Raw genomic sequence first — 56147 nt, 5'->3', positions numbered from 1 at the left:
GGCCGCGGAAGGTCTGCACGCGCTGCTGCAGCGCCTCGCCCTGCTGCTTGCGGTCTGCATCGCTCAGCGACTGGGCCCTCTGCTGGAAGCCTTTGAGGTCGGCATCGAGCGGCTTGCGCTGGTTTTCCAGCTGGGTCCGCGCCTGCTCCGCCAACTGCCCCAGCCGCTGGCTCGCCGCCTGGCCTACCTTGGACTGCGCGAAGACCGCCTCGCGGGAAAGCATGCACACCCCCGCGACGGCATTACCGCCCAGGTCGGCGGCGTGCGCGGAAGACACGGGAAGCGTGGAGAAGCCGGCCACGGCGACCAGCGAGGCGGCAAGGAACGAGCGTGAAAGGTTCATGTCGGGCAGTCCGGTGTTGGGTAATGGTGCGTGGACCCCACAGGGCACGCGGCAGTTCCCCAGCATAGCGGAGCCGCGTTCGGCCCCGGCATCGGAAAAACCGGTAGCCCGTGGCGGGTGCTCCCTGCTGTTCAGCCGGGCGAGCCGGGCGCCAGCCGCGACCTACGGCCAGTCTGGACCTGGTATGCACGTAGCCGCTGGAAGTCGCGAGCGTCTGCCACCTGCCTTCTTCCGGGCAAGCATGCCGTTCGCAGCGCTTCGCCCCTTGACCTCTAGTCGACTTGAATTGGCACAGTGGGCCACCGCCTTTCGCAGGCCAGCACCGGGACACGACCCATGCACATCGCACCGCAGCTCGATGGTGGACAGTCGGCACTCTGGAACGGACCGGCCGGCCGCGCCTGGGTGGCCATGCAAGAGGTTCTGGACCGCATGTTCGAGCCGTTCGCGCAGGTGCTCCTGGACGCCGCCACACGCGAACCGGCGCGACGGGTGCTCGACGTGGGCTGCGGCGCGGGCGGCACGACGCTGGCGCTGGCCGGCCGGTTGGGATCGCACGGAGACTGCCTGGGCGTCGATGTGTCCGAGCCCTTGGTCGCGCTGGCCCGGGCGCGCGCCCGCGAAACCGGGGCGCAAGTCGGTTTCACCTGCGCAGACGCCGAAACCCACGCGTTCGAGCCGGAAAGCTTCGATCTCGTCGTCTCGCGTTTCGGCGTCATGTTCTTCGGTGACCCGGTCCGAGCCTTCGCGAACCTGCGTCGGGCGGCGCGCGACGGTGCGGCCCTGCGCTTGGTGGCTTGGCGCAGCCCCTTGGAGAATTCGTTCATGACCGCGGCCGAACGCGCCGTGGCGGCGCTGCTTCCGCCATTGGCCGCCGCCACGCCGAACGGGCCCGGCCAGTTCGCTTTCGCGGACAGCGCGCGGGTGCATGCGATCCTGGCGCAGAGCGGCTGGATCGATATCGAAATCCGTCGCCTAGACCGCGATTGCACTTTCGCCGAACGGGACCTTCTCCCCTATCTCACGCAGATGGGCTCGCTCGGCCGCGCCCTGCCCGGGCTGGATGCCTCCACGCGCGAGCGCGTCATCGAGGCAGCCCGCGCCGCCTTCCAACCCTACGTGCATGGGCCCGACGTGCGTTTTACCGCCGCCTGCTGGCAGGTCGACGCACGCGCATCTTCCGTTCGCGAGCACGCCTGACGGGTCCGCTCCATCAACTTTTCAGGAGACCAGTTCGCGTCGCCGCTACCGGGTCGAAAGCCATGCCGACCGGCTGCTCCCCGATGCCCGGCCTTCTTGCGGACGCCGCAGCCCACTATGCTCGCGCTGCACGGCGCGGGGGCGCCGGCAAGGGGAACACCATGACGACTCGTTCCAAGGGGCCGGGAGCCGGCTTGGGCTGGCTGACGCGCGGCATCGACGTGGCGTTCCGCCACCCGCGGCCGCTTATGGGCGGCGCCGGGCTGCTGCTGGTGGCCTGTCTGCTGCCTTCGCTGGCCACGCTGCCGTTCCAGTGGCATGCCATGCAGCCGGGCGCGCAGCCCAACCCGGTCATGTTCGGCGGCCTGATGTTGTTCTCGATGCTTCTGGGCCTGCTGGTGGTACCGCTCTACGCCGGATACCTGCAGATGGTCGATGCCGCCGCGCGCGGGCAGCGGCCGCACGCGCGCGACATCTTCAAGCCTTATGCGCAAGGCCAGGCGCCGCGGTTGATGGGCTATGCGCTGGTCCTGATGGCGGTCTTCGTCGCGCTGTTTGCGCTGGTGCTGCTGGCGGCCGGCGGCGGCCTCGTGGGCTGGTACATGCAGGCGATCGCCGCACAGGCCAACCACCTGCCACCGCCGGGCCTGCCGGCTGGCTTCATGAGCACCTTCGCGCTGCTCATGGTGCTCTGGCTGTTCATGATGGGCTTCTACGCGATCAGCCTCGGCCAGGTTTCGCTGGGCAACCGCAGCGTGTTCGGATCGATCGGCGACGGCGTGGCGGGCGCGCTGAAGAACGTGTTGCCGCTGCTGGTGTTCGCGTTGAGCCTGGTGCTGGTCTGGATCGTGGCGACGATCGCCCTCGTGCTGCTGGTGCTCGTCGTGGGGTTGCTCGCCAAGCTTGTCGGCATGTGGCTGGTGTTCGTGCTGGCCATTCCGCTCTACGTCCTGATGGTGCTGGTGATGTACGCGGTCATGTTCGGCATGATGTATCACCTGTGGCGCGACGTCTGCGGCGACGATGCCGCCACCGGCCTGGCGCCGGCTGCCGTCTGATCGCCCATGCAGCAGGAAGGCGGCCACGGCCGCCTTCTTTTCCTGTGACTCCCGGACGACGCTGCGGCGATTATTGGAACGTCTGGCCCGCGTGCCTGAGCCATCCCGCCACGTGACGGCCCGACGGATCGCGATGCGTCCAGTGCACCACGCCGCCCTTGGGATTGGCCTGGTACTCGCCGTAGTACTCGACCGTGTCGCCCACGTCCAGGTCGGTCACGCGAGGTGCGAGGTCGATGTTGTGCGCCACCAGCAGGGTCTGGCCCGAAGGCAGCCGAAGGATGAAACGCTGGTGCCGGCTGCCCTCTTCGTCGTCGGGAAGGATCCGCGTGACGACGCCGCTTCCGTGCACCTGCGTGTCGTCGGCGACAACGTGCTGCCGGCCCTCGGCCGAGGGTGCGAGGGTGACGGCTTGGTCCGTTCCACGGTCGAAGCGCTGGTAGCCCGCGATCGCGACCACCACCAACGCCAGCAAGCCCCACAGCTTCCTCATCGATGCCGCCCCTTCGTTGCTTCCATCGCCCGGACGAACGCGAGCCCGGAACCGCGCGCTACATCTGTTCCATCGGCAACACACGCCGGCGGGCGCGCTCGCGCAGCGAACATTCGCGCAACGTATCGGCCATGGCCTCCAGGCCCGTGATGCCGTAGAGATCGACCATGGGCATCTCCGAGTCGGACGAGTGCAGCTGCACCCTGCAAAGCCCGACAAGGCGCATGCCGAGCGGCTTGATGACGTCGAAATGGTCCACGCGGAACAGCTCCACGTTGTCCTGCGCCTTGGAGAGCAGCCCGCGCTCGACCCGCACCCGCTGGGTGGTGATCGTGAAAGTCAGGCTGAGGCTGCGCACCCAGTAGAACAGCAGGGCGACGCCGAGCGTGCAGACAGCCACGACGTACTGCCCGAAGGTGTAGATCACCTTCGGGTGGCCGCTGAACAATGTCTGCTCCGCGCTGGCCTCGTGCGAAGCGACGTAGGCATCCAGATCCGTGCCGCAATAGCGGCATTTGCGCGCCGCCGCCTGGATCAGCTCGGCACACGCCGGGCAGCGCTTCAGTTCGTCGCTCATGAGCCAGTTCCCCGTTGGACCGCCGCGGTCGGCTGGGCGATGTTAGCGCCGATTACGGCGCGTCGAGCGACGCCCGGCGAGAGGTACGCCGATCCGTCCCGCCGGGATCGTGCTGACATCGGATCGCCGGCTATCCGGCCAGGTAGGCGCGCACCCGCGGCTCGTTGAGGAGCTTCATCACGCTCTCGGCGATGCAGCCGTTGAGGTCCTGCGCGAGTAGCCCGCTGGTGTGGGGCACCGTCATCGTGACCACTTCGCCATTGCCCAGACGCGCTTCGAAGCTCAGGTGGCTGTTCCAATGGAACCCCGCGTATTTGCTGAGCAGCGAATCGACTTTCAGCTCGATGGTCTTGGTGGAACCGTCGGCGGGAATCGAAGCCTTCGCGATTTCCTTGGTCGTCTGCTGCACCATGACCTCGGTGATCGAATGCAGGTCCGAACTGAGCTTCGAGCCGCTGTACGAATAGACGATCACCGGCCCGGTCTGCGACTGGGCGTTGGTCACGTGAACCTCGCCATGCACGGGCATGGGCGCGATCAGGCCATCGCGCAGCGGATATTCCGTGGGCGTGAACTTCATCGTGCCGCAGCCCGACAGGAGCAGGACGGCCAAAATCATCAGGTAACGCATGGTTTTCCCCCAGTTTGATGTGTGCTTGCGGCGGTATGCCGCTTGGCGCTGAACCGGCCGCACCCCGGTCGACGCGGGCGGCACGGCAACGTCGCCCACGCGTGGCATGGCCACACGCGGGCGCCCTTGTTGCGTTCTCTTTCGTTTTTTTGCCTACCGGCTGGCGAGGGCCGCGTCTTCCGCCGGCAGCGAATACACGGTGCTCCATTGCGGCTGGCCGGTGGCGAAGCCGATGCGGCCGGCACCCGCGTCGAAGCCGTAGCCGTTGAGCGGGATTTCGGTGCGTGGCGTCACGAACGACGAGCGCAGCACCTTCTTCTGCACGGGATGGAAGGTACCGGCGACGTCGGTGGCGAACGTCGTCGCCGTCCAGGCGAAGCCTTCGCGGACATCGGCCGACAGGCGTTCCACCTGCGAAGGTTCGAGCCCCTTGCTCACCTGTTCGGTGGTGTAGACGTCGGGCGCTTCGTACACGTACTGGCGCGACCACGCCTTGCTGCCCTGCTTGCCCTGCACATGCAGCAGCGCGGCAAAGCGCAGGTGCGTTTCGTCCACCTTCTCCACCAGCAGCATCGGCGACACCACGGGCGCGCCCGTGCTGCCATCGAAGGACAGGCCCTGGATGCCTGATGCGGAATCGGCAAACAGGCGATTGGCGTCGACCGGTAGCTTGCCCTGCAGCGCGGTCACGTCATGCGCGGTCTGTTTCTTGATGGCCGCGATGTTCGCCGCCACGCCGAGGGGCCCGAGCAACAGGCCGACCGCCACACCGCCGCCGCCCTGGTTCTGCATGTAGAGGATCGTGTGGCCGGCATCGAGGAAGCCGTGCATGTGATCCAGTTCCACCGGATAGGGCCCCATCGCGAACGCGTGCCCCATGCCCAATCCCTGAGCCGGCTGGTAGGGCTGCAACGTGACGCAGCCGGCCAGCGTGGCGAGGCAAAGCCCCACCCCCAACTTCTTCAACATTTCCTGCCCCCTGTCAAAATCCGTTTATTCCCGGCGCCCCCGTTGCGGAAGCACCGGCGTGCATCGTGCCGCCGCAGCTCGCTCTACGCAACGCCTTCACGCCGATGCGGCGCACCCTAACGTCCCGTGGTCCTTGCGCCCTCAGGCTGCCCGCCATGCTCCAACTGAACCCGCCATTGCCGCTGGACACACCGAAGGGCGAAGGCCTTGCCCATATCCTGATCGACTATGGTCCCGAGTCCGATCTTTACTGGACGGTTTTCATCAACGCCACCGGCGAGATCTGGACGTTTTCCAACCGGGACGTCCGGGCCAGCAAGAACATCACGCTGGGTCGCACCCATCCGCAATCGGCCAAAGGCGAACCGTGCGCCACGGTGCCCATGCGGCCGATCGCGGGATGACCGAAGCGGGAGGCGGGATGCTTCGCCGCCGCTCCGCCTGCCCGGAATGTCTACCTCATGACCTGATGGAAGCGTTCGCGTCGCGATCCTCCGCCGCTGGCGCGCAAGCCCCGCGGAGATACCGCCAGGTGCGCGGGCCGGTCTCTACGGTTCCGCCCGACCGTCACCGGGATGAATCTCAAGCGAGCTGGCGCCCGTGTTCACCATCGGCACGAAGTTGTCGTCCGGGGTCACTTCGCGCTTGCGGTGGACGAAGCGATGGAACGCGTAAGTCGCCAGCGTTCCATCGAGGATGGCGAACCAGACGAACAGCAGCTTCGGTCCGAGCAGGCTCATGAGCGAGCCGGCCAGCAAGGGCCCGAGCGCCGAGCCGATCCCGTTGACCAGGAGCACCGTGCTGGACGCCGTCAACAGCTCGTCGCGGTGCACGTAATCGACCAGGTGCGCCACCGCGATCGGATACAGGGTGAGGCTCATGCCGCCGAAGGCGAAGATCACGACCATCGCCGCCACGCCCCCGGCATCGGGCAGCAGCAGGTTGGTCAGCGCAGCCAGCGCCGCCACCGCACTGATCAACGACAGCGCCAGGCGCCGGTCGATGCGATCGGAAAGCCGTCCCAGCGGCCATTGAAGCACCACGCCGCCGGCCACGCCCACGCTCAAGTAGGTGCCGATGCCGGCCGCGCTCAAACCACGAGCCGCTGCGTAAACCGGCAACAGCCCCCAGAACGCGCCCATCGCCAGGCCGGACAGGAGCGCGCTGACCAGCGCGGTAGGGGCCAGCCGGAACAGGTGCCCGATCCGGACCCGAGGCACCGAGCGGATGTGCGGCTCCGCTTGGCGACTCGTCACCACCGGCAGGCTGGCGGCGCAGAACAGGATCGCCACCATGCAGAACAGCACGAATCCGTCGCCCTGGATGCGCAGGAATTGCTGCGCGGCGGCGGTCGCGCCGAGGTTCACCATCATGTAGATGGCGAAAATGGAGCTCCGATACGCTGGCTCGGCCGCCGCGTTCAGCCAACTCTCGATGATCGCGTACAGGCCCACCAGCAGCAGCCCCTGGAGCAGGCGCAGCACCAGCCACATCCCGTACGCCGGATCGAGCGCCTGCACCAGCACCACCAGGGTCACCAGCGCTGTACAGAACGCGAAGGTGCGGATGTGACCGATGCGGTGGGATAGCCGCGGGACCGAGTAGGTGCCAACCAGGAAACCGGTGTAATACGCCGACGTCAGCAGGCCGATCATCGCCACCGAGAAGCCCAGCGTCCGTCCCTGCAGCGCGATGTGCGAATGGAGCAACCCGACGCCCATCAGCAGGAACAGAGTGCTCAGCAACAGCGACGTCGAGGTACGAAGGCTGGTCAGCATGGATGGGCGGGCAGCACGGCGGAGTGGAAAACAATGCTATCGCCCCGCGCCTGCCGTGCTCCGTGATGGCACGCCGAGCCGCCATGGGCGACATGAGGTGGTTGCGCCGGTCAAGCCTGCCAAACCGTGTCCACGCGCCGGCCGGCGTTGCGCAAGCGGGCCAACGGGACATGCACTACGCCGTCGACTGTTCTGGCCTCGCGGCGGACCGGTTCTTCCCGGGACGAGGAGCGGTGCCCGCGCAGTGGGTCTTTCCGCGGCCGGGCGGCGCTCAGCTCTTGAGCTTGTAGCCGGTCCGGAAGATCCAGCCGATGGCCACCAGGCAGGCGACAAGGAACGCGGCGATAGCCACCAGGCTCGCACCGACGCCCACGTCCGCCAGGTCGTAGAAGCTCCAGCGGAAGCCGCTGACCAGATAGACGACCGGGTTGAGCAGGGTGATCTTTTGCCACAGTGGCGGCAGCATGTGGATGGAATAGAAGCTGCCGCCGAGGAACGTCAGCGGCGTGATCACCAGCAAAGGGATCACCTGCAGCTTCTCGAAGTTGTCCGCCCAGATGCCGATGATGAAACCGAACAGGCTGAAGGTGATCGCCGTCAACAGCAGGAACGCGACCATCAGCAGCGGGTGGGCAATGTGGTAGTCGACGAACAGGCGCGCGGTCGCGAGGATGATCACGCCCACGATCACCGACTTGGTCGCGGCCGCGCCGACGTAGCCTGCGACGATCTCCACGAACGAGACCGGCGCCGAGTGGATCTCGTAGATGGTGCCGGTGAATTTGGGGAAGTAGATGCCGAACGACGCATTGGACACGCTCTGCATCAGCAATGACAGCATGATCAGCCCGGGGATGATGAAAGCGCCATAGCTGACGCCCTCGACCGAGGTGATGCGCGAGCCGATGGCCGATCCGAACACGACGAAATACAGCGAGGTCGAAAGCACCGGCGAGGCGATCGACTGCATCAGCGTGCGCCGCGTGCGGGCCATTTCGAACTTGTAGATGGCGCGTATGGCGTACCAGTTCATCAGCGGCTCCTCACCAGGTCGACGAAGATTTCCTCCAGCGAGCTCTGGCGTGTACTGATATCGCGGAAGCGGATTTGGGCAGCGGCGAGATCGCCGAGCAAGGCGGTGATCCCGGTGTGGTCCGCCTGGGTGTCGTAGGTGTAGGTGAGCTCGGCCCCGTCGGCCGACAGTGCCAGCGCGTATTTCAGAAGCGGCGGTGGAACCGCCTCGAGCGGCTCATGCAGCTGCAGGGTGAGTTCCTTCTTGCCCAGCTTGTGCATGAGCGTGGCGGTTTGCTCCACCAGGACCAGTTCGCCCTTGTTGATCACGCCCACGCGATCGGCCATGTCCTCGGCCTCCTCGATGTAGTGCGTGGTCAGGATGATGGTGACGCCGCTGTCGCGCAGGCGGCGCACCAGGTTCCACATGTCCCGGCGCAGTTCGACGTCGACGCCCGCCGTGGGCTCGTCCAGGAACAGCACGCGCGGCTCATGCGCAAGTGCCTTGGCGATCATCACGCGGCGCTTCATGCCGCCGGACAGCGTCATGATCTTGCTGTGCCGCTTGTCCCACAGCGACAGATCGCGCAGCACCTGTTCGATGTGCTCCGGCTTCGGTGGCAGGCCGAACAGGCCGCGGCTGAAGCTGGCGGTGTTCCACACCGTCTCGAAGGCGTCGGTCGTCAGCTCCTGCGGGACCAGACCGATGCGCGAGCGGGTGGCGCGAAAGTCGCGCACCACGTCATGCCCGTCCACGGTGATCGATCCGTTACCCGGATTGACGATGCCGCAGATGATGCTGATCAGCGTGGTCTTGCCGGCGCCGTTGGGTCCCAGCAGCGCGAAGATCTCGCCGCGCCGGATGTTCAGGTCGATCGGCTTCAGCGCCTGGAAGCCGGAGGCATAGGTCTTGTCCAGGCCTTTGATGACGATCACCGGGTCTACGGTCGTGGGCGCGTGCGCCCCGGTCTGCTGCAAGGTCATCGGCGGGCACTCCACCGTGTTGCACAGTGCATGCTCATGGCGTTCCTTGGGGGTGGGGGGCGATGTCGGCCGCGGTGGCCGGGATCGCCGGGGCATCCTAGCGCGGGCTGGCAGCGGGTGCAGTTGCGGAGCGGATGGCGGGCAATCCGTCAGTGCCCTTCATTCGAGCTTTCGTCCGGGGGCCGGGAAGCCGGTTCGGTCGAGATCAGAGTCCACGCCTGTCGTGGATGCGCCCTGCGTCCCGCCACCTGCCGGACCGCTCTTTCCCCCGTTGCCGTCAAGAGGACCCGGTCAGTTCTCCAGGGGCTGCGGGGCAGATCCGTTCCTTGGCTCCCACGCGGGGATCAAGGCGGAAAGGTCGGTTACGCCGACGTCGACGCCAGGCTGGCTGAAAAGCGTGGTGGCCTGTCCGCGGTGATGCGTCTGGTGGTTGAAGACGTGGCGCAGCACGAGGCCGGCCTCACGGGTGAAGGACTCGCCGGCGCTGTTCGCATAGGTCATCGGCGCCGCGTAAACCGCGTCGGTGGCTTCCAGGGTGAACGCGACCAGCACGTCGTCGATCACCTCGCGCCGCGCGCGCAACCGCTCCAGATCGGGCGACGTGAGGCCGCGGACCAGCTCGGGCAACGGCTCGCTTCGGACCGCGTCCAGCGAAGCGAGCTTCGGGAATCCCGTCGCGAAGCGCCGCAACCAGTGCTCGTCCGCAGCCAGGATGTGTTCGAGCGTGGAAAGAATCGAACCGAAGAACGCTCCCCGGTCGGCCCGCGCCTCCGCATCGCCCAGCTGTCCGGTCGCCGCGTAAAGCCGTGAGTTCATCCACCGGTTGTAGCGGGCCATCAGCTGGAAGTCGGTTGCAAGGGACATGGGTCGAGGCCTGCGAAATGGAGTGCGAACGAGTGAGGATCCATCGGCGGCGACCGGCCGCGGCCTCAGCCGCGCCGGTAGCGCTGCATCTTCTGGGCGGTGCCGCAGGTTTCCATCGCGCACCAGCGGCGGCGGCCGTTCTTGCTGGTATCGAGGAACAGCCAACCGCAGGAGCTGGTGTTGGCGCAACGGCGCAGCCGGGAGATTCCCGGATCGCCGAGCAGGTCCAGCGCATCGAGCGCGATGACCTTGAGGGGCAGCCGCGCGTCGCGCGCATCGGCGCGCCAGTGCATGTGACCGTCCGCGCCGAGCGATTGACTGGCCCACGCCAGGTGCAGCCAGCGGTCGAGCCCGCGCACCGCGCTTGCGGGCGCCACCACGCCGTCGACGCGCGCGGCGAAGAGCGCATGCAGGTGCTCGCGCAGGGCCTCCACGTCGCGCATCAGGGCGGCGCGCCTTTGCACGGTCCGCGGCGCGCGGACGCCATCGCCCGGGCGCAGCGCACCGCTGCGCACGCTCCATGCGATGAAGCGTTGCGGATCCTGCACGTAGTCCTCCACGTTCGCGGCGTACCGGTCGTGGATGGTGTTGACGAAATCCAGGCACAGGCGTCCGCCGTCCAGGCGAACGGCGGCGACCGGCCGTGGCGTCGATGCGGGGTGCGTGGTCGACATGCGGTCCTGCCCGATGGTCCGATCCAATGATTACCAGTCAAGTCGCTTTGAATGGTAGCCTGCCCGGCGACACACGCGACGGGACCCGCATGATGCCCCAATCGGCTGCCGCTTCGACGGCCTCCTCGACCGACGGGACCCAGCGCAGGCTGATGGCCGGCATCGCCATCGCGACGGTAGTGACCCTGGCCCTCATGCTCGTCGACCTTGCCACCGGCGGCCGGCCCGACCCACGGCCGCTGCGCGCCGCATCCTCCCTGCTCGACGGACCCTGGCGCTTCCACACCGGCGACGATCCGCGCTGGTCCGCCCCCGATGCGGACGACAGCGGCTGGGAGACGATCGACCTGACCGCCGCGCCAGGCAGCCATGACGGTGACGTGGGACTGCCCGACTACGTGGGCGGATGGATGGCGCACGGTCATCCCGACTACCACGGCTATGCCTGGTACCGACGCACCGTCGCGGTACCGGCCGGCAATGCCTCCTGGGACATCCTCGGGCCGACCCTGGTCGAGGACGGCTACGAGCTGTACTGGAACGGCCAGCGCTTGGGCGGCTCGGGGCGGCTGGGCCCGGAACCGCGCCTGGTCGGCACGCGGCCGCTGCGGTTCGCCCTGCCCGCCGGCGTGGCGGGCACCCGCGGCGTACTCGCCGTGCGCACCTACATGTCCCCTGGCTCCGGCGCCAGCGCGGAGGGCGGCGGCATGCACACCGCGCCGATCCTGTCGCCGCGGTCCACCGGCGAGGCGCTGCACCGCGTCCAATGGCAGCGCACCATCGCCGGCTACATCCTCGATGCGGTCGAACCGGCGGCCATGCTGGCGCTCGTCGGCCTGGCGCTCGTGGTCGGGCGGCGCAGCAACCGCAAAGGCTTCCTGGTGTTCACCGGCATCGCGCTCGCGCTGACCGCGGAGCGGCGCCTCAACAACGCGATCGTCGCCTGGACGGACCTGCAGGACCTGGCCACCTACGGGTGGCTGGCGTCGGTGATGTGGGTGCCGACGATGACCGCCTGGGTGCTGGCCTGGAACCGCTGGTGCCTGCCCGCGTGGCGGAGCGTCGACATGCTGGCTGTCGCACTGGGCGTTGGCGGCGTGGTCGGCGCCCTGGCCGACCTGCCGGTCTGGGCGAGCGTCGGCCGGCTGGGTTCGATGGCGCTGTTCGTGGTGATCGTCGCGCGCATCGCCCGGAGCGGCTCGATGCGCATCCTGGCGTTCGTCACGCTGGCCTCGATCCTGGCCTCGCTGTTCGGCCCCGAACTGCTCGACCCCCTCGGTGTGCCGGGCATCTGGTTTCCGTTCAACATCGGCGTGGCCCGCACCCAGTACATCTACGCGATCGGCGTCCCGCTGCTGGCCTTCCTGATCGTGCGGACCCTGCGGCCGGGATCCGAGGTCCGTTAGCGGGCACGGGGGTCATCGAGCGGCGTCAGGACGGCGTCTTCGTCCGGTTGGTCCAGTCGTACGCATTCGACGATGGCGCGGTCATCTTGTTGACCGTGGACGCAAGACCGCCAGATCCGTTGGCACGACCGCGCCCGACCGATCCTGTCGCGCTTGCTGCCCTTCGGCAATGGCGCGCACCATCACGCACGAACCAGCATGGGGCGATGGCACATGAGCACCCATAGATGCGACCGGTACACCGAGCGCGGGCCGTACATCGCGTGGCTCTGCAAGATCGACGACGGCGAATACACGATCACCGTCCAAGTTGCAGAGCGTCCGCCAGAGAGCGCCGACGAATTCTTCGCGACCGAGGAGCAGGCCCTTCAGGCGGCCGACGTGCTCGCTCATCGGCTCCAGCAATAGGCCGGCATGGGGCGTTACGGTGCTAGTCCCACCGGTTGGCGTTCTTCGGGTAGCCAGGCCGCTGGACCCGGACGACGCAGAAGCGTTGCCCCGTGGGGGCCTGCATGACCACCCAACGCTCGAGACGCTCAACCACCGTGGCGCCCAGCTTCTCCAGGCGGGCGACCTCGGCAGGGATGTCGTCGGTCTCGATGTCCAGGTGCACGCGACTGTCGTGCCCCACCCGCTGGATCTGGACGATAGGCTCGTCAGGCGGCGTTTCCAGCATGCAGTAGTTGCCGCGCGTGCCCGGATGCGCAGCATCGATGGGACGTCCGAGCGCGGCCGCCCAGAATGCCGCCGCTTGATTCACATCGTCCGTCTTGCAGTCGATCAGCACCGCGCAAAGTCGGGAATGGTGCGCCATGGTTGGGTTGCCTCCGTAACTTGGATTCGAGATGACAGTGCACTGTGACACGTGTTCCCGGCTTGCAGCGCCGGCTTGCCCCGGACAACGCAGGCCCACCTGGGCGGCGTCAGCTGCAATCTTTCAGCAAGCGCTCCACGTCCGCATCCTTCTGCGCCCACAGCGCGTTGATCCACGCCTGGAAACGTTCGCGGAAGGCCGGATCGTTCTCGTAGTCGCCACGCAGGGCCGGTTCGATGGGGCGCTGGCGCACCTGCACGCGTATGTCGCCAATGCGGCCGGCGATCAGGTCCATCATCGAACCGGCGCCGCCCGCATAGACGATGGTGACGTCCAGGATGGCATGCAGGCCCTCGCCCATCGCATCAAGCACGAAGGCGACGCCGCCGGCGCGGGGGCGCAGCAGATGCCGGCAGGGAGAACCCTGCGCCGCGTGCTTGGCGAGGGTGAAGCGCGTGCCCTCGACGAAATTCATCACCGAGACCGGCATGTGGCGAAACTTCTCGCAGGCGCGGCGGGTGGTCTGGCGATCCTTGCCGGCCAGCTCGGGGTGCTTCGCCAGCTGCTCGCGCGAGTGGCGTTTCATGAAGGGGAAATCCAGCGCCCACCACGCCGGCCCCAGCAGCGGCACCCAGATCAACTGGCTCTTGAGGAAGAAGCGCAGGAACGGAATGCGGCGATTGAAGACCTTCTGCAACACCGGGATGTCCACCCAGCTCTGGTGATTGCACAGCACCAGGTAATTGCCGTCCGGCCGCAGGCCCTCCAGCCCCTCGATCTGCCAGCGGGTGCGCGTGAACAGGTCGAACAGCACGCTGTTGACCCCGATCCAGCTCTCCGCGATCACCACCAGCGCGCGCGACAGCATCACGCGCGCGCCACGCCACGGCAGCACCAGCTTCAACAAGGTCAGAGCGAACAGCACCACCACGTGCGCCACCGTGTTGGCGGCAAGCAACAGCATGGCAAGCGGGACGCGCAGCAGCGCGGGCAGCGAGGCGAACATGGGCGGAACCATCGTGGGGCGCTGTAGCGTAGCGCGCGGTTGCCACGGTCGCTTGGCCAGGGTTCGACGGTCACGCGGGCTAAGCGTCAGAGTCGACTCCAAAGTGCACTCCGATCCGTGTTTCCGATGTCTTGAAGAAAACAGGGTTGGACCGGGCTGACCAAAGTGCAGCACTCTGCCAGGGATCCGGTTCAGTAGCGCCGGTCGGGAGGAGGCTCCAATGCCGTCCCGCCATCGCGAAGGAGAAAACCCCAATGAAAGCCATCATCGTGACCGATCAGGCGGCCGGAAAGGCCGGAATGAAACTGTCCGAGCGGCCCGAGCCCACGGCGGCCATAAACGACGTCGTCGTCCGCATCCACGCCTCGGGATGGGTCGGGACCGAGCTGGAGTGGCCTTCGACCTGGACCGATCGCCGCGGCCGTGATCGAACGCCGTCGATCCCCGGCCACGAGCTGGCCGGTGTGGTCACCGCGCTGGGCTACGGCACGACCGGGCTATCGGTAGGGCAGCGGGTGCTCGGCCTGGCGGATTGGTATCGCGACGGCACCCTGGCCGAATATGTGGCGATCGAGGCCCGCAACCTCGCACCGCTGCCGGACGATGTCGACTTCACGGTGGCGACGAGCCTGCCGATCTCGGGACTGACCGCATGGCAAGGGCTGTTCCAGCACGGACGCCTCAAGGCCGGCCAGCGCGTCCTCGCGCACGGTGCGGCGGGAGCCGTCGGCACGATGGTGACGCAACTGGCACGCGAAGCCGGCGCCCACGTCATCGGCACCGGGCGCGCTGCCGACCGCCAGAAGGCGCTCGACTTCGGCGCGCACGAGTTTGTCGATCTGGACAACGACACGCTGGAAGACATCGGCGCGGTCGATCTGGTGTTCGACGTCATCGGCGGTGACATCGGCAAGCGCTCCGCAGGCCTGGTAGGCGCCGGAGGAAGGCTGGTGTCCGCTGTCGGCCCAGCCGAAGTCCCGCGCAACGGAGTGGCGATCGACTTCGTCGTCGAGGCCGATCGCGCGCAACTGAACGAGATCGTCCAGCGCGTGCGCGACGGACGGTTGCGGACGAACATCGGCAGCAATGCGCCCCTCGACGATGCCATCGCCGCGTTCAATGCGACCACGCGCAGCAGCGGGAAGACGGTCATCCACGTGCGTCCGTGAGACCACGAAAACAGGGGTCAGGGTCGGTTTTGAGCGTGCATGCTGACCCCTGTTTGTCGAGCCTCGGCTCAAAAAAAGGCCAGCGAAGTCGCCGGCATTTTTCGTCCTCAGCGCGTGGCGGGGGCCACGAACGCGTCCTGGCCTTCGTAGAGCGCGCCGCCCTTCGTACGGAAGCGCAGGATTGCCTTGGGCGCCGCGGCGGAAAGCGCAGCCTTCCGCACGTCGAAGCGGCATTCGAGGTCATCCCGCCCGTCACCGTTGAGGTCGCGCGCCTGCTTGCGGCAGTCGACCAGGGAAAGCTCGGCGCCAGTGCCGCCGAAGCTCAGCGTGGTCTGATCGACGTCATCGGGAGCGGCCAGGCCCTCCTGAGACAACACCGCCACCCAGAGTTTGCCGTGCTCGTCGGGGTTGACCTCGTTCGCGTCCGATTCCGGCTTGATGTCGATCGAAACCTTGAGCACGTTGCGCACGATCCGCCGCCGCTGCCCGGTGGCCGGATCGTAGAGGCTGACTGCCGCCAGGGCCGGCGCCACGTTGACCTCGTCGGTGAAAACGATCCGGCCATCGCGCGTCCAGACCGGGTCGAGCGCACGGACATTGCCCACGCCCGACAGGCCGCTGCCGTCCGGTTGCACCTCCATCATCGCGTAGCCCTCGGGAGCGACGCGATCGGATGCGAAAACGATACCCAGCGATCCCCAGGACGGATTCCAGTCATGGAAGCCCGCGCTCGTCAGCGGCCGCGGCACGGCGCCCGGCGTCGAGGCCACGATCTGCAGATTGGCGGTGAAATCCGACGAATCGGTTTCCGAGAACACCACGCGGTCGCCCGCGGGCGAGAAGCTGGGATGGTCCTCCTCGCCTGGCAGGCTGGTCAGTCGCTGCGCGTTCTGCCCGTCGGCATCCATGATCCAGATGTCGTTGGTCCCGCCGGCATTGGAGGTGTAGGCGATCTGGCGGCCGTCGGGCGACCACGCCGGCTGCTTGTTGTCCAGGCCGTGCGTCAGCTGGACGAGTCCCGAGCCATCGGGGTTGACCAGCCAGAGGTCAGTGTTCCCATCGGGGCCGAGCGCTTCGAACGCTATCCGACTGCCATCCGGCGACCAGGCCGGATCGCCCTCGGACAATGCGCTCGTCACGATCCGATGCAGATCGCTTCCGTCCAGGTTGCACATCCACAGATGCATGGCGCCGTCGGTGCCATCCATGTCCGCTTCGAACACCACCGTGCTGCCGTCGGGCGAGGGCGAGCCGCTCTTGCTCAGCGGACCGGTCGCATCGTCGGAGGCATGCACCGAGCCGGTGCAGCAGATCAGGCCGAGGACGGCCGTGGAAAGAAACCTGATAGACATGTTCGCTCCCTGTGTATGGGTCGGGTCACGGATTCAAGAAGGCGTCGAGGCCTTGCTTGATGCCCGCCGCTGCCCGTTGGCGTCCGTTGCTTGCATGGACGATGTCCTCGTCCGGTTCATTCAGCCGCGCCACCTCGACGATGGCCGCGGTCATCTTGGTGACCGTGGGCCTTTGATTCCCTCCGCCCCTTTATTACAGCGGGCCTGGGGCAAGCAAAGGCGCGCGCCGGTGGAGACTGGCGTCTACAGATAACCCAGCCGAATCAGCGTGAACGCGCTCATGTCGGCGCAGGCATGGAAGCTGATCACGTACCACAGATTGGCCGGCCGCCAACTGCGCACCGCGGCGGCGAACAGCGCGAACACCAACGCATTGGCCACCCCGAAGGCGCCCAGTTGAGCGTGATAGGCGGCGAACGCCAGCACCGTCAGCAACAACGCCAGCCCGGGCTGCGCGCGTCCGGCCGGCAGGTGCCGCATCAGCACCACGTGCAGGAAGCCGCGGAACTCGAGCTCTTCATAAAAGCCGCCGATCATCCACGCCATCGCCAGGGCGATCAGGTAGCCGGAGACATGGGTGCGCACAAAGGCGAAATCGGAAAAGTCCGGCCGTTCGCCCAGCAGGGCCGCGAGCACCGGACCGATCATCACGACGTTGGCCGCCGCGTAAAGCATCCCAAGCGACCCGCCCACCAGCAACGCTCCGATGCGCAGCCCGCGCCAGCGAAACCCCGTATCCACCCAACGCAAGCCCAGGCCGCGCAGCATCACGGTGCAAAGCCCGAGCCCCACCAGCGGGTAAAGCATCATCGGCACGCCCAGGTGCGGCGCAACCAGCACCACGAGCGTGCCCAGCGCAATGAGGCTCGCCCTCCCCGGCGCGCGGCCGGGCGAACTGTTTGGAAGCTCGCGCTTCATGTTCCGACTAAAAGGGGCGGGGGCGAATACGTCAAGGGTTCAGCAGCCGGCGGCTTTTCCCGGACAGATCTTCCGCTCCCTTCCAACAAAAGGGGTCAACAAAAGTAGGCAGGCTCATTTACGAGATCCATTAAATGAACCTGACCCCTTTTTTCTGGAAACGGGCCACGTCAATGTAATGCGCGTTATCTCCAAAAGCGCGCGTCCTTGAGAAGGGCCCGCACAGCTTGCGGCGCCGTCCCGAGGTCTGACCTGGTCAACCAGAATTGCATCAAGTTCGGCGGGAACGACCCATACGCCAGGCAGGGGGCCGCCGGGCCAGAGAAAGACACATTGCAGGATACGTACCATTCCCCGCCGGGAGACGGGGCAATGTTCTTGTAGACCGTATAGTTGCCCCCGCCGATATTCGCTTCGGCTTCGAGGTAGCCATCCACGGAACTTGGTGAAAACCCCAGCGCCCTGGCCTGCAGCACGCCTCTTCTAATGGAGCCGCCAACCATTGATTGTTCGTCCCTGGTGACCAAGAACGAATAGTCCTCGCCATCGGCAGATACGCTTAGCGAACTCACTGACTGACGATCATCAGCGATCCGACCAGACGAGCCGGAAGATGCGCATTGCGCGAGGCTGGAAAGCAGTCCTGCGGCGAGGATCCATCTCATGATTAACCTCCTGATCGGAGATGAAAAATCACAAAACCAAAAAAGGGGTCAGGTTGAGCCACCCCCGCTTTCTCGGACGGTCTAATTAAGCACCTTCAGCCAGTCTCTCGAAGGCCTCGGGTGAGCGATAGCCAAGGCTGCTGTGCAGCCTTTGGCGGTTATAGAAGCCCTCGATGTAGCGGAAGATCTCGGTGCGCGCCTCCTCGCGCGTGGCAAAGGGCTGGTGGTGGGTGAGCTCCTGTTTCAGGGAGCTGAAGAAGCTTTCCATGGCTGCGTTGTCGTAGGGCATGCCTTTGCGGCTCATGCTCGCCGTGAGTCCCGCTTGCTGCAGTTGTTGCTGGTAGGCCTTGCTGGTGTATTGCGAGCCTTGGTCGCTGTGGTGGATGGCGCCTTTGGCCGGCTTGCGGCGGCCCAAGGCCATGGCGAGCGCCTCGCTGGCGAGCGCCTGATCGGCACGCTCGCCCATGGCCCAGCCGACGATCCGGCGGCTGTGTAGGTCGAGCACGGCGGCCAGGTACAGCCAGCCGCGATGTGTCGGTACGAAGGTGATGTCCGCCACCCATACCGCGTTCGTACGCGGGCTATGGAAAGGCCAGGTGAGGTGGTTAGGCGCTGCAGGCACACGCTGGTAGGTCGCGCGAGCCTGCACGTAGCGCCGGCGACGGCGGGTCTGGATGGCGTGGTCACGGCGAAGCCGCCGCACTCGGTTACGCCCGCAGGACTCTCCTTGCTGCCGAAGGGCGCGCCACAAGCGCTCGGTGCCATAGGCCTCGCGGGTCTGCACATGCAGGCACCGAATGCGCTCCAGGAGCCGCTGATCCTCACAGGCTCTGCGGCTCGGCTGGCGCGAGCGCCACGCGTAGTAGCCGCTCGGCGACACACGCAGCGCCCGGCACAGCGAGCGCACCGGGTACTCCTTCGCCTGGCCTGCGATCCAGGCGTACTTCACCGCAGCTCCCGCGCGAAGTACGCCGCCGCTTTTTTTAGGATCTCGTTCTCTTCCTTGAGGCGTGCCACCTCGCGCTGCAAAGCCGCCAGCTCGTCGCTGCTGGCCTTAGGCCTGCCGCTGCCGCGGAAAGCCTGCTCGCCCTTGGACTCCAGCTCATCGGCCCACTTGTAGAGCCGGTTGCGAGGGATGCCCAACTCGCGTGCCACCTCAGCTACTGGCCGCCCGGACCGGCGCATCAACTGGACCGCCTCACGCTTGAACTGTGCGGTAAACCGCTGCCGTTTCTCCATCGAACACCTCCGTGCGAGGATTGTCCTCGCTTTGTGGTGTCCGAGAGAGCGGGACCAGCCCAGGTACATTTTCGAAGTCTAGAAAATGAACCTGGCCCCTTTTCGACGCACCTTTATTGGTTTTTTGGCTGCAAACCCTGCTTTTCGCTAGCGCCCATCTTCTAGTTCGGTGTTTTTCTTAAGCAGCAGTACGTTCCCAAAAGGTCCCGCCGTGCTTTGGTTTGCAGCCGAGAGAACCCAATTCGCCTGTGACCACGACAAAACTTCAATGTCCACAGGCCGCCCGGCTTGGTTTATCGCGCGTACATGCTCATCAGAAGTGGGCTCACCATAGGATTGCCTAAGGCGCGCAGACACCTGGCCAAATTGGTCGATATCGATGTTAGCGACCCTAATGCCAACGATCTTCCCGTGAAAGCCTGGCCCCTGAAAGTAGACCAACATCACCACATCTGCACCAGCAAACTTGGTCCGCCCTGTTTTGCAGACGACGATTTCGTTGCGTAATACTGAGCAATCTGCTCCCGGATCGATCCGCCTGAACTGAGGCAACGGGAGCCCCAGTTTAAGGTGGTTTATCTCTGGGTCATCGGCAGCAATAGCAAGCGCCGAATGGAATAGCAAAAGAATGGACAACAACCGCCTCATAGAACCCCCAACTGGAAGGCGAAGAATGGGGAGGCTCACTTTATACGCAGAGTTTGCGAACCTGGTCCGGCAGCCTAGGACGGCAGAAATCTGACCGATTTAATTCCCTCCGTCCCCTCTTTTTTGCAGCTAAGCAACGCCACAATATTGACGATCTTCCGAAGCATACTCTTTCCCCCTGTCTTTATTGCATCCAGCCTTTCATCTAGTGCCGACGACGGAAAGGGAACGGGGGAGGAATTATCCCGCTTTAATTGCCTCCGTCCCCTTTATTGTCCGCATCTCCATGTACGGCCCGTTGCGCAGGTAACGCAGGGTCACGCCAAAATTGCCGTCTTCGTGCTTCACGATCTCCAGCGTGGCTTGTGCCCAGGTGCGCCCCGTCACCGGCTTCCCCGATACCCGCGTCGGCTGGAAGCGCCACTTCGACGCCACCTGTACAGCCGCCTGCTTCAGCACGGGCGGCAGAGGCCCGTAAGGCGGAGCCTGCAGGATCTGGCGCCCGAAATTGGGCATCAGAAACGGCTGGGGGTCCATCACCTTCACTGCGGCGACCTGACCCTGCGTATCGATGTCCAGTTGCAGGCTAACCGGCTGCTCGCGCACTACGTCTTGCGCCACCGCCCCCGTGACCGCGAGCAGCCACGCCGCCACAACCATGCTCAATCGGTGCATCCCCCACCTCCATCAAGACACCGGGTTGGTTCGTTTACAGAGGTCGCGTTCAACTCTCGGGAACCGGCCCCATTTTTTTCGACCCCAAAAGAAAATGGCATCCGGCCCGTTGCGCTCGAAAAGTGAATCTGACCCCGTTATTTTCGCAAACGGGGTCAGAGTCGACTTTACAAAAAAGCGCACTCTGACCCCTGTTTTTGGTTTTGGTCATGAGAGCAAAATCTTGAGAACAAGCCACGATGCGCGTGAAAATGCCCACAGCGTCGCAACGTCGACGATGAAATCGACCCAGCTCTGTCTATTTATCCAACGCCAGGCATCGTATGTTCGCGAAAGGTGGTGGTTATTGCACTCGGGATCACCCCTGGCTTCGAGGTGCTTGTCGTAGGCTCCACAATACATGTGCCAGGCCGCCCACTTATTGACGAGGGCCAGTCCAATCTGGAGAGAAACTCCGACGACGAAAAGTGTAACTATGGTTCTTAGTTGGGGAGATGCTGACAGCTTCGCCGGTGCGTCTTTACCAAGCAAAAAAAGGGCCGGCCCGCCGATGCCGTACGCAACTAGCCAAGACCGCAGCGTTTTGGAGTACTCCGCGTAATTCGCGAAATGACCTTCGTAGTCACTAACGTCCCGCCCCATCGATCTCTCCTCCAAATATTCAAGCCTTATTTCTCGAAGGCGCACTTTTCAAACGTCTTTTGGCGTTAGATAAGAGACAGTCTTAAAGCAGGCAATCGCTCTCCAAACAGACCACAAGGACGCGGAGCGAGCGCCGAACATTAATTAAGCCTATGATTTTCAATCAACTTCAGTGACGCAGTGAGTCCAAGCCTCAACCATAAGACCCATCTGGGACTCAAATGGTAATCTTGAGGTCAATATTCTTTCGACCTCTCTTACGCAAGCGAGAGATAAACGCGCATTCTCCAGGGTTATGCTTGATTCGAACTTCGAAAGCGGCTCCTGAATTCGGTTGACTGCCAAACCATCGTAATCTGCATTGGCTAGCGTGTACTTAGCCAGAACTCTCTCGGGCTTACCATGAGCGGTTGCGTTGCGGAACGTCAACAGTGCCTTAAGTTGCTGCCAAGGTGCACAGCCCTTGTCGTAGTCTATTTTTAGAGTACCGCATAGCAACCTAATTTTTGCCCACGCAGGAATCTGCTCAAAGTCCTTCCATCCCGGAACCACGCGATACCCAATAGCATTACAGAGCGCCTCCACTGACAGCGCGCTCATCACCATCGCTGTCAGGATATGTAGTTCCCGCCCGCTGACGTGACGCTGCTGAGCAGCAAAGACGGAAGCGCCGGCCGCACGCAGGAGCATATGGTGGGGAGAGAAGTAGCGTTCCTCAGTGATTTGCACATTCACGCTACCGTTTCCTCTACGAGAACGTACCTACCCAAGGGAATTAGGGCTGCTTCCGATAGTTCATGACGCGTCCCGCCTGAACATTGCCCAGCCGCGTGACTTACTCTCAGGCTGCTTGGTAAACCCTGCAAAAAAAAGGGGGCGTGGCGAATTAAGTAGGTCGCCCATATGCAAGCAACCCTGTTTAATTAGCCACGCCCCTTTTATTCCTCACGTCAGCGAACTCCCAATCCTGCGCTTGGAAGAGAACTCGCCAGCCTGGTTATTAACCTGAGGGTTTAGACAACCATATTATCGACACGCTGCTCCTGCCATTGTGCATATGTCACACCGCTATCCTTATCGACCCACGAGATCCGACCATTTGTCGGTCGTCCTGACACGATTGCGGCCGCAGCACTGGGACTAGAGAAAGCGAAATCGATCGTGAATCTGCGCACACCCGCCTCCACGTCCGACAACACGCCATCCTGGACCAGCTGTTCGAACAACAATTGATATCCCGCGTGGTGTGAGCTGCTCCAATGGTCGCGAGACGTTGAGCCGCTCAATACGATGAAGTCGCCGTCCTGCTCGCGCGCCTCGGCAGATACGCCATGCTTAGGAACACTCATCGAGAATATCGGCATGGCATTGGCGGGCCCCGAGGTCAGACAATTTCGGGGGCCTATATGTGGCCGGCTGCGCAAAAAGTCAAAGCCCAGAACGGGAAGAACGGTTCTAATCTGCTCATCAAAAAAAGCCATGTCGGCCTTATCGGCCTCGGGCAACGAGGTGTAGTCGGGCTGATTGCCATTCTCCAACACGGATCTTCCCGAGTCTCTTGCGGCAGCGATCAACAAGCTTTCTAGATGTTTAACATGCGCTTTTGTTAAATTATGATCTTTGCTAGTTACAACGCATACACGTTCCCAAAAATCCTTACCACCCTGCTCGCCTGAGCGGTTGTGCTGCTTAAGGCGTACAGCTACGTCGTCTGTCTCTCCGATATAGACTCGGGTACGCGCAAGGTTGTCGAAGTCTGGGCCAACTAAAAAATAAACACCCGTACGCGCAATTTCGGGCCGCTGAAGAAGATCGGCGAGCATGGAACGAGGTCCGGTCAATACGTGGCCTGTCCAATTCATAATCTCAGCCGTAATCAGCCCACTAGGGCTGCCGTCAACGAGAAAGAGACGTAATGTACGTCCGCCCATTTTTAGATCACCCGCACTTCGAATACCCACAATTCAAACAAGTCTGACACCCATCCATCAGCACCAGCGCCTGCGTATTGCACTTGGCGCACAAGGTCGCCCCCGGCGGAAACCCACCGGCACTGCTCTCGCTGCTGGACGCCGCCGCCTCAGCCGCCTTCTTACCCGCCGCAGCCGCCTCGTAAGCCGCCCGCTTCTCGGCCACCAGCTTCTTCTGCGCCTCATCCATCTCCGGATCATGGATGAGCCCGATGTTCTTCATATGCTGCTCGATCACGGCGCCAATCTCGGCCACGATGCTCGGCATATAAACCCCACCGGCCTTGAAGTACCCACCGCGCGGGTCGAACACCGCCTTCATCTCCTCCACCAGGAAGGTCACGTCGCCGCCCTTGCGGAACACGGCGGAGAGGATGCGGGTGAGCGCGACGATCCACTGGAAGTGGTCCATGTTCTTCGAGTTGATGAAGATCTCGAACGGCCGGCGCATCTCGTGCGGGGTGCCCTGGTTGAGCACGATGTCGTTGATGGTGACGTACAGCGCGTGCTCGAACAGCGGCGACTTGATCTTGAAGGTGGAGCCGACCAGCGATTCGGGCCGCTCGACGCTCTCGTGCATCTGGATGATCTCGGCCTGGCGCGGCTCGGCGGCCTTCTTCTCGGGCGCGGCGGCGGCCGGGGCGGCCTTCTCTTCGGGCTTGACGACCTGGTAGCCCTTGATCTTCTTTTCGATCTTGATCGTCATGGGTGTTTTCTCTTTCTCTGGCGGGCCGTCGACGGGCGGCCGGTGGTTGGACGAGGCGTGGAAGCTCGCAGAAGGGGGAATCCATCTGGGGCGGCCCGTCGAGGGCAGGAGCAAATGGATTTCCGCTTGTGCGCAACGGTAGTGCGCGCGGTTGGTGGCTTTCGGTTCGCGGTCCCTGGCGGGAGGGCGGTGCGCGCGGCGCGGGTGGTGCTGAAGACTCCGGCCCGGGCGAACCCGGGCCGGAGACGGTAGGGCTTACTTGCGGCGGGCAGCCTTCTTCGGCGCCGCCTTCTTGCTGGCAGTGGACCGCTTGACCGTCGACTTGGCGACGGCCTTCTTGCTGGCGGACTTCTTCCCTGCCGCCTTCTTGGGAGCGGCCTTCTTCATGGCCGTCTTCTTGCTGCTGACCTTCTTGGCCGGCGACTTCCTGGCAACCGCCTTCTTCGAAGCGCCCTTCTTGGCAGCGGCCTTCTTCGGAGCCGCCTTCTTGGCGGCAGCCTTCTTCGGCGCAGCCTTCTTGGCGGCGGCCTTCTTCGGCGCAGCCTTCTTGGCAGCGGCCTTCTTCGGCGCAGCCTTCTTGGCGGCGGCCTTCTTCGGTGCAGCCTTCTTGGCGGCGGCCTTCTTCGGCGCAGCCTTCTTGGCGGCGGCCTTCTTCGGTGCAGCCTTCTTGGCGGCGGCCTTCTTCGGCGCGGCCTTCTTGGCGGCGGCCTTCTTCGGAGCCGCCTTCTTGGCCGACGACTTCTTCGGCGCAGCCTTCTTCGCCGGTGCCGGCGTCTGCGGAGCCGGGGCGCCCATCGGCGCAGCGGCCGGCGTGTCGCCCGTGGACGGCATGGAACTGTTCTGCGCTTGGTTCTCGGTATCGATGGACATCTGGTCTTCCCCTCCGACTTAGGTTTTTGTGTGAGACCTGCGTTGGCTAGAACTTGCCGTAATAGCCTTCCTTCAGGGCATCGAACAGGTTGGCGGCGGTGTGCATTTCGCCGTCGTATTCCACCTGCTCATTTCCCTTCAGTTCGATAACGCTACCGTCTTCCAATTCAAAGCGGTAGAGGGTGTTCGCAAGGTCCGTCTCCTTGACCAGCACGCCCTGGAAGGCGGCAGGGTTGAAGCGGAAGGTGGTGCATCCCTTCAGGCCCTGCTTGTAGGCGTAGAAGTAGATGTCCTTGAAGTCTTCGTACGGGTAGTCGGTGGGGACGTTGGCGGTCTTGGAAATGGACGAGTCGATCCACTTCTGCGAGGCGGCCTGGATGTCCACGTGTTCCTTCGGGCTGATGTCGTCGGCGGCTACGAAGTACTCGGGCAGCTTGTTGGCCGCCTCGTCGGTGAACGGCAGCGCGTTCGCGTTGATGAGGGCGCGGTAGGCGAGCAGCTCGTAGCTGTAGACCTCGACCTTTTCCTTGGACTTCTTGCCCTCGCGGATCACGTTGCGCGAGTAGTGGTGGGCGAAGCTGGGCTCGATGCCGTTGGAGGCGTTGTTGGCCAGCGACAGCGAGATGGTGCCGGTCGGCGCGATCGAGCTGTGGTGGGTGAAGCGCGCGCCGGTCTCGGCGAGCTGCTCGACCAGGTTCGGCGCGACGGAGGCGATGCGCTGCATGTAGCGGCTGTACTTGGCGTGCAGCACGCTGCCGCGGATGGTGTCGCCGACCTTGTAGCCGTCCTTGGCCATCTCCGGGCGCTTGCGCAGCATGTCGCCGGTGACGGTGTAGTCCTTCGCCAGCACCGGGGCCGGGCCCTTTTCCTTGGCCAGATCCAGTGCGACTTCCCAGCCGGCGACGGCCATCTCGCGCGAGACGTCCTCGGTGAAGCCGACCGCCGCTTCGGAGCCGTAGCGCATCTTGAGCATGGTCAGGGTCGAGCCCAGGCCGAGGAAGCCCATGCCGTGGCGGCGCTTGCTCATGATCTCGTTGCGCTGCTGCTCCAGCGGCAGGCCGTTGATCTCGACTACGTTGTCGAGCATGCGGGTGAACACCTTGACCACTTCGCGGTATTCGTCCCAGTCGAAGCGGGCCTTCGGGCCGAACGGGTCGCGCACGAAGGTGGTCAGGTTGATCGAGCCGAGCAGGCAGGAGCCGTACGGCGGCAGCGGCTGCTCGCCGCACGGATTGGTGGCGCGGATGTGCTCGCACCACCAGTTGTTGTTCATCTCGTTGACCTTGTCGATCAGGATGAACCCGGGCTCGGCGTAGTCATACGTCGAGACCATGATCATGTCCCACAGGTGCCGCGCGCGGATGGTGCCGTAGATCTTGCAGGCGACCAGGCCGTCCTCGCGGTCGACATAGTTCTCGTGGGTGGGCCACTCGCGCCAGACGACCTTGGTCGGGTCGGTCAGGTCGATCTCGCCCTGCTCCTTGACGTGCACCGGGAACACCAGCGGCCAGTCCTGGTCGTGCTCGACCGCCTGCATGAAGCCGTCGGTGATCAGCAGGGAGAGGTTGAACTGGCGCAGCCGGCCGTCCTCGCGCTTGGCGCGGATGAATTCCTTGGCGTCCGGATGCGAGATATCGAACGTGCCCATCTGCGCACCGCGGCGGCCGCCGGCCGACGACACGGTGAAACACATCTTGTCGTAGATATCCATGAACGACAGCGGGCCGGAAGTGTAGGCTCCGGCGCCGGAGACGTACGCGCCGCGCGGGCGCAGCGTGGAGAACTCGTAGCCGATGCCGCAGCCGGCCTTCAGCGTCAGGCCCGCTTCGTGGACTTTCTCCAGGATGTCGTCCATCGAGTCGCGGATGGTGCCGGACACGGTGCAGTTGATCGTGGAGGTCGCCGGCTTGTGTTCCAGCGCACCGGCGTTGGAGGTGATGCGGCCGGCCGGGATCGCGCCGCGGCGCAGCGCCCACAGGAAGCGCTCGTACCAGTGCGCGCGCAGCTCGTCGGTCGCCTCGACGTCGGACAGAGCGCGCGCGACGCGCTGCCAGGTCTCGTCGATGGTGCCGTCCACCGGCTCGCCGGCCTTGGTGCGCAGGCGGTACTTCTTGTCCCAGATGTCGTAGGAAGCCGGCTGCAGCGGGATGGCCGTGGCATCACGGTTGGCGGCGACTGGTGCACGCATCGTGCTCATCGGATTGTCTGTCTCCCGGCCTTGCGACCCATCTGTTGTTTTGACCAACGCCGGCGCTGCGCCGCCGGTTCCCTTCGGGGCCCTGGCGAGGCGAAGCGTGTGCGTTTTCCTTGAATATCCGGCCTTCCGGCGCCTCCCCCGAGGTTGCCGCATCGACACAGCACTTGGGTGGGAGCCCGAACGACTCACACAAGATGTTGTGGTGCGACCGGGCATGAACGGTATCGCCGGGCTGCGTAGGCGTCAACAGATATTTCTGTAGGTCGCGGCCTGCATCGGCTGGCGCTGGATCCGCCGCGCGTTGCCGTCACCGTGGAACCCCGGGGCCAGGTTTACAGTCGCAGGGATCGGTACGTTTCATTCTGAGGAGAACCGCATGACCGCCCGTCGCCCTTCGCTCGCGAGCGCCCTCATCCTGTGCAGCGCGCTGCTGCTGGGCTGGCCGCTCGCCAGTCGCGCCGCGCTGCCCGCGAGCGTGGCCGGCCAGCCGCTGCCTTCGCTGGCGCCGATGCTCCAGAAGGTGACGCCGGCGGTGGTGAACATCTCGACCAAAACGCGGGTGGCGGTGCGCGATCCGTATTTCGACGATCCGATCTTCCGCCAGTTCTTCGGCCTGCCCTCCTCGCCGCGCGAGCGGGTGGAGCAGAGCCTGGGCTCGGGCGTGATCGTGGATGCGGCCAAGGGCTACGTGCTGACCAACAACCACGTGGTCGGCGGCGCCGACGACATCACGGTGACGCTGCAGGACGGACGCACCTTCAAGGGCAAGCTGATCGGCACCGATCCGGACACCGACGTGGCGGTGGTGCAGATCCCGGCCAAGGACCTCAAGGCGCTGCCGGTAGCCGGGTCGTCGAACCTGCGCGTGGGCGACTTCGTGGTGGCGGTGGGCGATCCGTTCGGGCTGGGGCAGACGGTCACCTCGGGCATCGTCTCGGCGCTGGGCCGCTCGGGGCTCGGTGGCGCGGGCTATCAGAACTTCATCCAGACCGATGCCTCGATCAACCCCGGCAATTCGGGCGGCGCGCTGGTCAACTTGAACGGCGAGCTGGTCGGCATCAACACGATGATCCTGTCGCCCTCGGGCGGCAACGTGGGCATCGGCTTCGCCATTCCCAGCGACCTCACTACGCAGGTGATGCGGCAGTTGATCGCGCACGGCAAGGTGGTGCGCGGGAGCCTGGGCGTGCAGACGCAGGACATCACCCCGCGCATCGCCCGGCTGCTGAGCCTGTCGACCGACCAGGGCGTGGTGGTGACCCGCGTCGCGCCCGACTCGGCCGCGTCGCATGCCGGACTCGCGCCGGGCGACGTGTTGCAGGCGATCGACGGCAAGCCGCTGCATGACAGCGACGAGCTGCACAATGCCGAGGGCCTGTTGCCGCTGGGCAGCCAGGTCACGCTGAAGATCACGCGCAACGGCGAGCCGCGCCAGGTGCAGGCCACGCTGACGCCGGAGAAGCTCGCCACCGTCGACGGCGCCACGCTCGATGCGCGCCTGGCCGGCGTGCGTTTCAGCGAGCTGTCGATGGCGCAGCGCGGACAGGGTGTCGCCGGCGTGGCGGTCACGTCGGTGCAAGGCGGCAGTCGCGCGGGTCGCCTCGGGCTGGACCAGGGCGACATCGTCATCGGCGTGAACAACCGGCGTGTCACCAGCCTGCGCGAACTGAGCGGCCTGGTGTCGATGCAGCCGCGGCAGCTGGTGCTGGTGGTGGAGAACGATGAGGGCGTGCGGTACGTGCCGATGGATTGAGGGCGGCGTCGAGGTGGCTCCCACTCCCCGCCGGAGAGCTTTGGAGTGACGACCGTGGCCTTGGACCCGCGCTTCGAGCCCTTCCCCAACGAACGCGGGGGAAGGTGCCGACAGGCGGATGGGGGCGCACTTGGACGGGATGTCCGGGAGGCGCGGAGGCAAGACTTCCCCCATCCGCCCTTCGGGCACCTTCCCCCGTGTAAGAGGGAAGGATTGGTCGGAAGGGCGGGACGCGGGTGTAGACGCGCGCCTCGCACAGGTTGAAGCCTTCCCCGATACGGGGGAAGGCTTCGGTGGCGGCAGCGCTCCAGATGGGGCGCCTCGCACATCCATCCTTAACGCCAACCTGTGACCCTGCTTGATGTTTGGCGAACGGACCGATGAAATACCGGACTCCCATCACTGCGCGCGCGCCATCTACACGGCACGCTCACGCCACTCTCGAAGCCGTAGGTCGTCCGAAGTCATGCCCGTCCGTTCCGTTCGCCTGTCCGTCGCCGCCCTGCTGGGCGCCTGTCTCACCACGGCCGCACTTGCCGCCGGGCCCGCCCTGACCCTTCGCGGCGACGTGGCCACCACGCGCGGCCTGGTGCAGGACCTGGCCTCCGCCTGGACCCGCAGCGGGCATGGCAAGGTCGACGTGCAGCCCTTCAACACCGCCTCGGGGCTGGATGCGCTGCGCAACGGCAGCGCCGACATCGCCGGCAGCGCGCGCCCGGGCAACGGCAGCCCGCAGGAATCCGGGCTGGTGTTCACGCCGGTGGCGTGGGACGGGCTGGTGATGATCACCCACCCGAACAACCCGGTCGGCAACCTCAGCCTCAAGCAGTTGCACGACATCTATTACGGCAAGATCACCAACTGGAGCGAAGTCGGTGGCCGCAGCGCACCGATGAACGTGTACGCGGTGGCGAGCCCGGGCGACGGCGTCGAGTTCAGCCTGCGCAAGCTGCTGTTCGGCCGCGGCAACCAGCCGGTCGCGGCGCCGCGCCTGTACGTCAACACCGCCAAGCTGGAAGAGGCGGTGGCGCTCGATCCGAAGGCGATCGGCGTGACCACGCTTTCGCGCGTGGCCGGCAACCACAAGGTCAAGATGATCCGCATCGACGGCACCGCGCCCAGCGTGTCCACCGTCGCCAGCGGCAGCTACAAGCTCTATTCCCCGCTCTACCTGGTGACCAACCCGGCCAGCCCGCACGCCGCCGACGCGCAGGCGTTCGTCGAGTTCGCCAAGGGTGACAAGGCCGCCTCGGTGGTGCGTGGCGACGACGCGCTGCCCTATGACGCCGGCAGCGCGCTGGCCGCCGCCGATGCCTCGCGCCGCGCGCAGATCCTCGCCGCGGTGGGCGCGCATGCCGTCGTGCAGCCGACGCCGAGCGCCGCGCCGCCGGTCGCCGCGCCGGGCGCCACCTACGCGTCGCGCGCCGCCATCGCGCCGACCTCCGAGCGCACCGCCGAGGCCAAGCGCGCGCTGGAGGAACGCCGCGCCAGGGCCGCCGAACAGGCCAGCCTGAAGGGCGTGCGCGGCGAGGCGACCACCGTCGATGCCGCCGCCGCGCGTGGCCCGGCATTCGCCAGGGTTTCGGCCAGCGCCACGGTCAAGTCGACCGTCGCCAAGCCGCGCACCTACAAGGTCACCAAGGGCGACACGCTGTCCTCGATCGCCCGCGCGCATTCGGTCGACGTCGCCGATCTGCGCACTTGGAACCACCTGAAGGGCAACGAGCTGAAGGCCGGCCAGGTGTTGCGCCTCGGCGAGCGCTGAGCGCGGGTGCGCGCATGCGCATCCACGCGCTGACGCTGGACCTGGACGACACCCTGTGGCCGGTGCTGCCGGCCTTGGAATGTGCCGACCGCGAGCTTGACGCCTACCTGCGCACGCACCATCCGGAAGTCGCCACGCGCTGGCCGATCCCCGCGATGCGCCAGCTGCGCGCGCAGGTCGCCGCCGAGCGGCTGGACCTGGCGCACGACTTCACCACGCAGCGCCACCTGACCATGCAGCGCGCCTTCGAAGCCTGCGGGTTGGCCGAGACGCCGATCGAGGCGTTGTGGGAGGTCTACTACGCCGCCCGCAACCGCGTGGAGCTCTACACGGACGCGCTGCCGGCACTCGAGCGGATCACCGCGCGCTGGCCGGTGGCAAGCCTGACCAACGGCAACGCGGACCTGGAGCGGATCGGCATCCACGCGCATTTCCATTGCCAGGTCAGCGCGCGCGACACCGGCGTGGGCAAACCGGACGTGCGGATTTTCCAGGTGGCCGCCGAGCGGCTGGGCGTGGCGCCGGGGCACATCCTGCACGTGGGCGACGATGCCGACCTGGACATGCGCGGCGCGCGCGAGGCGGGCCTGCGCACCGCGTGGATCAACCGCGAACGGCTGCCGTGGCCGGACGGGCTGGGCGCACCGCCGGACCTGGACCTGCCCGACATGGGCGCGCTGGCCGATTGGCTGGAGCGGAGCCAGGGGCTGGCAGGCGGCACCGCCGGCCGCGCCGGTTCGCAAACCTCGTAGGACCGCGACGGCTGGAGCGGGAGCGGCCTCATGCGCATCGTGGGCATCTAGCTGGTGACGAGGCGCCTTCCTCCGACCGGCAGGCTCGGCGGTTTGGCATCTCCCGCGCATCGGCGCATCATGGTCGACTCGCCGCAGCCACGAGGCACGAAGCCATGCCGGAGCGCCCCACGTCCGCCCTGACCGAACGCAAGGCCGGCAAGGCCCAGGGCGTCGCCATCGAGACCATCGACAGCGCGCTCTACAAGAACACCTTGAAGCGCCTGGACGCCACGCAGCGCCGCTGGCTGGAACAGACCGGCTTCGAACCGAAACCCGGACGCTTCGCCCTGCTGCCCGATGCCAGCGGCAAGCTCGCCCGCGTGCTGGTGGCGGTCGATCCGTTCCAGCCGCTGGCCGCACTGGCCGGACTTCCATATGCGCTGCCGGCCGGCACCTATCATCTGGCCGAGGCCGGAGCGCTTGCCGATGCACGCCACGCAGCGCTGGGCTGGGCGCTGGGCGCCTACCGTTTCGAGCGTTATCGAAAGGGCGGCCGCGGGCCGGCCACGTTGGCCGTGCCCGCCGCGGAGCTTGCCGCGCTGGCGCCGCTCGTTGAAGCCACCGCGCGCGTGCGCGACCTGGTCAACACGCCGACCGAGGACATGGGGCCGGAACATCTGGCCGATGCCGTGAAGCAGCTGGCCAAGGCGCACAAGGCCAGGATCCGCGACTGGGTCGGCGATGAACTGCTGAAGGCCAACTTCCCCACCATCCACGCGGTCGGGCGCGCCAGCCACCGCGCGCCGCGGCTGATCGAGCTGACCTGGGGCAAGGCGTCCGATCCGAAGCTGGTGATCGTCGGCAAGGGCGTGTGCTTCGATACCGGCGGGCTGGACATCAAGCCGTCCGACGGCATGCGCAACATGAAGAAGGACATGGGTGGCGCGGCACACGCGATCGCCCTGGCCGGGCTGGTGATGCAGGCGCAACTGCCGGTGCGGCTGACGCTGCTGGTGCCGGCGGTGGAGAACGCCATCGCCGGCAACGCGATGCGTCCGGGCGAGGTCATCACCACCCGCGCCGGCCACACGGTGGAAGTGGACAACACCGATGCCGAAGGTCGCCTGATCCTGTGCGACGCGATCGCCTATGGCGCCGAGCAGCAGCCGGACCTGATGCTGGACTTCGCCACCCTGACCGGTGCAGCGCGCGTCGCGCTGGGCCCGGATTTGCCGGTGTTGTTCGCCAACCAGGACGCCGCAGCCGATGCCCTGCTCGAGGCTGGTCGCGCGGTGGACGATCCGCTATGGCGCCTGCCGTTGTGGCGGCCGTACCGCAAGATGCTCGAGTCGTCGGTGGCGGACTTCGCCAACTCGGGAGCTTCGCGGCATGCCGGCGCCATCACCGCGGCGCTATACCTGGAGCGGTTCGTACCCGACGGCCTGCCGTGGCTGCACCTGGACACCTACGCCTGGAACGATGCCGACCGCCCCGGCCGCCCGCGCGGCGGCGAGGCGATGGGCCTGCGCGCCGTGTTTTCGTTCCTGCAACAGCGCTACGCGCGCTGATCCTGCCGATCCGGCATTGGACATGGCGGTGTCGCTTCTTGCCGCACGCGGCGTCTGACGCTTCGGTTAGCCCCATCCGCCTGCCGGCACCGTCCCCCGCGAGCGGAGGAAGGCTCGGATCCCGGCATCGGGACCGACGCTTTCCACGCTTTCCACGCTTGCCGCGCGCCCACTCGACAAAGAGCCACTGAAAGCTTGGGCCCCACCAGCGCGGGCCGCGCCCTCGGCGACGTGCCGGGGCACGACCCACGGCCAGTCGTCGTCCGCTACGCTCCGCGCATGAGCGCACCGATGAACATCCCGACAGAGGCGACCGTCGCCGCCTGCCGCGCGCAGGCGAGTGCGGCACTGCAGCGCGGCGACCTCGCGCTCGCCGAGCAGGCATTCTCGCGCCTGTTGGAACTACGGCCCGACGATGTCGACGCGCTGCAGTTCCTGGCGTCCTGCCAGCTGGGCCGGGGCGACGCGATACGCGCGATCGAGGGGCTGCGCACCGCGCAGCGCGCCCACCCAGCGGACCCGTCGATCCTGCACCAGTTGGGCACGGCCCAGATGACGGCCGGGGACTTGCGAGGCGCGGAGGAAAGCCTGCGCGAAGGCCTCGCGCTGGCGCCCGGCATGTTCGTCGCGCGCCTGCGCCTGGGCGTGGTGTACGAGCAACAGGGGCGCCGGCGCGAGGCCGTGACCGCTTACCTGGGTGCGATCAACGACGCGCAGGCGCAAGGGCGCTGGCTCAGCGACGAGACCACCGCGCCGGGCGTGCGCGAGGCGGTGAAACACGCCGCGCAGTACGTCGCCGCGGGTCGTCGCGAACTGTTCGACGCGATCATCGAGCCGTTGCGACAACGCTACGGGCGCAGGGAGCTGGCCCGCGTCGACCAGTGCCTGGCCATCTATCTGCACGAGAAACCCGCGCTTCTGCCCGATCCGCGGCAGCGTCCCTTGTTCCTGTATTTCCCTGGCGTGCCCAGCCAGCCGTTCTACCCGCGCGAGCGCTTCCCGGAGCACGCGCGACTGGAGGCGGCGGTCGATGTGATACGCGAGGAACTGCGCGCCGTGCTGTCGGGTGCGGACGATCCGCTGGTGCCGTTCCTGGGCGCGCCCTCGGCCGAGGCGATCGCTGCGCAACTGCTCGGTTCGACCGGCGCGCAAGAGGCCTCGTGGGACGCGTTCTTCTTCTATCGGCACGGCGTGCGCCATGACTCGAATTGCGAGCGCTGCCCGCGTACCAGCGGACTGCTCGACGCCATGCCGCTGGTCCGGGTTCGCGACCACGCGCCGGAAACCCTCTACTCGATATTGCGCCCTGGCACGCACATCCTGCCGCACCGCGGCGTCACCAACACGCGCCTGGTCACCCACCTCCCGCTCATCGTGCCGACGGACTGCGCGCTGCGCGTGGGCGGCGAAACCCACGTGTGGGAGGAAGGCCGCTGCGTCACCTTCGACGATACCTTCGAGCACGAAGCCTGGAACCGCAGTGGCCAGACCCGCGTGGTGCTGATCGTGGACAGCTGGAATCCCGACCTCAGCGAGGTGGAAAGGATGGCGGTAAGCGACCTGGTCGCGGCCATCGGCGACTTCAACCGATCCACGGCGCAACCCTGATCCGCCATGAGGCACACGGCCGTCCAGACGGCCGGAAGATAATGGCCATGACAGCCGCCCGGCGCACCCATGACTGAGGGCATGGGCACTTGCTTGTTAAACAGTTGTTGCTGTCATACTCGGCGCGCTCGACATGAGCGGGGGAAGCAGGGATTTACTTCACCGGGGAGTTGCACATGAAATACGACTTGAATCACTTGTCATTGGCAGTGCGTCTGGCGTTGAGTGCAGGTGTTTTTTCGGTAGCGGGAGTGGCTCAAGCGCAAGTGTCGACACCGGACAGTCCGCAGTCGACCGAACAGACCGCGCAAGACCAGGCCACGCCGCCCTCCAAGAAAGAGGCCAAAACGCTTGAGTCGGTCCAGGTGACCGGCTCGCTGATCCGGCGCGTCGACGCCGAGACGGCCAGCCCGGTGATCACGCTTGACCGCGCAACGATCAGCAACTCGGGCAAGCCCGTGCTGGGCGACGTGCTGCAACAGATGCCGAGCATCTCCGGCAACGCCACCAATCCGGCGAACAACAGCAACGGTGGCGGCGTGGCCAGCCCCTTGCTGGAAGCCGGCGATGGCGCGTCGCGCGTCTCGCTGCGCGGCCTGGGCAACAACCGCACGTTGGTGCTGGTCAACGGCCAGCGCATGGCCAACCCGGACATCAACCTGATTCCGCCGGAGATGATCGAGCGGGTCGACGTGCTGGCCGAAGGCGCCTCGACGGTGTACGGCTCCGATGCCATCGGCGGCGTGGTCAACTTCATCCTGCGCAAGGACTTCAAGGGCGCCCAGTTCAGCCTGAACGAGGGCATCTCCAGCCATGGCGATTCGCAGCGCCACGGCTTCAACCTGACCGGTGGCATGACCGGCGAGCGCTACAGCATTGCCGCCGGCCTGGACTACAACAAGTACGACGCGACGCTCGGCGCCGAACGCAAGTTCTCCAGGCAGCAGTTGTACCTCTCCAGTGGCTCGGTGGTGGCGGCCGGCTCCAGTTCGATCCCGACCGGCCGCATCCAGGTGCCCGCCTCGGTCGCCGCCCAGTACGGCTGCGCGGTCGATCCGGCGACCGGCACCGCCCAGGTGACGCTGGCCTCGGGCGACGGCTCGAGCCAGGCGGACTATCGCTGCCGGCTTCCCTCCGACACCTACAACTACGCCGCGCTCAACTACATCCAGACCGCGCAGAAGCGCACCAACGGCTTCGTGCTGGCGAACTTCAACGTCACCGACAATGTGACCGCGTTCGTCGACGCGTTCTACAACCACACGGTGTCCAGCGGCCAGGACGCGCCCTCGCCGGTCGGTACGGGCGACGGCCTGATCATTTCCGCGGACAACCCGATCAATCCGTTCGGCATCACGTTCAGCCAGAACGCGATCGCTGGCGATCCGAACAGCGGCTACAACTTCCAGACCCGCCTGACCGGTGCCGGCACGCGCGTGCACAGCTACACCACCAACACCGGGCAGATCAACGCGGGCCTGCGCGGCGCGTTCGGACAGGACAGCACCTGGATCTGGGATGCCTCGGTCAACTACAGCCACACCAAGCGCGACCAGCGCGACACCAACGAGGTGGACATCCCGTCGTTGCAGGCCGCCGTCGATGCCGGTGCGAACATCTTCGACCAGGCCAATGCCGGCGACGTGCTGAGTGCCGGCGTGAAGACACCGATCTACGTCTTCACCCAGTCCACCAAGCAGGCCCAGGTCGACGCCAGTGGCGAGCTGTGGGACCTGCCCGCCGGCCCGGTGCAGTTGTCCGTCGGTGCCCTGTACCGCAAGCAGTTCATGAACTACACCGTGAGCGACTTCGCGGTGCTCGATCCGGTGACCACCACCTGCCAGATCCTGCAGGAAGCCTGCGGCTCGCCCGGTCGCGGCAGCTACAACGTCAAGGAGCTGTTCGCCGAGACGCTCATCCCGCTGGTCTCCGATGTGGCATGGGCCAAGTCGCTGTACCTGGACCTGGGCGTGCGCAGCTCCAACTACAGCACCACCGGCACCACCACCAACGGCAAGATCGCGATCGAGTGGCGCCCGAGCGACGACCTGCTGGTACGCGGCACGGTCTCGCAGGTGTTCCGCGCGCCCAACCTCAACGAGCTGTACGACGGCCGCACGCTGGTCCAGCCGGTCCTCAACGACCCCTGCGTCGGGCTCTCCGCGGCCGAGCTCGCGCAGCACCAGGCGGCCTGCCAGTTCGTTCCGGTGAACTGGGCCGGCAACGATCCGGCGCAGGTCAACACGTTCTACTCCGGCGCCGCCACGGTGGGCGCGTCGCTGAAGCCGGAGAAGGGCAAGTCGATCGATTTCGGCCTGGTCTACGACCCGGACTGGGCGCCGGGCGTCTCGACCAGCCTCGACTTCTGGCACATCTACCTGTCCGACACGCTGACGGCTATCCAGGCCGATACCGTCGTCAACTCCTGCTACAACAACAGCGCCAGCCCGTACTGTTCGTTCATCACGCGCCAGGACAACACCAGCCGCCAGCCGGGCCAGGTGTTCCTGATCAACACGCCGGTGGTCAACCTGGGCACCCTGAGTACGTCCGGCATCGACTACACGCTGCGCTACAAGATCCCGCACTTCAATGTGGGCAGCATGGATCCGGGCAACTTCCGGGCCGGCCTCAACACCAGCTACACCTCCACGTACAACGTCAACGCCACGCCGGGGGAGGCGGACTCGGAGACGGTCAACTACGCCGGCACCTACACGCCGCAGTTCGGCAACATCTCGCGCTGGCGCGGTACGGTCACGCTCAATTGGGACAAGGGCAACTGGAGTGCCCAGTGGCAGTCCCGCTACATCAACAGCCTGACCGCACTCAATGCCGACGCTGCCATCCACGGCGTGGACATCCCGGTGGCCTCGGTGGTCTACCACTCCATCCAGCTGGGCTATTCGGTGCCCTCGATCCACACCCGCTTCGACTTCGGCGTGGACAACCTGATGGACAAGCAGCCGCCGCGGCTCTACCAGAACGGCTCTAACTACAACGTGGACACCGCCACCTACGATGTACTCGGCCGCTACTACTGGGCGCGTGCGACGGTGAAGTTCTGACGCTCCACGCCAGCGAAGCTTGCTGACGGCACCCGGAGGGGCCGCGGATAACTCCGCGGCCCCTCTTGCATAATGCGGATCGGCTCAATCGCGATCGAGGACGCATGCCCCTCCCCGCCACCGACCTCGCCAATGCCATGGCCGGCGCCTACAACGCCGGCGACATGGAACGCGTGATCGCACTCGCCACCCAGGCGGGCGACCGGGCCGACGAGGGCATCCAGGCCTTGCTCGGAGTCGCGCAACAGGCGACCGGCCGCTACGGCGAGGCTGCCACGACGTTCCGCCAACTCGCGCAGCAGCGCCCGGACGTCTCCGCCTACTGGAACAACCTGGGCGTCGCCAGTCGGCTGAGCGGCGACCTGGCCGCCGCCGAGCAGGCGCTGTCCAGGGCCAGGTCGCTGGCGCCGGACGACGCCGACGTGCTCTACAATCTGGGCCTGCTCTACATCCAGCAGCGGCGCTGGCTGTCGGCGCGGGAGACGCTGCTCGACGTGGTGGCGCGCGCGCCGGACTTCATCGACGCGCGCCTGCAGGCCGCGTTCGCCTGCTACGTGTGCGGGGACAACACCTGGCAGGAGGCGATGCTGGCGGGGGCCGCCGACTGGCCGGCGCAACCGGCCGGGCAGGCATTGATCCTTTCATCGATGTTGTCCGCGCAGGGCGAGCTCGACACCGCGCTGCAAGCGCTGGCGCGGGCGCTGCTGCCAGACGGACCGGAGGGCGAACGGTTGCGGCTGCGCATCGCGGCGCAACGGGTGTTGCTGCACGAGCGCAACAACCAGATCGACGAAGCGAAACGGCAGCTCGAGCAACTGCCGCTCGGCGCACTCGACGCATTGCCGATGGACGCGCACCAGGTGCGCGCGGACGTCTGGCGCGCGCACGCCGCACTGGCCCTGCGAGCTGGCGCCTTCGCCGAGGCAGCGGCGTTGTACCGGCGCGCGCTTGCGCTTGCCGACGACGACGAAGCCCGCGCCAGCGCCGGCTTCGCCCTCGCCGCTGCGTGCGATCGACAAGGGCAGCACGCCCAGGCGTGGCAAGCCGTGCAGACCGCACACGCAGCGCAAGTGGAAATCGCGCGCACGGTGCTGCCGGAGCTGCTTGCGCCCGACAGCCAGCCATTGCAGATGGCCGAGGTCGATCGCCACGCCTACGCCCGTTGGACGCACCTGCCCGCGCCGGACAGCCGGCGTAGCCCGGTGTTCGTCGTCGGGTTCCCGCGTTCGGGCACGACCTTGCTGGAGCAGATGCTCGATGCCCACCCGGATTTCCGGTCGATGGACGAACGCGCCTTCATCCATGAGTTGACCGAACGCATGGAGCAGGTCGGCCAGCGCTACCCCGCCGACCTGGCGAACCTGAGCGGGACCGAGGCCGATCAGCTGCGCGCGGCCTATTTCAGGATGGTGGGGCGCGTGTTGCCGGACCTGGGGCAGCACCGGCTGGTGGACAAGAATCCGCTCAACATGCTGTGCCTGCCGATGATCATGCGGCTGTTTCCCGAGGCGCGCATCATCCTGTGCCTGCGCCATCCCTGCGATGTGCTGCTGAGCTGCAGCATGCAGCCGTTCCGCTCGCCGGCGTTCATGGTGCTGTGTTCGTCGCTGCAGCGACTGGCGCGTGGTTACGTGCAGGCCTTCGAGCAGTGGTATCGGCAGGTGGAGGTGTTCGGACCCCGGGTGCTCGAGTGGCGTTATGAATCGGTCGTCAACGATCTGGACGATCACCTTGCGCGGCTGGGGGCGTTTCTCGACGTCGCCGATGCCACGCCGATGGCGCGCTTCGCCGATCACGCAAGGAACAAGCGCTTCATCAGCACGCCCAGCTATGCGCAGGTCGTCCAGGGCGTCCATCCGGGGTCGGTCAACCGCTGGCACGGCTACCGCGACCAGTTCGAGCCCGTGCTGCCGCTGCTGCGGCCGCTGATCGATCGCCTCGGCTACTCCTGCTGAGAGCCGGGCGCCGGCGTGACTTCTGGCCTAGTCGCGGCAGTCGCGCACGCGGCATGCTGGCTGATCGAACCTCAAGGAGTCGTCCCCATGCATCCACGCCTGTCCCTGCTGGCGTTTGGCGTCGCGCTCGGCCTGTCCGCCAGCGCGCACGCGTCCGAGCCTGCCGCCGCCCAGCAGCCCAAGCTCACCGCACAGACGCTCGATTCCGGCGGCACCATGCCGGCCGAGCAGGCGCGCCTGCATTTCGATCACGCGGAGCTGCATTTCGCCATCGATCCGGCCAGGCGCCACCTCGATGGCGAGGCCACGTTGCGCTTTACCGCGCGCGAGCCGACCGACATCCTGCTGCTGGACCTGGACAGGAACCTGCCGATCCGCAGCATTGCCGTCGACGGCAAGCCCCTGGCCAGGACCGCCTGGAATAATCCGGACGGCCGCCTGCGCATCCAGTTGCCCCAAGCCCTGGCCAAGGGTGGCAGCGTAAGCACCACCATCGCCTACGGCGGTCAGCCGCACGTGGCCAAGCGAGCGCCGTGGGATGGCGGGTTCGTGTGGAGCAAAACGAAGGACGGCCAGCCGTGGGTCGCCAGCGCGGTCGAGGGCGAGGGCTGCGACCTGTTCTGGCCATGCATCGACCAGCCCACCGGCGAGCCGGACCTGGTCGATACCTGGGTGACCGTGCCCAAGGCGCTGGCCGCGCCGGGCAATGGCGTGCTGGTGGACATCAAGGACGACGGCGCCACGCGCACCTGGCATTGGCGGATAAAGCAGCCTGACACCTACGCGATCACCATCAACGTGGGACCGTTCGAGGAGCTCAAGGGCGACTACAAGAGCCGCTACGGCAACACCATCCCGATGGAGCTGTGGTACCTGCGCGGGCACGAGGCAGGCGCCAGGGCCTTGTTCGCCGAGTTCCCGCGCATGCTCGATTTCTTCGAGCAGGAGATCGGCCCCTACCCCTTCGGCGACGAGAAGATGGGCGTGGTCGAGACACCGCACCTGGGCATGGAACACCAGACCATCAACGCCTACGGCAATGGCTATCCGAAGAGCGAGTACGGCTACGACTGGCTGCTGCAGCACGAGTTCGCGCACGAGTGGTTCGGCAACCAGGTTACCAACCGCAACTGGGACGACATGTGGCTGCACGAGGGCTTCGGCACCTACATGCAGCCGCTCTACGGGCAGTACCTCAACGGGGACATGCCGTATTTCGCGATGCTGCACGACGAGCGGATGAAGCTGTCGAACAAGGTGCCGATCGTGTCGGGCCAGCCGAAGACCGAGGAGCAGGTCTACGATGGTCGGACCGGGCCTGGGCTGGACATCTACTACAAGGGCTCGCTGGTGCTGCATACGCTGCGCGGGCTGATCGGCGACGATGCGTTCTTCGAGAGCACGCGGCGGCTGGTCTACGGACGGCCGGACCCGAAGCCGGGCAGCTTCAAGCCGCGCTATGCCACGACGAAGGATTACCTCGGCATCGTCGACCAGGTGACCGGCAAGGACCTCAAGTGGTTTTTCGACGTGTACCTGTATGACGCGGCACTGCCGAAGCTACAGACGACCCGGCAGGGCGACAGGCTGCAGTTCCGCTGGGTGACCGCCCGTGGCGAACCGTTCCCGATGCCGCTGGAGGTGCAGGTGGGCGATACCGTGCACACGTTGGCCATGGCCGACGGCACAGGCGAACTCAGCGTGCCGCAGGGGACCTTGATGATCGTCGACCCGAGATCGAAGGTGCTGCGCGAGATGCCGCACGTGGAGGCGTTCCAGGCGTGGGAGAAGGCACAGGCAGCGCAGAAGAAGGCCCGGGAGAAGGGCGAAAAGAAGGACTGAGGCCGCTTGTCGGGTCGACCGGGGCGGCCCGTCAGCTGCGCGGGTCGGCCTGGAGAACGGACAAAAAAAAGCCCGGCCAAGCCGGGCTTTTTTTCGCGTCTCAGCGCGGTTGTGCCGCCGGTTTCTCCGGCGCCACGACCGCCGCGGTGGAGAACTTGCCGCCGTAAGGGAGCACCTCGGCGGCCAGCTTGGGGTTGCCCTTGATGAGCCCGATCGCGTCGAACAGGATGTGCGCGGTTTCCTGCAGCTCCGGATCCTTGGCGTTCTTGGCTTCCTTCTCCTGCTTGAGCTCTGCCTTGAGGCTGCGCTCGTTGGCGTTGAGGCCATCGTCCAGCGGCGATTCCTCGCCGGCCAGGCTGCCGTCGGTACCGTCGATCGCCTTGTGCCGCGCGCGGAAGTCGGCCTGGATCGCGTCCTGGCGCTTGCGCTCGGCCTGGCGCTCGGCGAGGTTCAGCGACACCGTGGTCTGGTCGCGCATCTTCTTGTATTGCGCCAGTTCGTCCAGCATCAGCTGCCAGGCCGGCGACTTGACCACGCGCGCATCGTGCTTGGACTTCAGCTGCGGCAGGTAGGCGGTGAGATCCGCGACCTGGCTGTACGGCGCCTTCTGGATCTGCGTCCACGGCAGCGCGTTGTCGTAGGTCGACTCGCCGAAATCCTTCTCGTCGCCGTTCTTCGGGAACTGGATGTCCGGCGTCACGCCCTTGAGCTGGGTCGAGCCGCCATTGATCCGGAAGAACTCGGCGATGGTCATCTTCAACTCGCCGTACTGGGGCTTCTCGCTATCGCCCTGGGCGAAGCGGTCCAGGTCCACCAGGTTCTGCACGGTGCCCTTGCCGAAGGTCGGCTCGCCGATGATCAGGCCACGGCCGTAGTCCTGGATCGCCGCGGAGAAGATCTCCGAGGCCGAGGCCGAGCCGCGGTTGACCAGCACCGCCATCGGGCCACTCCAGGTCAGGCCCGACTCGTCGTCGCCCTGCACTTCGACCTGGCCGCGCGCGTCGCGCACCTGCACGACGGGGCCCTGGTCGATGAACAGGCCGGTCAGCTCGTTGGCCTCGGCCAGCGAGCCGCCGCCGTTGTTGCGCAGGTCGACCACCACGCCCTGCACGCCGGCGGCCTTGAGCTCGCCGAGCAGCTTGGCGACGTCGCGCGTGGCGCTCTTGTAGTCCTTGTCGCCTTCACGACGTGCGCCGAAGTCGGAGTAGAAGGTGGGCAGGTCGATCACGCCGATCTTGCGGGTGGCGTCGCCGTCCTTGACCTCGATGATCTTCTTCTTGGCCGCCTGCTCCTCGATGCTGACCTTCTTGCGCACCAGGGTGACCAGTTCGTGCTTGCCGTCCAGGCCGGCATCGGCCGGCAGGATCTCCAGCCGCACGGTGGTGTCCTTCTTGCCGCGGATCTTGTCGACCACGTCGTCCAGGCGCCAGCCGATCACGTCGGTCATCGGGCCATCGGTCCCCTGCCCCAGCGCGACGATGCGATCGCCCACGTGCACCTTCCCCGACTTGTCGGCCGGGCCGCCGGGCACGACCTCGCGGATCTGCGTGTATTCGTCGTGCGCCTGCAGCACCGCGCCGATACCTTCGAGCGACAGCTTCATCGCGATGTCGAAGTTTTCCGCCGCGCGCGGGCCGAGGTAGTCGGTGTGCGGGTCGGTGGTCTCGGCGTAGGCGTTCATGAAGGTCTGGAACGCATCCTCGCCGTCGAGCTGCTTCACGCGGTCGATGTAGCCGGCGTAGCGCTTGTCCAGGGTCTTGCGGATGTCCTCGTCGCTCTTGCCGGCAAGCTTCAGGCGCAGCCAGTCGTTCTTGGTGCGCTTGCGCCACAGGTCGTTTAGCGCGGTCTGGTCGGCCGGCCACGTGGCGTGCTCGCGATCGTAGGCGTAGTTCTCTTCGCGGGTCAGGTCGAATCCCTTCTTGAGCAGGCCGCGCGCGAAGTTCATGCGGTCGATCGCGTGCCGCACGTACAGGTTGAACACACTGAACGGGCCGGACAGGTCCTTGTTCCAGATGGCGTCGTCGAACTTCGTTCTGAGCGGTTCGAAGCGCGCCATGTCCTGCTGGGTGAAGAACACCTTCTCGCCGTCGAGCATGTCGAAGTAGGCCTTGTAGATCTTGGCCGACATGGCGTCGTCGAGCGGCTTGGCGTCGTAGTGGAAGCGCGTGAGGAAGCGCGCGGACAACTGCGCGGCGTCGGCCTGGGTGTCGGTGGACTTCAGCGGCAGCGTGGAAGCCTTGTGGCCCTCCTCGCCCTGCACGGCGGGAGCCTGCGCTTGGGCGTGGGCGGCCGGCAGGACCAGGGCAAGCAGCAGGGCGAGCGTGGGGCGCAGGGTCATGGGGATCTCAGGCGAGTTCGGTGACGCCGGCTGCATGGGCCTGCAGGTCGGCATGGTAGGAGGAACGCACCAGTGGGCCGGAAGCGACGTGATGGAAGCCCATCGCCTCGCCCGCCTCGCGCAGCGCGTCGAATTCGTCGGGAGTCCAGTAGCGCACGACCGGGTGATGGTGCGGCGTGGGCTGCAGGTACTGGCCGATGGTGATCATGTCCACGTCATGGGCGCGTAGATCGCGCAGGGTCTCGATGACCTGCTCGAAGGTCTCGCCCAGGCCCAGCATGATGCCGGATTTGGTCGGTACGTCCGGGTGCTGTGCCTTGAAGCGCTTGAGCAGGTCCAGCGACCACTGGTAGTCGGCGCCCGGGCGCACCTCGCGATACAGGTGCGGGACGGTTTCCAGGTTGTGGTTGAAGACGTCCGGCGGAAAGTCCTTGAGCACTTCCAAGGCCCGCTCCATGCGCCCCTTGCCGCGGAAGTCGGGGGTCAGGATCTCGATCTTGATGTTGGGGCTGGCGTGACGCGTGGCGCGGATGCAGGAAGCGAAATGCTCGGCGCCGCCGTCGCGCAGGTCGTCACGGTCGACCGAGGTGATCACCACGTACTTCAGGCGCATGTCGGCGATCGTCTGCGCCAGGCGCGCCGGCTCGAGCGGATCAGGTGGCTGCGGGCGACCGTGGGCAACGTCGCAGAACGAGCAGCGTCGGGTACACACCTCGCCGAGGATCATGAACGTGGCGGTGCCCTTGGAGAAGCACTCGTGGATGTTCGGGCAGGAGGCCTCCTCGCACACCGTCACCAGCGCGTTTTCGCGCAGGCGCGCCTTCAGTTCCTGCACGGCGTTGCCTTGCGGCAGCCGCACGCGGATCCACGAAGGCTTGCGCAAGGTGGGCACGCTCGAGTCGAACGCGGCGCGGTTGCGGGCGATCTTGTCGTTGCCCAACTGCTTTTCTGGCGCGTCGACCACGCTGATCGGGATGACCCTGGAGGAAATTTCGCTCATCTGCGACTGCCTAGACCGCGGCGCGCGCGGGGAGTTCGGGGAGGACGGGGGCGGCCGGCACCGCGTGGAAGCCGAACTGGCGGCAGAACTGCCCTACCAGCACGTCTTCGACCTGCGCCAACTGCGACGGGCCGCCCAAGTCTAGCACTTGCGTGACGGCCAAACCCTTGTAGCCACAAGGATTGATCCGGCCGAACGGCTCCAGGTCCATCGCCACGTTGAACGCCAGACCGTGGAAGCTGCAACCCCGCCGAACGCGCAGGCCCAGGGCAGCCACCTTGGCGCCGGCCACGTAGACACCGGGGGCACCCTCGAGGCGCGCGGCGTCGATCGACCAGTGCGCCAGCGTATCGATCAGCGCCTGCTCGATGCGGTTGACCAGCTCGCGCACGCCCACGCCGGTGCGGCGCAGGTCGATGAGCGGGTATCCGACGATCTGGCCGGGCCCGTGGTAGGTCACCTGGCCGCCACGGTCGACGGGAATCAATGGAATGTCGCCGGGCGCGAGCACGTGTTCCATCTTGCCGGCCTGGCCCAGGGTGAAGACCGGGTCGTGCTCGAGCAGCCACAGCTCGTCCGGAGTGTCCGGTCCGCGCGCGTCGGTGAAGGCGCTCATCGCCTTCCAGGTGCGCTCGTAGGGCTGGCGGCCGAGGCGGCGGATCAGGAGCGGGCGGGAGTCGGGGGACATGGACGCTACCGGGAGAATGGGGAGCAGATGAGGCGCGCGGGATGGGTTTGCAAGCGGTACGCGGCGCTGTGAAGCCCTCTCCCCTCCGGGGAGAGGGTTTGGGTGAGGGGCGGGGCTCGCGGGGAACCCGGTGGTGAGCTTCGAGGCAAGCTCGGCTTCTCACCCAGCCCTCTCCCCGATCTTTGATGAACAACGGGGGAGAGGGAGCTGGAAGCTCAGAGCGTGTAGCGGATCGCCGGATCGGCGCGCAGCGCGGTGTGCGCACGGTCGTATTGCTCGCGGGTGTCGCAGCGGAAGCTCACGGTCACCGAGATGAACTTCCCCTCACGCGAGGGGCGCTGGCTGACCGTCTCGTGCAGTACGTGCAGGCCCTCGCCCTCGAGGATCTGCGGCACGCGCCTGGGCAGGTCCGCGCTGGCGTCGCCCAGCGCGGTGATCTCGAACTCACCGGGGAACTGGAAGCCCTTGCCTTCCTTTTTCGCCTGGCTGAAGTCGATCTCGTGCATTACTTTTTGTCCGCAGCGGGGGCCGTGGCGGCGTCGTCGTCCTTCTTGTCGCCGTGGAACCACAGCAGGATGGAATCCCACAGGCGCTTGAAGAAGCCGCCCTGCGGGGCCTCGTCGAGCGCCACCAGCGGCGCCGACTGCAGCGGTTTGCCGTCCAGCGTGACGCGCAGGGTACCGACCTGCTGGCCCTTCTTGAACGGGGCGACCAGGGTCGCGGGAATGTCCATGATGGCCTTGAGCTGGTCGTACTGGCCGCGCTTGACCGTCACATCCATCGGCTGGCTGATGCCGAGCGGCAGCGTGCCTGCCTCGCCCTTCCACAGCTTGGGCGTGGCCAGCGGCTTGTTGGCCTCGTACAGCTTGTGGGTTTCGTAGAAGCGGAAACCGTAGTTGAGCAGCGCCATGGCCGAATCGGCGCGCGCCTTCTCCGAGCTCGCACCCATCACGATGGCGATCATGCGCGAATCGCCCTGCTTGGCCGAGGCGGCCAGGCAGTAACCGGCCGCGGCGGTATGGCCGGTCTTGATGCCGTCCACGCTGGGATCGCGCCACAGCAGCGTGTTGCGGTTGCCCTGCTTGATGCCGTTCCACACGAATTGCTTGACCGCAGAAATCGCGTAGTCGTCCGGAAAATCGCGGATCAGCGCGCGCGAGAGGATCGCGATGTCGCGCGCGGTCGTGTAGTGGTTCTCGATCGGATAGCCCGAGGCGTTCTCGAAGTGCGAACCGGTCATGCCCAGCTGCTTGGCGTAGGCATTCATCAGGTTGGCGAAGGCTTCCTCCGAACCGGCGGTGTGCTCGGCAAGCGCGATCGCCGCATCATTGCCGGACTGGATGATCATGCCGTACAGCAGGTCCTTGAGCGGAACCTGGCTGTTGAGCTTGAGGAAGCTGGTCGAACCATCGGTGCCCGCGCCACCGCCGCGCCAGGCATGCTCGCTGATGGTGACCGGATCGGTCATCTTGATCTTGCCGTTGGCGAGCTCGGCCGAGACCACGTAGTCGGTCATGATCTTGGTGATCGAGGCCGGCTCGACGCGCTCGTCGGGATTCTTGCTCGCCAGCACCTGCCCGGTGGCGTAATCCATCAACACCCAAGCCTTGCCGTCCACGTCCGGCGGCGGCGGCACCGGTGCCTCCGGCACGGTCGGGCGCGGCACCGGCGAGGGCTTCGGCGGCGTCTGCTGCGCGAAGGCGGCGCCGGCGATCAGCGCGGCGGCGGCAAAGGTGGTCAGGGTACGGCGGAAAAAGCTCATCGTCGGTATCGATCCCGTTTCTGTGGCCGGCGCCCCGCGCGCCAGCGCGAAAAATGCATCGCTCAGTCTACCGCGACCTGCGGTCGGGGGAGGCCGAGCCGTTCGATCTGGGCGGTCACGCGGTCGGCCTGGTCGACGTCGTCCAGCGGTCCCACGCGCACGCGGCGGATGTTGTGTCCGTTGACCTCCACGTCGGTCACCTGCACCGGCGCCAGCCGGGCCGACCTCAGCCGCGTGGCCACGCGGTCGGCGTTGGCCAGGTCGGAGAATGCGCCCACCTGCAGCCAGATGGCCGGGCGGGCGCTACCCGATGGGACCGCCGCTTGCGCAGTCAGTTCCTGGGGCGGCGCATCGTCGATGAGATGCGCCGGGTCGATCGCGCGCACTTCGACCAGGCCGGTGCCCCTGGGCCAGATGCCGATCTTGACGGCGGCCGCGTAGGACAGGTCGATCAGCCGGTTTTCGTGGAACGGCCCGCGGTCGTTGATGCGCACGATGACGCTCTTGCCGTTTTCCAGGTTGGTCACGCGCGCGTAGCTCGGCAGCGGCAGCGTCTTGTGCGCAGCGCTGAAGGCGTACATGTCGTAGTTCTCCAGGCTCGAAGTCTTGTAACCGTGGAATTTGGCGCCGTAGAACGAGGCGATGCCGCGTTCGTCGTAGCCACGCGCATCGGAGAGCACGCGATAGGTCTTGCCGAGCACGGTGTAAGGCGACTTGTTGCCGTAGAGCGAGCGCGGTTCGATCTTGGGCACCGGCTCGGGAATCTGGCTGACGTCGATCGCCGGCGGCACGCTGTCGTCGTTGTCGCGGTAGCGGCTGGACTGTGGGCGGCTGATGTCGTCGCGGAAGCCGCCCTGGCGGCCTTCCGCGCGCGGACCCGCGACCTTGCCGTTATGCGAGGGCCGCGGATGCGAACCGCCGCAGCCGGCCAGCGCGAGCGCGCATATCGCCAGGACGCCGGCGCGCCAGCTCACGGCACGGCATCCGCCGAGCGCACGCCCGCGGCAATGCCCTCCGCCAGCTGGTGCACGGCCAGCGCATACAGCGGGCTCTTGTTGTAGCGAGTGATCACGTAGAAATTCTGGAAGGTGAACCAGTATTCGGGGCCGTTGCCGCCTTCGAGCACCTGCAGGCTGGTCATCCGGCCCGGATCGAACGACTGCAGCGGCGCGTAGCCCCAGGCCTCCAGTTGCTCCAGTGGCCAGCGCGGCTGCGGGTCGGGGACGTCCAGCGTCCTCGGCGCCGTGTCCGGCTGCGCACGCGCGGCGACCGGGCCGCCGCGCTCCCAGCCGTGGCCGGCGAAATAGTTGGCGACGCTGGCCAGGATGTCCGGCAGCGAACCCTGCATGTCGATGTGGCCGTCGCGGTTGCCGTCCACGCCGAAATCGCGGATGCTCGAGGGCATGAACTGGCCCCAGCCCTGCGCGCCGGCGTAGGAGCCGGTGAGCGTGTCCAACGGACCGGCCAGGTGGTTGGCCGGCAGTTCCAGCAGCACCTTCAGCTGCTCGCGGAAGAACTTCGCGCGCGGCGGGTAATACAGGCCGAGCGTGACCAGCGCATCGAGCACCTTGTACTTGCCGGTGTTGCGGCCATAGAAGGTTTCCACGCCCAGGATGGCAACCAGGTACTCGGGCGCCACGCCATACTGCCCGGCAATGCGCTCGATCAGTTCGCGATGTTCGCGGTAGAACGCCACGCCCTCGTCGATCCGCTTGGGCGTGATGAAGATCGGTCGGTACGCCTTCCACGGCTTGGCTTCGGCGGGGCGATTCATCGCGTCGATGATCGACTGCTGCATCTGCGCGCCGCTGAGCAGCGCATTGAGCTGGCGCGGGTCTTTGCCGGTGTCGCGCGCCACCTCGCGCACCAGTTCGGCCTGGCCGGGATGGACGGTCTTTTCGGCATGTGCCGGCGCGATGGCCAGCAGCAGGGTGGCGAGCACGCCGGGCAGGCGGCACGAGCGAAGAAGGGACATGGGGAACACCGCGCGGATCGACATCGCACCCAAGCCTATCACGCGTGCACGGGCGATCCGGGGCCGAATAGGGGCGACGGGGTGACGCCGCTCAGTCATGCATCTTGCGGTTGGCGTGGATCGACATCAGCACGCCGAAACCGCTCAGCAGGCTGACCGCCGAGGTGCCGCCGTAGCTGACGAACGGCAGTGGCACGCCGACCACCGGCAGCATGCCGGCGATCATGCCGCCGTTGACGAACACGTAGACGAAGAAACTCATCGCGATCGCACCGGCGAGCAGGCGCGAATAGGTGTCGCGCGCCTCCATCGCGATCCACAGGCAGCGGCCGATGATGAACGCGTACAGCGCTAGCAGGCAGACCACGCCGACCAGCCCGAACTCCTCGGAGAACACGGCGAAGATGAAGTCGGTGGTGTGCTCGGGCAGGAAGTCCAGCCGCGACTGCGTGCCGTGCGTCCAACCCTTGCCGAAGATGCCGCCCGAACCCACCGCGATCTGCGACTGGATGATGTGCCAGCCGTTGCCGAGCGGATCGGCCTCGGGGTTGAGCAGGGTCAGCACGCGGTCGCGCTGGTACTGATGCATGAAATGCCACCCGATCGGCACCATGCCGGCCGCGATCCCCACCAGCAGGCCGATGCGCCACCAGGCGACGCCGGAAAGGAACAGCGCGAACGCGCCGGCGCCGGCCACCAGTAGCGCGGTACCAAGGTCCGGTTGCTTGGCGATCAACCCGGCGGGGACGGCGATCAGCAGGCCGACCACGGCCATGTCCTTCCAGCTCGGCGGCAGTTGGCGCGGGTGCAGGTACCAGGCGGCCATCATCGGCATGGTCAGCTTGAGCAGCTCGGACGGCTGGAAGCGCATGAAGCCCAGGTCCAGCCAGCGGTCGGCGCCCCGACCCTCGCCCAGGATCGCCACCACCACCAGCAACGCGGTGCTGCCGCCGTAGAGCCAGGGTGTCCAGCTGCGCAGCACGGTGGGCGGGATGCGCGAGATCAGCAGGAGCAACCCGCCACCCAGCACGAAGCGCGCCGCCTGCCCACCGACCAGGCCCAGGTCCCCCCCACCGGCGCTGTACAGCGTGACCAGGCCGACCGAGGCCAGCGTCACCAGTCCTGCGGCCAGCGGCAGGTCGATCCGGGGCCGGGTCAGGATGCGACGCAGGAAGCGGCGCCCGCGTGCGTAGAGCATGCCGATCATGGCGTCGTGCCTCCCTCGGCCGGCACCGGCACGTCCTCGATCGATTCCGGCGCCGCCGGGACCGCGGCAGCCGCCGCCGATCGGGACGTGGCCGGCGCGCCGCCCTGGGTGGCAAGCCAGGACTCCATCACGGTACGCACGATCGGGCCCGCCGCCTCGGCACCCCAGGCGCCCGCCTCGAGCATGGCGACCACCGAGATTTTCGGATCGTCCGCCGGCGCGAACGCCTCGAACCAGGCGCGATGGCGGGCAGCCAGATAGGCGGTGTTCTTGTTGGTGTCGTAGGCCGAGGTGGTCCGCGAGAAGCGCTCGGCCGTGCCGCTCTTGCCCGCAACCACCAGCGGGAAGCCGATGAATTGCTTGGCGCCGGTGCCGCTGGTCACCACCGCCTCCATGCCCTGCTTGATCACGTCCAGATGGGCCGGATCACTCACCAGCGACGGCCCGGTCGGCGGATTGGGCAGCGGCAGCTTGGGCGAATCGACACCATCCTGGGTGGCCATCACCAGCTTTGGTGCGCGCGGGATGCCCTTTCCGGCCAAAATCGACACCGCATGCGCCAGCTGCAGCGGCGTCACCGCCCAGTAGCCCTGGCCGATGCCGGCGATGATCGTTTCGCCCGGATACCAGGGCTGGCGGGAATGCTCCATCTTCCAGTCGCGCGACGGCAGGATGCCGTTCTCTTCGCCGTCGAGGTCGATGCCGGTCTTGTGGCCGAAGCCAAAGCGTCCCATCCAGTCGCTCAACCGGTCGATCCCCAGATCCAGCGCCAGCTTGTAGAAATACGTGTTGGTCGACTTCTCGATCGCCTTGACCATGCCGACCACGCCATCGCCGCCGCGCTTGTCGTCGCGGTAGCAGCGGGACGAACCGGGGAGACAGAATTCGCCGGTGGAGTAAACCGTGTCTTCCGGCCGGCGGATACCGTAGGCCAGGCCACCCAGCGCCAGGAACGGTTTGACGGTTGAGCCGGGCGGATACACGCCGCGCAGCGCGCGGTTGTACAGCGGCTTGTCCGGCGCGGTGGTCAGCGCCTTGTAGTCGGCGCTGCTGATTCCGTTGACGAACAGGTTGGGATCGAAGCTCGGCACGCTGACCATCGCCAGCACCTGGCCGTTGCGAGGGTCGATCGCCACCGCCGAACCGGCACGGCCGTCGAACGCGGCCATCGTCGCCTTCTGGATGCGCACGTCGATCGAGAGGTAAAGGTTCTTGCCCGGGACCGGTGCATGGGTCTCGAGCACGCGCTGGGTGCGGCCATCGGCGTTGACCTCGACCAGCTCGTAACCCGGCGTGCCGTGCAACATGTCCTCGTAGGAGCGTTCAAGGCCGCTGCGGCCGACGTGGCTGGTGCCCTGGTAGCGGTCCGGATCGAGGCGCTTGAGGTCGTCCGCGTCGATGCGGCCGACGTAGCCGATGACGTGCGCGAACAGGTCGCCGTACGGATAGTGGCGGGTCAGGTAAGGGACCACGTCCACGCCGGGGAACCGCCAGCGGTTGATCGCGAAGCGGGCGATGTCGTCCTCGGACAGGTGCATCTTCAAGGGAACATTCTCGAAGCGACGGCTCTGCTTCAGGCGCTTCCTGAAGTCGGCAACGTCGTCCGGGTCCAGCGGCACCACGGCGCCGATCTGCGCGAGCATGGCATTCATGTCCGGCACCTGCTCGGGTACCACCTCGAGCCGGAATGCCGGCACGTTGTCGGCCAGCAACACGCCGTTGCGGTCGTAGATCAGACCACGCGCCGGCGGAATCACCTTCGGCTTGACGCGATTGTTCTCGGAGCGGGTAACGAACTCGTCGTGACGCATCACCTGCAGATAGAAGAAGCGTCCGGACAGCGCAATGAGGCCGAGCACGATGAGGGCGAAACCGACCAGCGAGCGCCGCTGGAACAGCGCCGCCTCGCCGCGGGAGTCTTTCAGTGCACGCCGCCTCTTCATCTCATTGCAGGCGCAAGCGCATGCGCAGGTCGTCCAGCAGCAGGAACACGAACGGCCACAGCGCGGCACCGACAAAGGGCGAGATCCACCAACTCGCCGGCGGCAACGCGTCGCCGGCAAACACGCGCACGATCGTCAGCAGGATGCGGTCGTTCACAAGCAGCGCAAGCACCGCCAGAGTCTGCTGCCACATCGGGAAGAAGCGCAGTCGCGAGCGGAAGCGCAGCGCGATGAACACCAGCGCGGTCAGGCGCAGCGCCTGCTCGCCCAGAAGCACGCCATCGAGAAGATCGGCCGCCAGGCCCATCGTGAAAGCCAGGCCGAGCGTCACCCGCTCGCCCGATTCCAGCGACCAGTACAACAGCACCAGCGCAGGCCAGTACGGTTTGAACGGCTCGAGCACGTCCGGCAATGGAACGAGCATCGACAGCAGCGCGATCACCAGCGTGCCGATGAACCAACCCAGGGCCAGGCGCTGCCGGTTCATGACTGCCCCTTTGCCGGCGGCGCGGCCTTCGTGTTCCCCGCTCCCGCGGGTGCGAGGTCGGTCGGCGGCCCGGCCGGCGGCACCGGCTCGGGTGGCCCGATCGGCTCGGCCTGGTCATGCAGCAGCAGCACGTCCTCGCTGCGGCTGATGTCCGCGCTCGGTTGGGCCTGTGCTTCCAGGAACATGCCGGTCGCGGCGGGCGCCACCCGGCTGATCTGGCCGACCGGGAAACCCGGCGGGAAGCGCCCGCCCAGGCCGGAGGTCAGCAGGCGATCGCCGTCGCGCACGTCGGCCGCCATCGGGATGGTCGGCAGCACCAGGCGGTCGCCGTCGCGCGAGCCATAGGCGATGGTGCGCAGGCCGGTGCGCTCGATGGTCACCGGCAGTGCGTTGTTCGGGTCGGTGATCAGCATGACCACCGAGGTCGTCGGCAGGGTTTCGATGACCTGCCCCATCACGCCTCGTGCGTCGATGACCGGCTGGCCTTGCTTGACGCCGTCGCGGGCGCCGACGTTGAGCAGCAGGCGATGGCGATAGGCACCCAGGTCGACGCCGACCACGCGCGCCAGCTGCACGTTGAGCTCGAGGCTGCGCTGCGTATCGAGCAGCTCCTTCAGGTGCTGGTTCTGCTGCGCCACCGCCGCCATGCGATTGAGCTTCGCGTTGGCCAGCAGCAGGTCTTCGCGCAGGCGCTGATTCTGGCTGGTCAGCCGCTGGCGATCGGCGAAGGCCACCGAGAGCGTGCGCATACCTTCCACCGGCAGGCCGGCCAGGCGGTACAGCGGCTCGACCGCCACGGCGGCGCCGTAGCGGATACGCCACATCCAGCCGTTGCGATGGTCGAGCACCATCAACACCATCGCCAGCGCGAGGTAGCCGATCAGCCGCAAGGTGCCGGATGAGCCGGCGAACAGGGGCGAGGATTCCTGGCCCATCAAGAGAATCCGAAAAGGAAGGAGCGACGCAGACGGTCGCCATCAAGCGTGGCAGAAGGCACCGGCATGACACAACGGATCTGCCACCCTCCATCGCGGAGGGGGCCGGGGACAGGCGGCCGGATCGGCCTCAGTCCCATGTCGTCAAACACACCTCGCATCTCCCCCGTACAAGCCGCGACCGCCGCGGTGCAGCGGGCGCGTCATGCCTCACTCCGGCGCGAAGAAATCGCTGCCGTGCTGGTCGATCAGTTCCAGCGCCTTGCCGCCGCCACGCGCCACGCAGGTGAGCGGATCATCGGCAACCTGTACGTGCAGGCCGGTCTCCTCGGAGATCAGGCGATCCAGGTCGCGCAGCAGCGCGCCGCCACCGGTCAGCACGATGCCACGCTCGGCCACGTCCGAGCAAAGCTCCGGCGGGGTCTGCTCCAGAGCCGACTTGACCGCCGCCACGATGCCCGACAGTGGCTCGTGCAGCGCCTCGAGCACTTCGTTGGAGTTGATCGTGAACATGCGCGGCACGCCCTCGGCCAGGTTGCGCCCGGAGATTTCGATCTCCTTGACGTTGCTCTGCGGGAAGGCGCAGCCGATCTCGAGCTTGATCCGCTCGGCGGTGGATTCGCCGATCAGCGTGCCGTGGTTGCGGCGCACGTAGTTGATGATCGCCTCGTCGAACCGGTCGCCGCCCACGCGCACGGACTGCGAGTAAACGATGCCGTTGAGCGAAATCACCGCGACCTCGGAGGTGCCGCCACCGATGTCCAGCACCATCGCGCCGCGCGCCTCGTGCACCGGAATGCCGGCGCCGATCGCGGCGGCCATCGGCTCTTCGATCAGAAACACGTCGCGGGCGCCGGCGCCCTCGGCCGACTCCTTGATGGCACGCCGTTCGACCTGGGTCGAGCCGCACGGCACGCACACCAGCACGCGCGGGCTCGGACGCAGCATGCGCGACTTGTGCACCTGCTTGATGAAGTGCTGCAGCATCGCCTCGGTCATGGTGAAGTCGGCGATGACGCCGTCCTTCATCGGGCGCACCGTGGCAATGTTGCCCGGCGTGCGACCGAGCATGCGCTTGGCGTCGCCACCCACGGCGGCCACCGTGCGCGGGCCGCCCGGGCCGCGATCCTGGCGGATCGCCACCACCGACGGCTCGTTCAGGATAATGCCCTGCCCACGCACGTAGATAAGCGTGTTGGCGGTGCCGAGGTCGATGGAGATGTCGTTGGAAAAGATGCCGCGAAACTTCTTGAACATGAGGCCTGGCGCGCCGGCTGGAAAAGGAAAAAGTAAGCGTGTCAGTCTAGTGAGCGGGGTCTACCCACGCAAGCGCGAAGACGTTAAGAAAGCCTTGTAGAACGCGATGATGCGCGCATTTCCTGAGCCTCCCCGCCGCCTCATCCGACAAGCGACTGTCGCCTTGCGCGAAGCGTCGCGCTACGATTGCAGGGTTTGCCGGACGACTACCCGTCCGAGCCGCTCACTGGGGTTTGATCGAACATGTCAGCCGTCATCTGCGGTTCTCTGGCCTACGACACCATCATGGTGTTCCCGGACCAGTTCAAGAACCACATCCTGCCGGACAAGGTCCACATTCTGAACGTCTCCTTCCTCGTGCCGCAGATGCGGCGCGAGTTTGGCGGCTGCGCGGGCAATATCGCTTACAACCTCAAGCTCCTGGGAGGCGACCCGTTGCCGATGGCGACGGTCGGCCAGGATTTCGGGCCCTACCGAGAACACATGATCCGCTGCGGCATTCGTCTCAATGGCGTGCGCGTGTTCGAGGACCAGTTCACCCCACAGTGTTTCATCACGACGGACCTGGACAACAACCAGATCACCGCTTTCCACCCGGGAGCCATGTCCAGTTCGCACCACAACCACGTGGGCGACGTGGCCGATGCGCAGTTCGGCATCGTGGCGCCGGACGGGCGGGAGGCGATGCTGCAGCACACCGAGGACTTCGCGGCGCACGGCGTGCCTTTCATTTTCGACCCGGGCCAGGCGATGCCGTTGTTCAACGGCGAAGAGTTCCGCTCGATGATCGGGAAGGCCAATTACGTCATCGTCAATGACTACGAGTCGCAACTACTACAGCAGCGCACGGGTTGGAACGCAGAAGAGATCGCCAGCCGCACCCAGGCCTATATCGTGACGTTGGGACCGCGCGGTTCGTTGATCCACACTGGCGGACAGGTCATCGAGATCCCTGCGGCCCGCGAGCGACAGGTGGTCGATCCGACCGGTTGTGGCGATGCGTACCGGGCGGGCCTGATCTTCGGCATCATGCGCGGCTACGATTGGCCGACCATCGGCCGCATGGCGTCGCTGATGGGGGCGCTCAAGGTCGAGCATCCGGGCACGCAGAATCAACGCTTCACCTACGACGAGTTCGCCGAAGCCTTCCGCGAGCAATTCGACTACGCGCTTTGATGCCAAATCCGGTGCGCGGCACCGCCGCGCGCCGGAGGTCACCACCGCCGAGCAAGGCATCCAGGCATCGCAACCGCGCGAGGCAGCCAGCGCTGCTTCAACGCGATGCACCGACCAAGCGGTGTCCCGGTCCGGCCCTGCGGTTTTGGTGTTCGGGTTGCCCGGGTGGGCGCCGTGCCGCGACCGCAGATCGCCGGCCGTACGCAGGGCGCCGCTACGGGCATGGA

At 66.3% G+C, this 56147-nt stretch carries 52 protein-coding genes (1 of these 52 running past the window's edge); 15 read left to right on the top strand and 37 right to left on the bottom strand.

The annotated features are described in order from the left end of the window. A protein-coding gene (locus ACFWZ4_RS12380; RefSeq protein ID WP_439704993.1) for an OmpH family outer membrane protein crosses the window boundary here: on the bottom strand, positions 1-343 show its 5' portion. 251 nt of this gene lie to the left of the window's left edge; 343 of the gene's 594 nt are visible here — the first part of the coding sequence; its start codon is at positions 341-343; the stop codon falls past the left edge of the window. 336 nt (positions 344-679) lie between these two features. Between ACFWZ4_RS12380 and ACFWZ4_RS12375 the strand changes: the two genes are divergently transcribed. Continuing rightward, positions 680-1543: a class I SAM-dependent methyltransferase gene (locus ACFWZ4_RS12375; protein ID WP_439704992.1), complete on the top strand. Its 864-nt coding sequence runs from the start codon at positions 680-682 to the stop codon at positions 1541-1543. A gap of 161 nt (positions 1544-1704) precedes the next feature. After that, a complete protein-coding gene (locus ACFWZ4_RS12370) occupies positions 1705-2601 on the top strand; it encodes a hypothetical protein (protein ID WP_439704991.1) in 897 nt (298 codons plus the stop codon). Between the two features lie 70 nt (positions 2602-2671). Here the strand turns inward: ACFWZ4_RS12370 and ACFWZ4_RS12365 are convergent, their stop codons facing one another. From ACFWZ4_RS12365 to ACFWZ4_RS12350, 4 genes are all read right to left on the bottom strand, one after another. Further along, positions 2672-3094 (bottom strand): DUF3465 domain-containing protein, encoded by a 423-nt coding sequence (locus ACFWZ4_RS12365; RefSeq protein ID WP_439704990.1) that lies wholly within the window; start codon positions 3092-3094, stop codon positions 2672-2674. A 58-nt stretch (positions 3095-3152) separates the two neighbouring features. Continuing rightward, entirely contained in the window at positions 3153-3671 is a 519-nt protein-coding gene (locus ACFWZ4_RS12360) for a PH domain-containing protein (RefSeq protein ID WP_439704989.1), read from the bottom strand. Between the two features lie 130 nt (positions 3672-3801). Next, on the bottom strand, positions 3802-4416 hold the full coding sequence (locus tag ACFWZ4_RS12355; RefSeq protein WP_439704988.1) for a hypothetical protein: 615 nt from the start codon (positions 4414-4416) through the stop codon (positions 3802-3804). A gap of 39 nt (positions 4417-4455) precedes the next feature. After that, positions 4456-5271, bottom strand: coding sequence for a hypothetical protein (locus ACFWZ4_RS12350; RefSeq protein WP_439704987.1), 816 nt, complete (start codon positions 5269-5271; stop codon positions 4456-4458). Positions 5272-5426: 155 nt separating this feature from the next. Between ACFWZ4_RS12350 and ACFWZ4_RS12345 the strand changes: the two genes are divergently transcribed. Next, positions 5427-5675 (top strand): hypothetical protein, encoded by a 249-nt coding sequence (locus ACFWZ4_RS12345; RefSeq protein ID WP_439704986.1) that lies wholly within the window; start codon positions 5427-5429, stop codon positions 5673-5675. Positions 5676-5819: 144 nt separating this feature from the next. Here the strand turns inward: ACFWZ4_RS12345 and ACFWZ4_RS12340 are convergent, their stop codons facing one another. The 5 genes from ACFWZ4_RS12340 to ACFWZ4_RS12320 form a co-directional block, all read right to left on the bottom strand. Continuing rightward, positions 5820-7049 (bottom strand): MFS transporter, encoded by a 1230-nt coding sequence (locus ACFWZ4_RS12340; protein WP_439704985.1) that lies wholly within the window; start codon positions 7047-7049, stop codon positions 5820-5822. A gap of 271 nt (positions 7050-7320) precedes the next feature. Continuing rightward, positions 7321-8082 (bottom strand): ABC transporter permease, encoded by a 762-nt coding sequence (locus tag ACFWZ4_RS12335; RefSeq protein WP_439704984.1) that lies wholly within the window; start codon positions 8080-8082, stop codon positions 7321-7323. Continuing rightward, positions 8082-9044 carry an ABC transporter ATP-binding protein gene (locus tag ACFWZ4_RS12330; protein ID WP_439704983.1) on the bottom strand — a complete coding sequence of 321 codons (963 nt, stop codon included), beginning with the start codon at positions 9042-9044 and terminating at the stop codon, positions 8082-8084. Before ACFWZ4_RS12330 ends, ACFWZ4_RS12335 begins: the two co-directional genes overlap by 1 nt. 291 nt (positions 9045-9335) lie before the next feature. Further along, on the bottom strand, positions 9336-9881 hold the full coding sequence (locus ACFWZ4_RS12325; protein ID WP_439704982.1) for a DinB family protein: 546 nt from the start codon (positions 9879-9881) through the stop codon (positions 9336-9338). Positions 9882-9973: 92 nt separating this feature from the next. Beyond that, entirely contained in the window at positions 9974-10582 is a 609-nt protein-coding gene (locus ACFWZ4_RS12320) for a CGNR zinc finger domain-containing protein (RefSeq protein WP_439704981.1), read from the bottom strand. 89 nt (positions 10583-10671) lie between these two features. Between ACFWZ4_RS12320 and ACFWZ4_RS12315 the strand changes: the two genes are divergently transcribed. Both ACFWZ4_RS12315 and ACFWZ4_RS12310 read left to right on the top strand, forming a co-directional pair. Continuing rightward, a complete protein-coding gene (locus tag ACFWZ4_RS12315) occupies positions 10672-11988 on the top strand; it encodes a glycoside hydrolase family 2 (RefSeq protein ID WP_439704980.1) in 1317 nt (438 codons plus the stop codon). Positions 11989-12201: 213 nt separating this feature from the next. Continuing rightward, positions 12202-12396: a hypothetical protein gene (locus ACFWZ4_RS12310; RefSeq protein WP_439704979.1), complete on the top strand. Its 195-nt coding sequence runs from the start codon at positions 12202-12204 to the stop codon at positions 12394-12396. A gap of 22 nt (positions 12397-12418) precedes the next feature. Here ACFWZ4_RS12310 and ACFWZ4_RS12305 read toward each other — a convergent pair whose 3' ends face one another. Together ACFWZ4_RS12305 and ACFWZ4_RS12300 are read right to left on the bottom strand one after the other, a co-directional pair. Continuing rightward, positions 12419-12802, bottom strand: a complete 384-nt coding sequence (locus tag ACFWZ4_RS12305) for a VOC family protein (RefSeq protein WP_439704978.1) — start codon at positions 12800-12802, stop codon at positions 12419-12421. A 109-nt stretch (positions 12803-12911) separates the two neighbouring features. Further along, positions 12912-13808, bottom strand: a complete 897-nt coding sequence (locus ACFWZ4_RS12300; protein WP_439704977.1) for an acyltransferase — start codon at positions 13806-13808, stop codon at positions 12912-12914. A 254-nt stretch (positions 13809-14062) separates the two neighbouring features. Here ACFWZ4_RS12300 and ACFWZ4_RS12295 point away from each other — a divergent pair, with 254 nt between their 5' ends. Next, a complete protein-coding gene (locus ACFWZ4_RS12295; RefSeq protein WP_439704976.1) occupies positions 14063-14977 on the top strand; it encodes an NADP-dependent oxidoreductase in 915 nt (304 codons plus the stop codon). A 107-nt stretch (positions 14978-15084) separates the two neighbouring features. Here the strand turns inward: ACFWZ4_RS12295 and ACFWZ4_RS12290 are convergent, their stop codons facing one another. The 13 genes from ACFWZ4_RS12290 to ACFWZ4_RS12230 form a co-directional block, all read right to left on the bottom strand. Further along, positions 15085-16329, bottom strand: coding sequence for a TolB family protein (locus ACFWZ4_RS12290; protein ID WP_439704975.1), 1245 nt, complete (start codon positions 16327-16329; stop codon positions 15085-15087). Positions 16330-16354: 25 nt separating this feature from the next. Continuing rightward, entirely contained in the window at positions 16355-16483 is a 129-nt protein-coding gene (locus tag ACFWZ4_RS12285; protein WP_439704974.1) for a hypothetical protein, read from the bottom strand. Positions 16484-16572: 89 nt separating this feature from the next. After that, positions 16573-17247 carry a CPBP family intramembrane glutamic endopeptidase gene (locus tag ACFWZ4_RS12280; RefSeq protein WP_439704973.1) on the bottom strand — a complete coding sequence of 225 codons (675 nt, stop codon included), beginning with the start codon at positions 17245-17247 and terminating at the stop codon, positions 16573-16575. Positions 17248-17432: 185 nt separating this feature from the next. Continuing rightward, positions 17433-17912, bottom strand: a complete 480-nt coding sequence (locus tag ACFWZ4_RS12275) for a hypothetical protein (RefSeq protein ID WP_439704972.1) — start codon at positions 17910-17912, stop codon at positions 17433-17435. Between the two features lie 85 nt (positions 17913-17997). After that, complete coding sequence (locus tag ACFWZ4_RS12270; RefSeq protein ID WP_439704971.1) at positions 17998-18861, bottom strand: IS3 family transposase; 864 nt, start codon at positions 18859-18861, stop codon at positions 17998-18000. Then, positions 18858-19151, bottom strand: a complete 294-nt coding sequence (locus ACFWZ4_RS12265) for a transposase (RefSeq protein WP_231349321.1) — start codon at positions 19149-19151, stop codon at positions 18858-18860. The genes ACFWZ4_RS12270 and ACFWZ4_RS12265 overlap by 4 nt, the downstream gene beginning before the upstream one ends. Positions 19152-19298: 147 nt before the next feature. Then, positions 19299-19787 (bottom strand): hypothetical protein, encoded by a 489-nt coding sequence (locus ACFWZ4_RS12260; RefSeq protein WP_439704970.1) that lies wholly within the window; start codon positions 19785-19787, stop codon positions 19299-19301. A 252-nt stretch (positions 19788-20039) separates the two neighbouring features. Then, on the bottom strand, positions 20040-20474 hold the full coding sequence (locus tag ACFWZ4_RS12255) for an energy transducer TonB (RefSeq protein WP_439704969.1): 435 nt from the start codon (positions 20472-20474) through the stop codon (positions 20040-20042). An 801-nt stretch (positions 20475-21275) separates the two neighbouring features. Further along, positions 21276-21851, bottom strand: coding sequence for a hypothetical protein (locus ACFWZ4_RS12250; protein ID WP_439704968.1), 576 nt, complete (start codon positions 21849-21851; stop codon positions 21276-21278). Between the two features lie 278 nt (positions 21852-22129). Next, a complete protein-coding gene (locus tag ACFWZ4_RS12245; protein WP_439704967.1) occupies positions 22130-22939 on the bottom strand; it encodes a GIY-YIG nuclease family protein in 810 nt (269 codons plus the stop codon). 115 nt (positions 22940-23054) lie between these two features. After that, a complete protein-coding gene (locus ACFWZ4_RS12240; protein ID WP_439704966.1) occupies positions 23055-23792 on the bottom strand; it encodes a TSCPD domain-containing protein in 738 nt (245 codons plus the stop codon). A 255-nt stretch (positions 23793-24047) separates the two neighbouring features. Further along, entirely contained in the window at positions 24048-24662 is a 615-nt protein-coding gene (locus tag ACFWZ4_RS12235; RefSeq protein ID WP_439704965.1) for a histone H1-like repetitive region-containing protein, read from the bottom strand. A gap of 46 nt (positions 24663-24708) precedes the next feature. Continuing rightward, on the bottom strand, positions 24709-26859 hold the full coding sequence (locus ACFWZ4_RS12230; protein WP_439704964.1) for an adenosylcobalamin-dependent ribonucleoside-diphosphate reductase: 2151 nt from the start codon (positions 26857-26859) through the stop codon (positions 24709-24711). Positions 26860-27235: 376 nt separating this feature from the next. On the opposite strand from ACFWZ4_RS12230, the gene ACFWZ4_RS12225 reads away from it, so the two are divergent. From ACFWZ4_RS12225 to ACFWZ4_RS12190, 8 genes are all read left to right on the top strand, one after another. After that, a complete protein-coding gene (locus tag ACFWZ4_RS12225; RefSeq protein ID WP_439704963.1) occupies positions 27236-28612 on the top strand; it encodes a Do family serine endopeptidase in 1377 nt (458 codons plus the stop codon). A 466-nt stretch (positions 28613-29078) separates the two neighbouring features. Next, complete coding sequence (locus ACFWZ4_RS12220) at positions 29079-30377, top strand: LysM peptidoglycan-binding domain-containing protein (RefSeq protein WP_439704962.1); 1299 nt, start codon at positions 29079-29081, stop codon at positions 30375-30377. Between the two features lie 14 nt (positions 30378-30391). Continuing rightward, positions 30392-31129, top strand: coding sequence for an HAD family hydrolase (locus tag ACFWZ4_RS12215; RefSeq protein WP_439704961.1), 738 nt, complete (start codon positions 30392-30394; stop codon positions 31127-31129). A 155-nt stretch (positions 31130-31284) separates the two neighbouring features. Then, the gene (locus tag ACFWZ4_RS12210; RefSeq protein WP_439704960.1) at positions 31285-32679 is read left to right on the top strand and encodes a leucyl aminopeptidase family protein; all 1395 of its coding nucleotides are present in this window, start codon (positions 31285-31287) and stop codon (positions 32677-32679) included. A 291-nt stretch (positions 32680-32970) separates the two neighbouring features. Further along, entirely contained in the window at positions 32971-34287 is a 1317-nt protein-coding gene (locus ACFWZ4_RS12205) for an aspartyl/asparaginyl beta-hydroxylase domain-containing protein (RefSeq protein WP_439704959.1), read from the top strand. A 251-nt stretch (positions 34288-34538) separates the two neighbouring features. After that, positions 34539-37355, top strand: a complete 2817-nt coding sequence (locus ACFWZ4_RS12200) for a TonB-dependent receptor domain-containing protein (RefSeq protein ID WP_439704958.1) — start codon at positions 34539-34541, stop codon at positions 37353-37355. Positions 37356-37459: 104 nt separating this feature from the next. Further along, a complete protein-coding gene (locus ACFWZ4_RS12195; protein WP_439704957.1) occupies positions 37460-39310 on the top strand; it encodes a tetratricopeptide repeat-containing sulfotransferase family protein in 1851 nt (616 codons plus the stop codon). 87 nt (positions 39311-39397) lie between these two features. Further along, a complete protein-coding gene (locus tag ACFWZ4_RS12190; protein WP_439704956.1) occupies positions 39398-41152 on the top strand; it encodes a M1 family metallopeptidase in 1755 nt (584 codons plus the stop codon). Between the two features lie 100 nt (positions 41153-41252). Here ACFWZ4_RS12190 and ACFWZ4_RS12185 read toward each other — a convergent pair whose 3' ends face one another. From ACFWZ4_RS12185 to ACFWZ4_RS12130, 12 genes are all read right to left on the bottom strand, one after another. Continuing rightward, positions 41253-43490, bottom strand: coding sequence for a carboxy terminal-processing peptidase (locus ACFWZ4_RS12185; protein WP_439704955.1), 2238 nt, complete (start codon positions 43488-43490; stop codon positions 41253-41255). A gap of 7 nt (positions 43491-43497) precedes the next feature. After that, positions 43498-44490 carry a lipoyl synthase gene (lipA, locus tag ACFWZ4_RS12180; RefSeq protein ID WP_439704954.1) on the bottom strand — a complete coding sequence of 331 codons (993 nt, stop codon included), beginning with the start codon at positions 44488-44490 and terminating at the stop codon, positions 43498-43500. Positions 44491-44500: 10 nt separating this feature from the next. Further along, positions 44501-45178, bottom strand: a complete 678-nt coding sequence (gene lipB / locus ACFWZ4_RS12175) for a lipoyl(octanoyl) transferase LipB (protein WP_439704953.1) — start codon at positions 45176-45178, stop codon at positions 44501-44503. Between the two features lie 215 nt (positions 45179-45393). Continuing rightward, the gene (locus ACFWZ4_RS12170) at positions 45394-45684 is read right to left on the bottom strand and encodes a YbeD family protein (protein ID WP_439704952.1); all 291 of its coding nucleotides are present in this window, start codon (positions 45682-45684) and stop codon (positions 45394-45396) included. Continuing rightward, positions 45684-46940, bottom strand: a complete 1257-nt coding sequence (locus ACFWZ4_RS12165) for a D-alanyl-D-alanine carboxypeptidase family protein (RefSeq protein ID WP_439704951.1) — start codon at positions 46938-46940, stop codon at positions 45684-45686. Before ACFWZ4_RS12165 ends, ACFWZ4_RS12170 begins: the two co-directional genes overlap by 1 nt. A 62-nt stretch (positions 46941-47002) precedes the next feature. After that, positions 47003-47914 carry a septal ring lytic transglycosylase RlpA family protein gene (locus ACFWZ4_RS12160; RefSeq protein WP_439704950.1) on the bottom strand — a complete coding sequence of 304 codons (912 nt, stop codon included), beginning with the start codon at positions 47912-47914 and terminating at the stop codon, positions 47003-47005. After that, positions 47911-48915 carry a lytic murein transglycosylase B gene (gene mltB, locus ACFWZ4_RS12155; RefSeq protein WP_439704949.1) on the bottom strand — a complete coding sequence of 335 codons (1005 nt, stop codon included), beginning with the start codon at positions 48913-48915 and terminating at the stop codon, positions 47911-47913. The genes ACFWZ4_RS12160 and mltB overlap by 4 nt, the downstream gene beginning before the upstream one ends. A gap of 91 nt (positions 48916-49006) precedes the next feature. Next, a complete protein-coding gene (gene rodA, locus ACFWZ4_RS12150) occupies positions 49007-50122 on the bottom strand; it encodes a rod shape-determining protein RodA (protein WP_439704948.1) in 1116 nt (371 codons plus the stop codon). Next, positions 50119-52065: a penicillin-binding protein 2 gene (gene mrdA, locus ACFWZ4_RS12145; RefSeq protein ID WP_439704947.1), complete on the bottom strand. Its 1947-nt coding sequence runs from the start codon at positions 52063-52065 to the stop codon at positions 50119-50121. The genes rodA and mrdA overlap by 4 nt, the downstream gene beginning before the upstream one ends. Position 52066: 1 nt before the next feature. Beyond that, positions 52067-52552, bottom strand: coding sequence for a rod shape-determining protein MreD (mreD, locus tag ACFWZ4_RS12140; RefSeq protein WP_439704946.1), 486 nt, complete (start codon positions 52550-52552; stop codon positions 52067-52069). After that, positions 52549-53487 (bottom strand): rod shape-determining protein MreC, encoded by a 939-nt coding sequence (gene mreC, locus ACFWZ4_RS12135; protein WP_439704945.1) that lies wholly within the window; start codon positions 53485-53487, stop codon positions 52549-52551. The genes mreD and mreC overlap by 4 nt, the downstream gene beginning before the upstream one ends. Before the next feature lie 210 nt (positions 53488-53697). Then, on the bottom strand, positions 53698-54744 hold the full coding sequence (locus tag ACFWZ4_RS12130; protein ID WP_091340706.1) for a rod shape-determining protein: 1047 nt from the start codon (positions 54742-54744) through the stop codon (positions 53698-53700). Positions 54745-54987: 243 nt separating this feature from the next. Between ACFWZ4_RS12130 and ACFWZ4_RS12125 the strand changes: the two genes are divergently transcribed. After that, positions 54988-55920, top strand: coding sequence for a carbohydrate kinase family protein (locus tag ACFWZ4_RS12125; protein ID WP_439704944.1), 933 nt, complete (start codon positions 54988-54990; stop codon positions 55918-55920). Positions 55921-56147: the final 227 nt, after the last annotated feature.

It is taken from the genome of Frateuria sp. GZRe12 (assembly GCF_051900535.1).
GTDB lineage: Bacteria > Pseudomonadota > Gammaproteobacteria > Xanthomonadales > Rhodanobacteraceae > Frateuria_A.
Note: the sequence above shows the minus strand (reverse complement) of the source record. Positions and strands in the feature narration are given on the sequence as shown.

Excerpts from the sequence above, each read along its gene's own strand:
- ACFWZ4_RS12215 (WP_439704961.1), top strand. The coding sequence starts at position 30,392 with ATGCGCATCCACGCGCTGACGCTGGACCTGGACGACACCCTGTGGCCG.
- mltB (WP_439704949.1), bottom strand. The coding sequence starts at position 48,915 with ATGTCCCTTCTTCGCTCGTGCCGCCTGCCCGGCGTGCTCGCCACCCTG.
- lipB (WP_439704953.1), bottom strand. The coding sequence starts at position 45,178 with ATGTCCCCCGACTCCCGCCCGCTCCTGATCCGCCGCCTCGGCCGCCAG.
- ACFWZ4_RS12170 (WP_439704952.1), bottom strand. The coding sequence starts at position 45,684 with ATGCACGAGATCGACTTCAGCCAGGCGAAAAAGGAAGGCAAGGGCTTC.
- ACFWZ4_RS12360 (WP_439704989.1), bottom strand. The coding sequence starts at position 3,671 with ATGAGCGACGAACTGAAGCGCTGCCCGGCGTGTGCCGAGCTGATCCAG.
- lipA (WP_439704954.1), bottom strand. The coding sequence starts at position 44,490 with ATGAGCGAAATTTCCTCCAGGGTCATCCCGATCAGCGTGGTCGACGCG.
- ACFWZ4_RS12310 (WP_439704979.1), top strand. The coding sequence starts at position 12,202 with ATGAGCACCCATAGATGCGACCGGTACACCGAGCGCGGGCCGTACATC.
- ACFWZ4_RS12235 (WP_439704965.1), bottom strand. The coding sequence starts at position 24,662 with ATGTCCATCGATACCGAGAACCAAGCGCAGAACAGTTCCATGCCGTCC.
- mreC (WP_439704945.1), bottom strand. The coding sequence starts at position 53,487 with ATGGGCCAGGAATCCTCGCCCCTGTTCGCCGGCTCATCCGGCACCTTG.
- ACFWZ4_RS12285 (WP_439704974.1), bottom strand. The coding sequence starts at position 16,483 with ATGACCGCGGCCATCGTCGAGGTGGCGCGGCTGAATGAACCGGACGAG.
- ACFWZ4_RS12165 (WP_439704951.1), bottom strand. The coding sequence starts at position 46,940 with ATGAGCTTTTTCCGCCGTACCCTGACCACCTTTGCCGCCGCCGCGCTG.
- rodA (WP_439704948.1), bottom strand. The coding sequence starts at position 50,122 with ATGATCGGCATGCTCTACGCACGCGGGCGCCGCTTCCTGCGTCGCATC.
- mrdA (WP_439704947.1), bottom strand. The coding sequence starts at position 52,065 with ATGAAGAGGCGGCGTGCACTGAAAGACTCCCGCGGCGAGGCGGCGCTG.
- ACFWZ4_RS12210 (WP_439704960.1), top strand. The coding sequence starts at position 31,285 with ATGCCGGAGCGCCCCACGTCCGCCCTGACCGAACGCAAGGCCGGCAAG.
- mreD (WP_439704946.1), bottom strand. The coding sequence starts at position 52,552 with ATGAACCGGCAGCGCCTGGCCCTGGGTTGGTTCATCGGCACGCTGGTG.
- ACFWZ4_RS12305 (WP_439704978.1), bottom strand. The coding sequence starts at position 12,802 with ATGGCGCACCATTCCCGACTTTGCGCGGTGCTGATCGACTGCAAGACG.
- ACFWZ4_RS12295 (WP_439704976.1), top strand. The coding sequence starts at position 14,063 with ATGAAAGCCATCATCGTGACCGATCAGGCGGCCGGAAAGGCCGGAATG.
- ACFWZ4_RS12330 (WP_439704983.1), bottom strand. The coding sequence starts at position 9,044 with ATGACCTTGCAGCAGACCGGGGCGCACGCGCCCACGACCGTAGACCCG.
- ACFWZ4_RS12185 (WP_439704955.1), bottom strand. The coding sequence starts at position 43,490 with ATGACCCTGCGCCCCACGCTCGCCCTGCTGCTTGCCCTGGTCCTGCCG.
- ACFWZ4_RS12300 (WP_439704977.1), bottom strand. The coding sequence starts at position 13,808 with ATGTTCGCCTCGCTGCCCGCGCTGCTGCGCGTCCCGCTTGCCATGCTG.
- ACFWZ4_RS12345 (WP_439704986.1), top strand. The coding sequence starts at position 5,427 with ATGCTCCAACTGAACCCGCCATTGCCGCTGGACACACCGAAGGGCGAA.
- ACFWZ4_RS12320 (WP_439704981.1), bottom strand. The coding sequence starts at position 10,582 with ATGTCGACCACGCACCCCGCATCGACGCCACGGCCGGTCGCCGCCGTT.
- ACFWZ4_RS12370 (WP_439704991.1), top strand. The coding sequence starts at position 1,705 with ATGACGACTCGTTCCAAGGGGCCGGGAGCCGGCTTGGGCTGGCTGACG.
- ACFWZ4_RS12195 (WP_439704957.1), top strand. The coding sequence starts at position 37,460 with ATGCCCCTCCCCGCCACCGACCTCGCCAATGCCATGGCCGGCGCCTAC.
- ACFWZ4_RS12205 (WP_439704959.1), top strand. The coding sequence starts at position 32,971 with ATGAACATCCCGACAGAGGCGACCGTCGCCGCCTGCCGCGCGCAGGCG.
- ACFWZ4_RS12365 (WP_439704990.1), bottom strand. The coding sequence starts at position 3,094 with ATGAGGAAGCTGTGGGGCTTGCTGGCGTTGGTGGTGGTCGCGATCGCG.
- ACFWZ4_RS12265 (WP_231349321.1), bottom strand. The coding sequence starts at position 19,151 with ATGGAGAAACGGCAGCGGTTTACCGCACAGTTCAAGCGTGAGGCGGTC.
- ACFWZ4_RS12375 (WP_439704992.1), top strand. The coding sequence starts at position 680 with ATGCACATCGCACCGCAGCTCGATGGTGGACAGTCGGCACTCTGGAAC.
- ACFWZ4_RS12275 (WP_439704972.1), bottom strand. The coding sequence starts at position 17,912 with ATGAGATGGATCCTCGCCGCAGGACTGCTTTCCAGCCTCGCGCAATGC.
- ACFWZ4_RS12225 (WP_439704963.1), top strand. The coding sequence starts at position 27,236 with ATGACCGCCCGTCGCCCTTCGCTCGCGAGCGCCCTCATCCTGTGCAGC.
- ACFWZ4_RS12350 (WP_439704987.1), bottom strand. The coding sequence starts at position 5,271 with ATGTTGAAGAAGTTGGGGGTGGGGCTTTGCCTCGCCACGCTGGCCGGC.
- ACFWZ4_RS12280 (WP_439704973.1), bottom strand. The coding sequence starts at position 17,247 with ATGAAGCGCGAGCTTCCAAACAGTTCGCCCGGCCGCGCGCCGGGGAGG.
- ACFWZ4_RS12220 (WP_439704962.1), top strand. The coding sequence starts at position 29,079 with ATGCCCGTCCGTTCCGTTCGCCTGTCCGTCGCCGCCCTGCTGGGCGCC.
- ACFWZ4_RS12240 (WP_439704966.1), bottom strand. The coding sequence starts at position 23,792 with ATGACGATCAAGATCGAAAAGAAGATCAAGGGCTACCAGGTCGTCAAG.
- ACFWZ4_RS12190 (WP_439704956.1), top strand. The coding sequence starts at position 39,398 with ATGCATCCACGCCTGTCCCTGCTGGCGTTTGGCGTCGCGCTCGGCCTG.
- ACFWZ4_RS12315 (WP_439704980.1), top strand. The coding sequence starts at position 10,672 with ATGATGCCCCAATCGGCTGCCGCTTCGACGGCCTCCTCGACCGACGGG.
- ACFWZ4_RS12290 (WP_439704975.1), bottom strand. The coding sequence starts at position 16,329 with ATGTCTATCAGGTTTCTTTCCACGGCCGTCCTCGGCCTGATCTGCTGC.
- ACFWZ4_RS12255 (WP_439704969.1), bottom strand. The coding sequence starts at position 20,474 with ATGCACCGATTGAGCATGGTTGTGGCGGCGTGGCTGCTCGCGGTCACG.
- ACFWZ4_RS12130 (WP_091340706.1), bottom strand. The coding sequence starts at position 54,744 with ATGTTCAAGAAGTTTCGCGGCATCTTTTCCAACGACATCTCCATCGAC.
- ACFWZ4_RS12325 (WP_439704982.1), bottom strand. The coding sequence starts at position 9,881 with ATGGCCCGCTACAACCGGTGGATGAACTCACGGCTTTACGCGGCGACC.
- ACFWZ4_RS12230 (WP_439704964.1), bottom strand. The coding sequence starts at position 26,859 with ATGAGCACGATGCGTGCACCAGTCGCCGCCAACCGTGATGCCACGGCC.
- ACFWZ4_RS12335 (WP_439704984.1), bottom strand. The coding sequence starts at position 8,082 with ATGAACTGGTACGCCATACGCGCCATCTACAAGTTCGAAATGGCCCGC.
- ACFWZ4_RS12245 (WP_439704967.1), bottom strand. The coding sequence starts at position 22,939 with ATGCTCGCCGATCTTCTTCAGCGGCCCGAAATTGCGCGTACGGGTGTT.
- ACFWZ4_RS12125 (WP_439704944.1), top strand. The coding sequence starts at position 54,988 with ATGTCAGCCGTCATCTGCGGTTCTCTGGCCTACGACACCATCATGGTG.
- ACFWZ4_RS12340 (WP_439704985.1), bottom strand. The coding sequence starts at position 7,049 with ATGCTGACCAGCCTTCGTACCTCGACGTCGCTGTTGCTGAGCACTCTG.